This window comes from Stieleria maiorica, from assembly GCF_008035925.1.
Classification (GTDB): domain Bacteria; phylum Planctomycetota; class Planctomycetia; order Pirellulales; family Pirellulaceae; genus Stieleria; species Stieleria maiorica.
In genome coordinates this window covers 440,459-498,129 of sequence record NZ_CP036264.1, presented here as the reverse complement: position 1 = coordinate 498,129, position 57,671 = coordinate 440,459, and the positions used below count along the sequence as shown (strand labels likewise).

The following is a 57,671-nucleotide window of genomic DNA, read 5'->3' as shown; positions in this document are numbered from 1 at the left end:
CGTGATTCGTCGCCCGAGGGCTGCTGTGAGTCAACCATCCATCACGGCATGACTTCGCTTGAATTCTCAACCGCCGCGGTCAATTCTTCGATGAACCGCTCGCGGTCGACCGGGGAGACCAGGTAGAACCGCGAGGCCGTGCTGATCTTGACGCGGCGCACGGAAAGCGCGGGTCCGCTCAACCAACTGCCGCTCGGTTCGATCGCCTTGATCTGCTTCAGTGGCACGCGCATGAACAGGATGCCGCAGCGGATCGACAACGTGTCGGGCAAAATGGTGTAGCGGCAGGGGACGGTGAACATCCCGGTGACCAACAGCGTTCCTGCCCCGGCGATCAGACAATACAGGGCATCTTGCTGGCGGCCTTGTTGCAACAAAATTCCCGTCATGCCGACACAGATCACCGGTCCTAGCATCAGCAGGATCGCGATCCACCAATCGACGGCAGAAACATAGACGGTTTTGTGTGGCGGTGTGTCGGCGTGGCGTGCTGCCGCGTCGTCAGTCATCATGATGGCTCGTTCGGATCGATTTCCTCGCCGACCGAAGATTCGGCTTCTTCACCGGAGGGCTCATTCAACGCCTCCTCTTCCTTCATCAACTGGACGGCTTCGGCCATCGCCGCGGCAAACTCCACAATCTCATCCCGCTGTTGCCGCGTCACGCTCAGATGGCGAAAGATGTCGGTCTCGTTCTTTTTTAACTGCCCATCGTCCACCGTCAATGTGATGCCGATCGCGGACAAATAATCACTCTCGTCACAGGTCGGGCAATCCGCCAGCCTCAGTTCGACGTAGCTGGCATCCGAATCATGGTCGATTTGAAGTTTCTTGAGCGCATCGAAGTTACCGTTCCGGACCTGGTTCCATGCCGGATCGGTCGTCGAAACCGGCAGCACCGCCAGTTCCTCGGTCTCGTCGTTCCAGCGGTAACAGTGTTCGCAGAACGGACGGTTGCCGTAGGCGGCCATGCCGGAGACGAACGCGGTGCCGAAGATCAATCCGGCTTCCAATACCCAAACTGCCACCGCTCCCCAACCAGAAAGCGCGCCCCCGCCGCCGGCTCCCATGGCCCAGATACCATCGGTATAGATTCCCTTCATCCAACCGACAATCATCAGCGGATCAAAGCCTTGAATCATCAAGGGCACAAAGTCCTCGCCGAGTTCACCGGCACCGATCACCAGCGCCGGATGCACCGCCCAGGAACTGTAGTACCCGATCGCCGTGAACCCGATCACGGTCAAAAACGCCATCAGCCAATTGCGGTACTTCAATTTGTAGCACAAGGAACCGGCGATCACCCCGAATCCGGCACCGACAAAAAACGTGACCAGACCACGCAGCTTGATGAACGGCAAATACACGACGGCGGCCGAATAGATGGCACCAAAAATGATCCCCAGAGGAATCAACACGGCGGCGGCGACCACCAGGCTGACCGGCGAGACCTTGCCGCTGCGCCGATACAGCGTGGGGGCGGAGACGACCGTCGAACCGGTCGGGTCGGAAAACGTTTCGCTCATCAAATCCGCCTTCGAGATGATCCAATGGAAGAAGGAACAGAACAGCCGTGGGGCTACAAATCATTCAGCAGCGCAGTACCGATCGGTCGTTCCCGATCAATCTTGCCAATCCCACTTACCAGCGGCATAGTAGCAAAATGTCTCAGCCCGCGAAAACATCCTCCGTTGCGTCGGAGCACGAATGCACATCTCGGGAACGGCCGATGGATCCCGATTGTACGCCATCGCTCGCGCCACGTCCCCAATCTCGCTGGCCGGGCGCCAACCTGTTTCGCAACCCCTTCGGGGAACTGACGCGCAGCGAGCGCGCCGAACTGGCCGTCGTTTCGGTCGACGCGATCGTCGCGGCGATCGGCCATCGATCCGATGCCGACGGACAGATCACATTTCAGCCCCGGCATGCTTACCAGTTGATCGGGGACTGCGGTCGCGGCAAAACCACGCGCATGCTGGCCATCGGCAAGCGATTCCCATCGGCCAGTTACGTTTACTTGCCCGAGGACCAACCGTGCCCGTCGATTCCGACCGGCGAGCCCCTGCTGATCGATGAAGCCCAGCGGTTGCCCGGGCGGGTCCGGCGCAAAGTTCTCGCCAGCGGCGTGACGCTGGTTTTAGCGACCCACAACGATCTGTCCGGCGCACTCCACCGCGCCGGATACACGGTGACGACCGAAAAGATCGGTTTGTCGCTCTCGGTCACGCAGCTCACTGAAATCTTGAATCGACGCATCATGGCATCACGGCGCGATCCCCATCGCCCCGTCCCGCGCATCGGCGAAGACGATGTGGCGGAATTGATTCGGCGATTCGGGACCGATGTTCGGAGCATCGAAAGTTACCTTTACGACATCGTGCAAGCTCAGGTCAGTCATCATGGCGAAATGCGATTTATCGATTGAATTGGATCACCCCGATCGGGTTTATGTCGGCGAGGACAAGATCACCGGGACGCTGCACGTGCTGGCCGACGCCGACGTGAATTGCAAGGGACTGGAGATCAGTTCGGGGTGGCGAACCCACGGCCGCGGCAACGTCGCCCGGGGCACCACCGAAACCGTCACGCTGTTTGCCGGTCAATGGAGTGCCGGCCAGCGTGAATCGTATCGATTTGAATTGGAAGTCGCAGCTTGGCCGCCCAGCTATCACGGCAACTACATCAACGTCGATCACTACATCGACGCGCGGGCAAAGATCCCTTGGGCCTTCGATCCAAAAGCCTCCGCGGAATTCGTGATGCGTCCGATCGCCGGACCCGATCACTCCGACTCGCCGACGGCCACCGCGGTGGGAGGCTGCATCGGGTATGGACTGGTCATCTTGGTGCTGGGCCTGATGGCGATCGGGCTGGGTTTCCTGGTCGTCACCTTCGTCGTCAATCCGTTTGCAGGTCTGATTGCGGCGGGCATCCTGATTCCACTGGTGGGCTTGATCGCCGCCAAAAAACTGCTGCCGAAATGGTTGCTCGGCAACGTCCACGTCGAATTGATCACGCCCCAAGTCGCACCGGGCGGTCGAGTCCGGGCGCGGTTGGCGTTCCAACCCAAACGCCGTTTCACAATTAATTCGATCAGTGCCGAGCTGACCGGAACGGAAGTCTGCATCAGCGGCAGCGGCAGCAATCGCACGACACACCGCAACACGTTCTTCACCGATCGCCATGAACTCGAAGGCGCCGCGACGTTGCAAGCCGGCGACCGCAAGGAATTTCAACTTGATTTTCCGATCCCCGGCGATGTGCCCTATTCTTTCGACCTCAGCGACAACGATCTGGTTTGGACGATCGAATTACGGGTCGACATCCCGCGTTGGCCCGACTGGACCCACTCGCTGAAACTGTTGGTCGCCCCCGACGGCCGGTCGGCCGAAGCGGTCGAACCGGCGGAAAAGCACCTGGCTCTGGACGCCGCCCACGCCGTGCCCCCCGCCCCGTCGCCATCGGTCGATGACATCACGTTCGCCGAAACCGCGACCCACCTCTGGAACTCTCGCAATGATGACGCCCAACTGCATCGTTTGGTCGAAGCGGTGACCGGGATGACGTTCGAAATCGACACCCTGATCGAACGGCGGCTGCTCTACAGCGGTGAGGAGGACCCGCACGTCTACAAGGACGGCTATGCCGTTTGGGCCCGCCACACCGACCCGCCGCTGCCCCTGGTGCTGTACATCCCCCACGAATTGGCGGACGAATTCGAGCAAGCCGGGCACGACCAGTGGCGCTGTCGCGGCACCATCGTCGGCTGGGACCACCCGCACCGCCGGCTGCAAATCAAGGTGCTGGTTCGCTAGACAGCAGCGGTTGCCGCCGCTTTTCGCAAGTACGACAGCCCTTCCGGGCTGTCGCCCGTGGGGCTCTGCGCGACGACCTAGAAAGGACGTCGTACAATCCCTTTCCACGCCGCCCAGCAATGCAGTCCGCTAGGAAAGCGGGCCGGCAAGGAATAAACTCGCGGCCAGAGTTTTCAGGTGCCGGCTGCCCCCGTTCCCCGCTGCCGGCCCCGTATTTGTCCGCCCCACCCGTCTCGCAAGCTTTCGACATGTCGTCCCCCCGAGTCCTCGTGTTGCGTGCCCCCGGCACCAATTGCGACGAAGAAACCGCATACGCCTTCGAGCGCGCCGGCGCGAGCACCGAGCGGGTTCACGTCAATCGCCTGATCGAAAATGCGACGCTGAAAGATCGTTATCAAATCCTCTGCCTGCCCGGCGGATTCAGCTATGGGGATGACATCGCCGCCGGCCGGATTCTTGCGACCCGGATGAGGAACCACTTGGCCGATCTGGTCGACACATTCGTCCACGGCAAGGGCGACCGATTGGTGCTGGGGATCTGCAACGGCATGCAAGTGCTGATGCGACTGGGCGTGCTGACCGAAAACGTTGACGCCGCCGGCGAGCACGATCCGGCCACGTTGACCTGGAACAACCACGGTCGCTTCGAGGACCGCTGGGTCGATCTGGCTACCGACGGATCCAAGTGCGTCTTTCTGAGGGACATCCAGCACATGTACCTGCCGATGGCCCATGCCGAAGGCAAGTTTGTCGCCCGCGACCAAGCTGTGCTCGGCGAACTCCGCGACGCCGGTCGGCTGTGCCTGCGCTATGCCCGCGACACCAACGGCACCGTCGAAGACACCCCGCTGGATTTTCCGGCCAACCCCAACGGTGCCGATGCCAACGTCGCCGGGGTCTGCGATTCGACCGGACGCGTGTTCGGCCTGATGCCTCACCCCGAGCGACACATCGATCCGACACAGCACCCGTATTGGACGCGCCGCAAAGAACAACCCGCCGCCGGCGACGGACTGGCGATGTTCCAAAACGCCGTCAAATGGTTTGCTTAAAAACGCGGCATCGTCACTCCGGGTGCTCTCCGAGTACGATGGCCCTTCTGGGCCGTCGAGCTGAATCGCGGTACGATGGCCCTTCCGGGCCGTCGTCGTAAACGACTCTCCGCGACGACCTAGAAAGGACGTCGTACAACGAAGCCCTCAAGACGCCTTTCCCGCTATTCCCCGAAGTGCACAGCACAGGCGTCGTTCTCGCAACCCGCATCGTCGGATTTCTTGCCCGCCAATTTGTAGCGACGCTTGGCAACTTGGTTGTACGCCCAACGCCACAGGTTCGCGGTTCCCGGGAGGTGAAGGATCGGAGCGGCCGGCCATAGCAGCGGCAACCGCCGGCTGAGGTAGCGGACCGCGTCCCCGCCCCCGTGTCGGCGGCCCTGGGAATCGACGACATACATTTGTGCCATCAACTGATCGTATGTCAGGTCCGGGTAACGCTCCGCCACCCGCGGATCATGCAAGGACAGAAACGACAATCGCCCGCCGCAGCAATCTAGCCGTCGCAGGTTTTTGACCTGCCCGATGCAAAACTTGCAGTCGCCGTCATAGATCACCACATCGGCACCGGGCAGCTCTGCCGGGTCCGGCAGGCCGTTCTCGCGGGCGACGGGGAGTGATTGGGGGGCTGTTTCCGCCATGAAATTTGCGAAAAACGGGTAAGTCGGGGGGGAATCTCGCTGCCATCGGGCTGCCCCGGGTTCCTATACTTGCATTGTAGGCCGCAACACACCCAAGGCTACCGCCATGAACCGAATTGAGTCCCAAGTTCGAAACGCACGCCGTCGCCTGATTTTAGGTATTTTCGGGCGTTCGCTTTGCGTCGCCCTGTTTGCGGCGTTGATCGTCGCCACGATCGCCTGTGCCGTCCCGGGCATTCGGGCAGTCGAGGTGGACGTGCAAACCTGGAACACGGCCTGGATCGTCGGGTCGATCGTCGTCGCTGTTCTCGGCGCATTGGCCTACGCGGTGGCTACCGCCCCGAGTCGAGACCGGGTGGCGTTGGAAGTCGACAAACGCTTCGGACTCAGCGAACGACTCAGCAGCTCGCTTTCAATGTCCGCGGCCGACCGGGAATCGGAATTCGGATTGGCGGTGATCAGCGATGCCGATCGGCGGGCCGACAAAATCAAGATCGCCGAAAAGTTCGGCTTCCAACCCAGCCGGCTCGGATGGCTGCCCCTGGCGATCACTCCCATCCTGGTGCTGGTTCTGATTCTGGTCGACCCGGCCGGACCGCCGGACTCGGGCGGCGCCGATGAAATCGATCCCGCCGTGGCCGCCCAAGTCAAACGCGCGTCGCTGCAATTGAAAAAGCGAATCGAGCAACAAAAACGCAACGCCGAAGCCAAGGGACTGAAAGAAGCCCAGGACCTGTTCGAAAAACTCGAAAAGGATCTGAACAAGATCACCGAAAAGAAAAACGTCGATCGAAAGGAGGCGATGATCGCGCTGAACGATCTGAAGAAGCAGCTCGAAGAACGCCGCGATCAATTGGGATCCAACGACCAGATGCGCAAAGCAATGGCGCAAATGAATTCGCTGCAAGCCGGACCGGCCGACGAAGCGGCCAAGTCGATCGCCAAAGGCGATTTCGGTAAAGCCGAGCAGGCGATGCGCAAGCTCGCCCAAAAAATGAAAGACGGCACACTCAGCGACAAAGAAAAAGAGCAGCTGAAAAATCAGGTCCAACAGCTCAAGGACCAGCTCGAAAAAACGATCGCCGAACAAAAGCGCAAGCAGGACGAGTTGAAAGAAAAGATCGAGCAAGCCAAGCGCGAAGGCCGTTCGCAGGACGCCGCCAAGATGCAGCAACAGCTCAATGAAATGCAGCAGCGATCGAAACAACAATCACAGCAAATGCAGCAGATGGCTGACAAGCTCGGCCAGGCAGCCCAGGCGATGCAAAACGGCGACTCCAAGCAAGCCGCCGATGCACTCGATGCAATGGCCGACCAACTCGGCGATATGCAGCAAGAGATGAGTGAACTGAAGGACCTGGAAGACGCCATGAACGATCTCTCGCAATCGAAAGAACAGATGCGTTGCAGTTCCTGTGGCGGCGGCGGTTGCCAACAATGCCAGGGCATGGGGATGGGAATGGGCCAGGGTGATGGGCAAGGCGATGGACTCGGTGAAGGCTCCGGGCAAGGCGATCGACCGGAAGAAGAGGGCGACACCAACACCTACGAAACCCAAGTCCGCGGTCAGGTCAAAAAAGGCAAGGCAGTGATTTCCGGGTTCGCCGACGGGCCGAACCGCAAAGGGATCAGCCGCGAAGACGTCAAACGCGCGATCGAAAGTTCCTTCAGCGAAGAAAGTGATCCGTTGGAAAACCAACAACTGCCCCGCACCGAGCGCGAGCACGCCATGGATTACTTCAACAAACTACGCGCCGGCCAGTGATGCAACAAAGTTGGATCGGCCCCCTTACGTACGATGGCCCTTCCGGGCCGTCGCCCCTGCTAAGCCCCCCTACGTACGATGGCCCTTCCGGGCCGTCGCCCCTGCTAAGCTCGCTTTGGTACGACGCCCCTTCCGGGCCGTCGCGTCTGGATGCCCGATGGAAACCGGCTTCTTGATGAACTGGCCCCTCCCCCGCTCCGCGTACATCCATGTCCCGTTTTGCCGACACCGATGCGGTTACTGCAACTTCAGCGTCGTCGCCGATCGCGATGACTTGATGGACCGCTATCTGGCGGCAATCGATCGGGAATTGGAGCAACTCGCGAGCACCGCTAATCGCGCTCCCGTCCTGGACACCTTGTTCGTCGGCGGTGGCACACCGACGCATTTGCCGATCGAGCGACTGCAGCGGTTCCTCCAATCGCTCCGTCGTCACTTCGAGTTGGCCGAGGGGTTCGAATGGACGATGGAGGCGAACCCCGAAGACATCACGGCGGAAAAATTGGAGGTCATGTCCGGGATCGGAGTCAATCGTGTCAGCTTGGGGATCCAATCGTTTGACGACCGCAAACTGGCGGTGCTGGAACGCAGCCACAGTGGGCGATCGGCAGCGGAGGTCATCCAGCAAGTCGCCGAACAAATCCCCAACGTCTCGATCGACTTGATCTTTGCCGCACCAGGGGAAACCGTTTCCGCCTGGGCAGAAGACCTGCGGATTGCGGCATCGCTTCCGATCACGCATGTCTCGACGTATTCGTTGACGTATGAGAAAGGCACCTCGTTCTGGACCCGCCGGCACCGTGGCGATCTGTCGGAGGTGGACGAATCGACGGAGATCGCGATGTATGACTTGGGGCGCGAGGTCTTTGCTGCCGCGGGCCTGCTGCACTATGAGATTTCAAGCTTTGCGAAGTCGGGTTATCGCTGCCGACACAATCTTGCTTACTGGCAAGGCGACCCTTGGTACGCGGCCGGCCCCGGCGCCGCGGCCTTTGTTGATGGCCAGCGCGTCATGAACCACCGCAGCACGACGACCTACCTGAAACGGATCGAAAACCGCGAAAACCCGATCGCGGAATCGGAAACCATCAGTGCCGAAGAAGCGGGACGCGAGGGTGTGGCATTCGGTGTTCGCATGATCGATGGGGTCGACCTGTCACAGATCCACGCACGCACCGGTGTCGACATCGGGTCTCTGTACGCCCGACCGCTTGAGCGCCTGCAAGCACAAGGACTGATCCGCCGAACCGGCGATCACATCCAACTGACCGCACGCGGAATCCACTTCGCCGACACCGTCGCCCGCGAGTTGTTAGGCTAACAACCGCATCTCTAAGTACGACGGTCCCTTCCGGGCCGTCTTTCGCGTGACTTCACGCGACGACCTGGAAATCAGGTCGCACAGGCCGTCTACTCGTTCACGTCATCGATACTTCTGTCCCTCCAACCTGCCACCATTCGGACCATCGACCATGCAACGATGCAATTTCCTACTGGCGACCGCCATCATCTTCGCGGGCGCCGCCGCGGCAATCGCGGACGACACGTTCACCCTGCAGGATGCAGTCAACCGATTCGCCGAGGCCCGTCGTGCAATCACTTCTTACGACCTGTCGATCTCCGCAAACGTCGACGACGCCGCAGGACCCATCCGCCTGACCAACGGAGAAACTTACGTCCCGACCGAGCGGTTGGTCGCATTCACCATCGACATCGTTGCCGATATCAAACGCGGGCAAATGCTTGTCGCTCGACTGTACCGAACCGAAGAGATTGCAACGGGCAAACGCGAAAACGAACGATGGCAGGTTTGGATGACCGATGCCCGCCAATCGGACGACCAGCACTACGGCCCTGGCAGGCTGTTGTCGGGTGGGACCCGGGGTACGAAACCGGAGTTTTTCGATCCGCTGGCACTCGGCCTGGGCCTCGGGGGCGAATACGGAAGAGGCACGCCGCTGGCCGAGATTGTGAAGAACTATGCTCACTGGAACCCGTGGAAGGCCAGACAGATGGACAACGGCGCCTTGGGGTTCGGCAGTGTTGATCACCTCTACTTGGCGTTCGACCCGCAGAAGGGTTGGTCGCCCGTCGAACTGCATTCCAAACAAGGAAACTCGACGCCGTTCGAGATCAAGCTGGAACTGGCCAAGGTCAACGGCCATTGGCTACCGGCAACAGCACGCGTGATCACCGGCGATCAGCGACAGCAATTGACGTTCAATTGGAACAGCATCAATCGTGCCGTTGATCATCGTTTTTCCATCGATGACATCGCTAACCGATACCAAATCAAGGCGCCCCGGAACCGCTAAAAGTGGACGGGCTCCGGTCAAAAGAAATGCAGCAAACGCTGGTGTTCAGGCTTTAGCCGCCCACTGTCGCTGCGAAGCAGCGACGGGGAATCGCCTAAAGGCTAGACACCAACACTTATGCCCGTGCCATTCATTCCGTCCCCTTTTGGAACGTCAAGCGAGACAACACCGGGCCCACCCCGCCCGCTCTCTTCCAGACAGACGCGAACCCAACTTGCATACCGTGTGCACCTGCGATAGATTGGCGCTATTGAGTGCTGGCCGCACCGTAAACGCGGATTCCGCCCAGCCGATGCACTCCTGATCCCGTCGAACCGACCGTCACCGTCTCGCCAACCGACCGCGATGTCCTCACCCACCCAAACCGCCCGTCTTCCCGTCACCGTCCTGTCCGGGTTTCTTGGTGCCGGAAAAACCACCTTGCTCAACCACGTGCTGGCAAACCGCAAAGGTCTGCGAGTTGCCGTGATCGTTAACGACATGAGTGAAGTCAATATCGACGCGACCTTGGTTCGTGACGGAGGGGCGAATCTCTCCAGGACCGATGAGCAGTTGGTAGAAATGAGCAACGGATGCATCTGCTGTACGCTGCGTGAAGACTTGCTGATCGAGGTGTCCAAATTGGCCCGCGAGGGTCGGTTCGACTACCTGCTGATCGAATCAACCGGCATCAGCGAACCGATGCCGGTCGCGGAGACGTTCACGTTCGAAGACGAGCACGGCAGCAGCCTGTCGGATGTTGCAGATCTGGACACGATGGTGACCGTCGTCGACGCCGGCAACTTCATGAAGGACTTTGGTTCATGGGATGATCTCGCCGATCGGCGGATCGGACTGAGCGACGAAGACGAACGCAATCTCGTCGACCTGCTTGTCGATCAAGTTGAATTTGCCAACGTGATCGTCCTGAACAAAACGGATCTCGTTTCCCCCTACGATTTAGAACAGCTGGAGCAGCTGATTCGGCGGTTGAACCCCAATGCGGAGATTCTGCATGCCTGCGAGAGTCGAGTGCCGCTTGAGAGAATCATGGGCACGGGGCGTTTCCGCCTGAGCGAAGCGGCAGCTTCGCCCGGATGGTTGGCGGTGCCACGTGGCCAAGAGCAAACCGAAACCGAAGAGTATGGGATCAGTCGTTTTGTGTATCGTCGCGATCGCCCCTTCCATCCCCAGCGATTGACGCAAGTGCTGGACGATGATTTAGACGACGGCCTGTTCGCCGGCGTGCTACGCAGTAAAGGTTTGATGTGGATCGCGTCGCGAAACGATTGGGCTTACGACTGGTCGCAGGCCGGCTGCTCGATCCGCATGCATCCCGCCGGATATTGGTGGGCTGCTGCACCGCGGGAAGAGTGGCCTGAGGATGACGGAGCGATTGCCGAGATCACCGCGAAACTCAAAGGCCCCCATGGCGACCGTCACCAGGAACTGGTGTTCATCGGTCACGGAATGGACCAATCGCGTGTGACCGAAATCTTGGACCGATGCTTGCTGACGGATTTGGAATTCGTCCAGGGGCCCGAACTCTGGACGTCGTTTGAGGATCCGCTGCCGCCGATAGAGCTGGACGCTCAAGAAGACGAATCGGTGACGGGGATCGCATGACCAATCGATCACTACTGTTGCCGTGTTTGCTGATGGCCATTGTCGGTTGTGGAGGAGCCCCGGCAGACCCAACGACCACCGACGCAAACCACGCTCGGCTTCCCGTTGTCAGCGGAAGTCAACTGACGCAGTATGTCCAAGCGAGCGATTCACCAGTCCTGGTGGAATTCGGAGTCGATTTCAATTGCCCGCGGTGCGCCCAAACGAAAAGAGACGTCATGCGTCTGCGTGACACTCTGCAGGGCGACATCGATGTCATACGAGTCGACTTCAACGCCAACGCGCAAACGGTCGCCGAACTCGGCGGAACGGTTTGCCCGACCTATGTGCTTTTTGATCGAGGAAATCCGGTCCTGACACGCAGCTTTCCGGTATCGATTGAGTTGCTCGAGGGAGAGATCCTGCGTCAAACCGCCGACTCTGGAAAGTAGTGCCCGCAAGCCACCGACAATCTCGTGGGGTGATTCGCGCCCCACGCAAACACGGCCGCCTTCAACGAACGCACCGGTGATGGTTCTGCAGAAAAACGCAGCATTGACGAACCCACCCTATTTGCACACGTATTGCATCCAAGGCGTTATTTTCTCCATCACACTCCGCTTCGAGGTCTCCCATGCGATCCGTCGTCCTCCTGCCTCTATTGTCGGCGGCCATTATGGTTGCCAGTGCGTCGCACAGCGTTGCGGAAGAGAATACGCCGACGATCGTGGTGGCAATCGATCAGCCGACCGCCGACTTGTGGAGATTGCATTGCCCCGAGTCGAAGCTTGAAGTGTTGGTGCGTAGCGACGATGAGGCCTATGAAACGATCAACAGCCGAGTTCTTTCGGCACGTGACGCAACGTACGTGTTGTTCCGGCGCGATCGAAGCTCCATCGTTTCGCAATTCTTCCGCGAGCGAATCTGTAACCAAGGCGCGCAAAGCATCGATCTTGCCCAGCACTTTCGGTTTCGTGAATCCGAGCCGCGAAGAAACGTGGATTGTGACACGCTCCGTGTTGTGCTCGACCAGTACAACCGAGCCACAACGTTCGATGCCGATTGCGACAACGACGCCCAACAACCATTCGATCGTCGACATCGCAAGGTTATGGTCGTGAAAAGCGACTTCCGGTAGTAGACCCGCCAGTGCAATGTAGATCAAAAACCGGGCCAAGAACGCCAGCCCCTGACCCGCAACCAGAGACGTGGCAGGCGAATGGATGGCGGCCGAATGACAATGTTCGCCCCACCTGATCCACTATTCGTCTGCCAGATCATTCGCTTGCCACAACTCCTCGGCACCTTCCATCACAACCAATCTGCAACAGTAATATCCTGAAACCAGAGACGTGGCGCCGAATGGATGGCAGGCGAATGACAATGCTCGCCCCACCTGATCCACTATTCGTCTGCCAGATCATTCGCTTGCCACAACTCCTCGGCACCTTCCATCACAACCAATCTGCAACAGCAATATCCTGAAACCAGAGACGTGGCGCCGAATGGATGGCAGGCGAATGACAATGCTCGACCCACCTGATCCACTATTCGTCTGCCAGATCATTCGCTTGCCACAACTCCTCGGCACCTTCCATCACAACTAATCTGCAACAGCAATATCCTGAAACCAGAGACGTGGCAGGCGAATGGATGGCAGGCGAATGACAATGCTCGACCCACCTGATCCACTATTCGTCTGTCAGATCATTCGCTTGCCACAACTCCTCGGCACCTTCCATCACAACTAATCTGCAACAGCAATCTCCTGAAACCAGAGACGTGGCAGGCGAATGGATGGCAGGCGAATGACAATGCTCGACCCACCTGATCCACTATTCGTCTGCCAGATCATTCGCTTGCCACGTTTCACCCTCCTCAGTTCAGCGTGATGAATTGAAGTTCTGAACGGTTTAGGTTGATCCATTGAATCGCCTCCACGTCCGAATGCTCGATCAGTCGCTTGAGGTGCGGTTCGTATTCTGAGTGGCTGCGTGTCAAAGCGGTTACAATAAATGCACAGCGTCCGTGGTGCAGCAAAAAACGATGCGAACCAAGTTTGACATCATCGCAAACCAACGGCAATCGTCGAGCGCAAACAAAATCGCCGCCGTGGAAGTGAACCAATGCGTCACGATACAGCCGACGATCAAGAAACATGCCCAGTTCGTCCGTGATGCGACACATCAAATCATGCAGCCTTTCACACCCGGCCGAAACGGGAGCCCAGCGATCATCGTTAATCTGTATCCGGAATCGGTCGGCAGTCGGCACACGGTTGTATCGAAGTCGCCCCTGGACGCGAGGCGGACGGAAATTCAGCAGTTTGCCGTGACGCACGTTCATTATCATCGCATAAGTCAACACCTGCGCGTCATGTGCTCCCGTCCAAGCATCCACCGTTTTGAGTTCGTAAATTGCGTGGCCCGCGACCAGATCCAGTCGAAAGGTCTTTTGGTAAGTGTCCACGCTGACGTAAACCGGAACTTGCGTATAGACATCGCAGATACCTTCGCTTTTCAAACGAATGGCAAGGTCTCGTTCGTAGACGGATTCGTCGCACAGTCGACCGAGGCGATTTTGTGAGGCGTACGCGCATTGCATCACGAGCGAGTCGATTTCGTCGAACGACTCGCCTTCCAAATCGTCGATTTCCAAGTTGCAATCAATCGCCATTGCAAGTGCCCCTCGTACGCGTCACAGACCGGTTCGGAAAGATTGTATCCTAATGCTTGGTGTCACACGGGGGCTTGACGGACAGACATGAAGCAACGACTGGCAAACTATTGGGATTCGTTCTCGTTCGTCGGGCTGATCGTTGCGACGTTGTTCTTTGCTGCTTCGCTGACGCCGTCGTTGCTGCCCAGGAATTACTGGGTCCAGGGGATTTTGTCCGGGTTCTCATTGGCGATCGGCTATGGGGTCGGGATCGCAGCGTTGACGCTGTATCGGTTCTTCGAACTGCGTGAGCCGTCCGGAAAGATGCAGCAGATCGCCAAGCGATTGACGGTCGCGTCGGTCGCCGTCGTCAGTGTCGCCTTCGTGTGGCGGATGACGTTCTGGCAGAACTCGATCCGCGAACGGATGGAAATGCCGCGACTGGAAACGGCGTATCCGTATCGCGTGGCACTGATCGCGGTCGTGTTGGCCGTCATCCTGATCGCCGGCGGGCGATTGTTTGTCCGCTGTGGCCATTTCATTTCTGGCAAACTGCAGCGCGTGATGCCGCGGCGGGTGGCGCACGCGTTCGGGTTCACGACGGCCATCTTGCTGGTCCTGTTTTTGACCAACGATGTCATCGCAGTCGGGCTGCTGCGCTCGGCCGATGCGTTTTTTTTGAACCTGGATCAATTGGTCGATGACGACACCGGCAAACCGACCGACCCGATGTTGACCGGCAGCGAATCGTCGCTGGTCACATGGGAGACGATCGGTCGCCAGGGCAAAGAGTTTCTGAGCGGCGGTCCGACCAAAGCCGAGATTGCAGCCGTCACCGAAGACGAAGCGATGCGACCGATCCGCGTCTACGTCGGAATGCGATCGCGGCCGACGGCGCAGGAACGTGCCGAACTGGCACTACGCGAACTCAAACGGGTGGGCGGTTTTGAGCGTTCGGTCTTGATCGTCGCCACACCCACCGGCACCGGTTGGTTGGACCCGTCGGCGGTCGACTCGCTGGAGTATTTGCACGGCGGCGATTCGGCCATCGTCAGCACACAATACTCCTATTTGCCCAGTTGGATCACCATCCTTGTCGACCCGCGGCGTTCGATCGAATCCGCCGAAGCATTGTTCGAGGTGGTTTATTCGTATTGGAAAACGCTTCCCAAGGACACTCGTCCGAAACTGTACCTGCACGGATTGAGCCTTGGATCGTTGGGTTCGGAAGTGTCGGCGGATCTGTTCACGATTTTCGAGGATCCGATCAATGGTGCCGTCTGGAGCGGCCCACCGTTTCCGAGCCAGAACTGGAAACTGATCGTTCAGAACCGCAACGAAGGAACCCCGGCATGGCTTCCCGAGTTTCGCGACCGTCGAATCTTGCGATTCACATCGCAACGCAATGCGCTCGATACCGGCGCCCCGTGGGGACCGATGCGTTGTGTTTATGTGCAATACGCCAGCGATCCGATGGTGTGGTTTTCTCCCGACTTGGCATGGAATCGGCCCGACTGGCTGGGCGACCGTCGCGGGCCGGATGTTTCACCGCATCTACGTTGGTATCCGCTGGTCACGTTGTTGCAAGTCGCCTTTGATCTGCCGGTCGCGACCGCAGTGCCGCTGGGTTATGGACACAACTATTCCCCGTCCAGCTACATCGACGCCTGGATCGCGGTGACAGATCCGAAGGGCTGGACGGAGGATCAAACCGAAGCGTTGAAGGCGATGTTCGAATCGCGAGAGACGCCCAAGCCGTAGTGGGACTCGGCGACAGATGTTGATTCTATCGGATTGCACATTTACTTAGCCGCAACGCGGGAGCATACGGGCGGAAAGGTGAAGATGGGATCTGGGGCCCTTAGGCTCGCGCCCCATGCTACCTACTTTATGAGCCGACGGCTCAGTTTGTGATCGAAAGTAGGTGGCATTGGGCTCGCGTCATACGGCCGATCCAATCAACCGTCGCCTTCACGTCCAGCGACGACAGGCAGCGCGGAGTTCGGCGACGTCGGCAAAACGGTCGTCCGGCTTTTTCGCCAAACACTTTTCCAGCAACTGCGGCAGCGCGACATCGATCTTCGCCACTGAATTCAGATCGGGGGTGCGAAACAGATGTCCGGCGACCAGCTCGGAGACCTGGAATGCTTGAAAAGGAGGCGAACCGGTCAGACACTCCATCAACATGCATCCGATCGCATAGATGTCACTTCGCCCGTCCAGGGAATCGCCGCGGATTTGTTCGGGTGACATGTACGCGGGCGTCCCGCCGACGACAGCCGCCTTGTCGCCTTCGGTTTCCGCGCGGGTGACGACCAGCCCAAAATCGAGCAACTTGACCACGTCCGGAAAGCCGCCGATTTCGGCCAGGAAGACGTTGGCCGGTTTGATGTCGCGATGGACCAGCCCTTTGTGATGAGCCTCCTCCAAACCATCGCACAGCTGGACGACGATGTCCAATGCCGGTTTCAGATCGAGCGTGTGATGCCGATTCAAGCGTTGCTGCAACGTCACACCTTTCAGGTATTCCATCACGCAGTAAAAGTCATTCGATTCGGTGATGCCGTAATCGTAGATCTGCACCGTGTTCCAGTGCGACAGCGTGGCCGTCGCCTGGACCTCGCGTTCGAATTGGGTGATCGCATCGGGGCTGCCGGCCGCTTCGCCGCGAATCAGTTTGATCGCGGCGGGCCGCTTGAGCATCTGGTGTTTGCCCAGGTAGACAACGCCCATGCCGCCGCGGCCGATTTCTTCGATCAATTGATACTGGCCGTAGTACTTCGCCGATTCCGCTTCACGGCGGACGCGATGAACGATTCCCGAACCGACGGTCGCGGTAAACGCCATCGCCAGGATCAGCGTGGGATTCAGAAAGTTCATCCACTGGACTTCCGACGGATAGGCGTGGACGGACTGATGCACGATGGAGATGGCCGTCGGCAACAGCGCGATCAGGCCGGTCACGACCGCCGTCCGTCGCCAGTTGGACGGAATGAACATGCCGTAAACCGCGATGTAGACGGACGCGGCGGCGAACGCGATCGCACGAAACTCTTCGATCTGAATCGCCTGGCCTTGGACCAGCATTTCCGTCGATTTGAACCACTGGATCAAACCCAATTCGATCAATGGTGTGGTGATGATCACCAATTCCAGCCCGCGAAGCATCGGTCGCGAACAATCATGCCGGGTCTTGAGGAACCAGCAACAAATGCCCAGGGAAGCCAGCGTGACGGCGCGCACTCCCAGCCGCACCCAGTGCAGTTCACCGAGCACAATGGCCACGATGGTGACGAACACCAGCATGACGCTCAGCACGTAGGTTGCGGCAACCAATCGATGACGCAACAGCTGATTGGTCGACTGGGCAAACCGCTCGGACAGGGCCGCCGAAGGTTCGATATCCGCGGCTCGGATGATCGGCGGAGACTTGCGGATCGGCTCGTCGATCGGTGCGGGCCCAACCGACTCCGGTCCGCCGTTCCACTGGACGGTTTGGTCAAGATCTTGCGACGGGGCGTCCATCGAAGTAGCGGTCTCCGGGAGCAAGGTTTCGTTGCGATGGAATTTTAGCAGCGTGAGCGCCTCGTCACACACACGATCGGAGCGGCAGTGCTCTCGCACGAAGCTTTCGCGTTGATCGGCGGGTTGCTTCAGGGCTTGCAAGAAAACCTGCTGGGCGTCTTGAAACTCATCCGGGCTCATCTGTCGGCGGCCTCCGAGAGTTCACGCCGCAGCCAGGCGCGCAAGAACGTCCAATCGGATTCGACGGTTCGCTTGGAAACCCCCAGTGCCTGGGCGACCTGGGCCACGGTCAATCCGCCGAAGAACCGCAATTCCACGATTTCGGCATGTCGCGGTTGCAGCGAGGCGAGCTTCTCGATGGCGTCGTCGACCGCAATCACATCTTCTTCGTTCCGATCGGTGACACAAAGGTCATCGGTCAGCTCGATGCGTTTCCTGCCGCCGCCACGTTTCTCCCGTTTCTTGCCGCGCGCGTGATCGACCAGGATGCGTCGCATCATCCGGGCGCTGATGGCATAGAAGTGCGCCGTGCCTTTCCAGTCGACGCGGTTCTGGTCCACCATCCGCATGTAAGCCTCGTTGACCAGCGCTGTCGGCTGCAGCGTGTGTGCCGGCGCCTCATGCCGCAGCAGTTCTGTCGCCAGGGTCCGCAGTTGTTCGTAGACCCGTTGGATCAATTGATCGGCCGAGCGACGGTTGCCTGAACAGGCCTGGCTGACCAGTTCGCTGGTCGAAATCTCTTCCAAGGGGACAGCTCCAGGAACCGAAATGGAAAACTTCAGGATTTTTTTCTGCGGACGATGGGACGCGGCGCCGCGTCAGTCCCGGCAACCGAAACGCCGTGATCGCCCCCCTACGCCCTGCACGCAGTTTAATCCATGGCAACCCGAGCAACGAACTCCGATCAGCACGATCGGCCGCAGGACCACGAGCTGGTCCAGCGGATGCTGGGGGGAGAGCAGCAGGCGTTTCGCGAATTTGTCGATCGCTACCAAGACCGGCTGTTTTCAAGCATGCTGGCCCGGACCGGGTGCGGTCATGATGCCGAGGAAGTTGTTCAGGAGACGTTCATCAAAGCATTTCAGCACTTGGCGGGATTCAAGAGCCGCAGCCATCTGTACACCTGGATCTATCGAATCGCGCTCAACACCAGTGCCAACCGTTCCCGCCGCCGCTACGACGAGGTCAGCCTGGAAGCCAGCGGCGCCGACTCCGACGCCCGGGCGCCCGATTCGACGCAGCCGCACATCCCGCTGGAACGGCTCGAGCGTGTCGCGATGCTGCGTCAGGCGCTCGCGCAGATCGAACCCCGTCACCGGAAGATCTTGCTGCTGCGTGAATTCGAAGAACGTTCCTACCAGGAGATCGCGGAGATCATGCAGATCCCGTTGGGAACCGTGCGAAGCCGGCTATCCAGGGCCAGGCTGCGTCTGCGTGAAACGTTGACTCGGGTCGACACTTACTTCGCGGCGGTCGACGAAGTACCCTAGTATTCCGCCGCAGGTCGATTTTGGATTGGGCTGGACAGTCGCCGTCCTCTCCGAGGTCGGCGCGGGCAAAGCTTTGCTTTTTCGGTCCGCCGAGTTCGGAGAACACGGCGACTCTCCGAACGCAGCGGCGACCCGAAGACCCAGCTGCGGCGGAATACGAAAGGCCCTGTGGCCGACTACTTTTCTGGAGAGATTCACCATGCAACCTGTTTCTCGTCTGATCGCCATGTCCCTGCTCTGCTTCGGTGCGACCGGTGTTGCACCGGCGCGAACCTGGACCGACAAGACAGGCAAATACACGCTCGACGCAGAGTTGTTCGCCTTTAACGATGAACACGTGGTCGTCCAGCGCGAGGACGGCGAGATGGGCATGTTCCCGATCGAGGTGCTGTCGGATGCCGACAAGGATTTCTTAGAAAGCGAAGAAGCGGCAAAGCTTTCCGGAGCCAACTTGGACAAGGAACAAGCGTGGACGATGAACGACGGGACTCGGCTGGTCGGCCGGATCGTCGATTACACGAAACGAACCGTCACCGTACAGCGGCGTCGTGCAAAGTCGTGGGTCAATGATCGGCAGTACAAGTCGCTTCCTCCGGTCTATCAGGTGATCATTCGAAAGAGCCTGGAGCATCTTGAAGGGATCGAAGATGTCGACGACCGGAAATTCGAATCTTGGCTGGTCCAGCAAAAGGGACAACCTCGCGTCTTTGAGATCGAAGGCGTCGTGATCGAACTGGCCGACGGAAATGAATACACCGTGCCGTTCTTTTTATTCAGCAACGACAGCCTGAAGATCCTCAAGGCCGGCTGGGACGAATGGCTCGCCGCCCACAGCGATGACGGGCAAACCGATTACGAAACCAAAAACGACGAAGCGTTTCGTCTGCAATCGATGGCGGCGGCGATGCAACATGAACGTGCGATCCGTCGCGAGATCGCCGTCGCCAATCTATCGATGAATGCCGTCACTGCCGGGCTGACCAGTTTCTGGGAAGTCACGCTGTATCCGGGCAACGGCAACATGGCCGCGCCGATCTGGGTGGTCGTCCCGGGACGCAACAGCCAACAAGCCCGATTCAACGCGCTCCAGCAGTACCCTGGATTCACGGTCGGACCGACGCGCAAGGTCAGTCGCTAGAGAGCGTCCAGCGAATATCGAGCCGCTTGAGTGAGATGCAGTCAGTTCAGGGTGGCGATCTATTTAGGGCTCATTTGCCGATTGAGAGATCTGCAGCCCGACCAGTCGCGCGATCACGATCGCAACGTACAGTTGGCCGATCATGGCTTCCAGCGTCGCGAACATGCGTGCCGGCGAGGACAGAGGAACCACGTCGCCATAGCCGAGTGTGGTGAGCGTGACGTTACTGAAATAAATGAATTCGTTCACAAACCCCGGCCGGGTCTCCATGATCGTCGTACCGGACGCCATCTTGAACGACCCCGGCGACACCAGTTCGATCAATGCGTAAACGTACGCCCAGGCCAGACCGATCAAAAAATAGATCGAGACCGCGCCGACGATCCGATTGGCATCGACCGGTCCCTTGCCGAACACCGTCGTGGCCAGCGTGCTGATCAGCAAGACAAACACTGCGAAAATACACGCGTCGGCGCCGCCGGTCACCCATTTTGACGATTGCAGCTCATCGACCCAGGACAACGCATAGGCGGTCGCTCCCAACGCGATCGTCGCCCACATCCGGATCTTGGACCCCGACAGCGAGCGGATTGCCGAAGAGACTACGATCAGGAACATCACATTGAGCAAAATGCGTTGCAGCCGATCGTGGGGTGAAACAAAACTCTGCACGACAAACATCGCGAGCAACGCGATCAGCAGTTCCAGATGGCTCCGCCGCCAAAAATCAGGACGTCGGTTGGATTCGGTCGTGGACATCGACATTGAAGTTGGTCAGGATTGATTTTGGTCAGGCGAATCGGGTCGGTGAGCGGTTGATCACCGGCGACTTTGGAATTCAAAACCAACAGAGGTAAACCCGGTCATGGCGTCATTGGAAGTGTTGCTGACGGCCCTGGGTTGGTCCACGCTGATCAATCTGGGCATGTTAACCTTATCGGCGGCGTTGCTGGCTTTCTGGGGCGAGGCGATCGGACGGCTGCACCAGAAATGGTTTCTCTTGGAAAAACGGGAGCTTCAACAGGCCTACTTCCGCTATTTGGCGAACTACAAGCTGCTGGTGCTGGTGTTCAACCTGGTGCCCTACTTGGCGCTGCGGCTGGCGCTGCGATGACCGGGCTTGCCCCTCTCCGGGGCCGCAGGGTCCATTGAAACCGGCCGGATCACACCCGTATTTGGGTCCCCGAGTCCGATCCGGTTCGGTGGCGATCGAGAGCCCTAGGGGCTGCTGAGCTCCATTTCGACCACCCAGGGGAAGTAAACTGCAACGATAATTTCGTCTCCGCGGGGCGATGGGGGCTCTCGCAACAAAATTTCCGGTCCGGTCAAAAAACGGATTCGACCAGAATCCCGATTCCAGCTAAAATGCCGGCCGCAGGAAGCGTCCGTTCACATCCCCCCGACGATGGAACGATTCTCATCAAGGACTCGCTTCGCTCGTCAAGGAAAGCATCGTCTGTGCTACTCAATCGCTCCTCTCATTCAAAATCAACGACCACCGCTGGGATCGACCCTGCAGGGATAGTTGAGATGGGTAAGGGGGATCAAACCGTTCTGTTTTTGCACGGTTTGTTTGGAACCCCCGAGCATTGGCGTCAGGTGATGGAGCGTTTGTCGGATCGCTACCGCGTGATCGCCCCTCAATTGCCCGTCGATCCCCAGCCGGGGCGTCGTCAACACGGCATCAACGCGATCGCCGACCTGAGTGATCAAGTCGCCGAGCTGATCGAATCGCGTCAAATTGATCCCTTCGTGATCTGTGGCAATTCGCTCGGTGGTCTGGTCGCGATCGACCTGTGTGCCCGTCGCCAGGATTTTGCCAAAGGTCTGGTGCTCGCCGGCAGTGCCGGACTGTTTGAAAAGAATCCGATCGGCGGGATGCGTCCCAAACCGTCACGCGAGTTCGTCAAGAAAACGGTCTGCGGCATCGTTCACAAACAGGAACTGGTAACCAATGAACTGGTCGACGATTGGCATTCGTCGATCCAAGATCGCGATTATGTTCGCTTCGTCTTGCGTGTCTCCCGCGCCACCCGGGACCGATCCGTCGAAAAAGAGCTGACGAAATTGGATCTGCCGACGATGATCATCTGGGGGCAAGAAGACACGATCACGCCGCCGGAGACCGGTCGCGAGTTTCAGCGACGGATCAAGGGATCGAAGCTGCAATTCATCGAGGACTGTGGGCACGCGCCCAATTGGGAACAACCCGAAGCGTTTGCCGAAGTCCTGGATCGATTTCTCCCGACCTGCTTTACTGACTGAGATGACGCGACCTCGCTACGGTGTGTCGTGCCGAGCGGTCATCGACGTGCTGACGATCGACCCAAGTGGCAGGTGCCGCTGCAGCGACCGACCGGTGGTGACATGAACGGTTCGTCGTCCGAGTCTTTCCGCCCGCTGCTCCAACGTCCCACGCGTTACGCCGTCGCAATCGTCTTGTTGGCCGTGCTGGCAACACCGGTGATCGGCTTCGGTGCGCTCCGGGCGCTCAAAAGCACCTCGAACGATCCCAGACAGTGGTTGCCGAAATCGTTCGCCGAAACGGACACCTATGATTGGTTCCAAAGCCATTTCGGGACGGACGAATTCGCCGTGGTCAGCTGGCCCGGTTGCGACCTGGACGATCCCCGCGTCGGCCAACTCGCAGGCGTGCTCGTGCAGACGCCGTTCTTTGACCGTGTGCGGACCGGCCAGAACGCCATTGCAGAATTGACGTCGCCCCCGCAGAACTTTTCTCGCAGCGCCGCGATCAGCCGGTTGCGACGAATTCTGATCGGGGCCGAGGACGGGACGACGTGCTTGGTGTTGACCACTTCGGCAACCGGCCAAGCCGATCGCAGCGCGGCGGTGCGCGAGATCGAAGACCAGGCATGGCAGGTTTGTCAGCTGCAGCAATCGGAACTGAAACTGGCCGGCCCGACGGTCGATGCCGCGATGATCGATGCCGAGAGCCGGAAATTGTTGTTCGGCCTGGCAGGGCTTTCCGGGTTGGTTTCGTTTCTGGTCGCCTCGCTCCGAATGCGGAGTATTCGGTTGGCGGTCTCGGTACTGACGGTGGCGGTCTACAGCACCGCGATGTCGCTGGCGATCATGCACTTCAGCGGCGGCAAGATGAATCTGCTGATGACCATGTTGCCACCGTTGATCTATGTCTTGACGATCTCGTCGGCCGTGCACCTGGCCAATTATTATCGCGACGCATCCCGTGATGAAGCGTCAACGGTTCCCGCCGCCATCCGGGCGATTTATCAGGGCTGGCTGCCGTGCTCGTTGGCCGCCGTCACCACCGGGATCGGCCTGGTCTCGCTGGTGCTCAGCAAGATCGAGCCGATCCAGAGTTTCGGTTTGTACTCCGCCCTGGGCGTCGTCGTCAGCGTCGTGGTTCTGTTCCTGTTGCTCCCCTCGGCGTTGTTCCTGTTCCCTCCCAAACCGGACGCGGACACCGATCGCCCCGCCGAGGACGATCCGCCGAAAAAGACGGGAGTGTTTGTCGACACCATTCTCAATCATCACGTCTTTTTCGCGCTGATCTGCGTGTTGTTGATGCTGTTGTGCGGCATTCGGATCCCGTCGATCGAATCAACGGTCAAACTTCAAGACCGATTCTTGCCCAGCAGCGATGCGATCGCCGATTACCGCTGGTTGGAAGAACGCGTCGGTCCGATGGTGCCCTTGGAAGTGGTGGTTCATTTTGACCAAGACGACCCGCGCGACCGCGTCGATCGCATCAAGCTGGTTGCGATGATCCAAAGCAAGATCCAATCGCTCGACGAACCCGTCGCGACCCTTTCGGCATTTAATCTCTGCCCGCGGCTTCCCGCCGGGCACCGTGTCCGTGATATCGTCCAGCGCAAGGTGATCAACGGTCAGCAGACGAAACAACAATTGATCGATGCGCGGTACCTGAGCGAAACCGAGGACCAGGAGCTTTGGCGGATTTCGGTGCGTGCTCGTGCCATCGGCGATTTAGACTACGGCATCTTTGTCGAACAGATCCGTGCCACCGTTTCCCCGCTGTTGGACCAAGAGCAGGTCGGCGGGACGTTTACCGGCGTGATCCCGCTGATCTATAAAGCGCAGCGACAACTGTTGTTGGACCTGTTTCGCAGCTTTTTGGTCGCGTTCGCCGTCATCGCCGGTGTGTTGCTGGTCGTGCTGCGAAGTTTCTGGGCAACCTGTCTGGCGATGTTTCCAAACATCTTCCCCGCGGTCATCGTCTTCGGCGGCATCGAGTGGGTGGACATCCCGGTTCAGATCGGTTCGGTGATGACGGCCAGTGCGGCGCTGGGGATTGCGGTCGATGACACCGTGCACCTGTTGACCTGGTTCCGACGCGGTCTGGCCAAAGGGCTGTCGCGCCGACAAGCGATCGAAGGCGCCTTTGCCCGCTGTTCGGGCGCGATGGTTCACACCACGCTGATTTGTTCATGTGGGTTGATCGTGTTCGCACTCAGCACCTTCGTGCCGATTCTGCACTTCGCTTGGCTGATGGTCTTCCTGCTCGCTTCGGCGCTGCTGGGCGACCTGGTGCTGTTGCCGGCGATCCTGGTCGGACCGCTGGGACGCTGTTTCGAGAAAAAGGCGTAGCGGGTGTCGTCAACGGCTTGTTGATTTAATCAGCCGTTTGGCGCGAGCCTACGGGCGCCAGTGCGTTTTCCTGTTATTGGAGGCCCGTACGCTCGCGCGAAACGGCTGATCCCACGTGTGATCGGAATCAAGCAACAAGCCGTCAAGGCTTTCCGAGCGTCGCCATGTTCTCCGAACTCGGCGAGCCCACAAAGTCGCCATGTTCTCCGAACTCGGCGAGCCCGCAAAGTCGCCATGTTCTCCGAACTCGGCGAGCCCACAAAGTCGCCGTGTTCTCCGAACTCGGCGAGCCCACAAAGTCGCCGTGTTCTCCGAACTCGGCGAGCGCAAAAAAGCAAAGCTTTGCCCCGCGCCGACCTCGGAGAGGACGGCGACTGTCCCGCTCAATCGAAAACCAAGCTGCGGCGCCCCACTAGGCCGCCCGGGTGCCCGATTCCACCGGATGTTGCTCGATCGACCCGATGCATTGATAAACCGCTTGGCGGACGGAACGTTCCCGTGGATCGTCGAAGATCCGGAAACTCATCGTGTTGGTCAAATAGGCAAACGACAACTGTTCGGCCGGATCGGCCATCCCGAACGACCCGCCGGCACCGGGGCAACCAAAGGCCTGGTCGTCGGCGCCGAAGCAAAACCCGCTACTGGGACGCGAGAAACCAAAGCTGTAATTCGTATCGATCTTTAACACGGCATCGCGCAAGCCGCGCGCCGGTTGCAGCGGCGGGGCGACCAATTCGCGCATCGTCGCCGGAGTGATTCCTAATCGCTGTCCGCCGCGTGCCAAGACGTCATAGACCTTGGCCACTGCCCGCGCCTGGCCGAAACCGTTCGCCGAGGGGATTTCGACGTTTCGATATTCAGGCGTGCCGAGCGATGCGGGGTTATCGAATTTCAAGCATTTGATGGACTTGGACACGACCGATCCCGGCCAGGCCCCCGCCAGGACCATCTTCCACGGCAATTGGTTCAGATTGGCCAACAGGGCCAGTTTTCGAAACCCTTGGGTGCTGCTGATGTGTTCCGAATCGACCCAGTCGGGCAGCCCGATGTAGAACTCGATGCCCAACGGGGTGGCGATCTCGTCGTGAAAAAACTCGCCCAGGGTTCGCCCGGCGGGATCGACCCGACGGATCAATTCGTTCTGGTACCACCCCAACGTCAGTGTGTGGTAGCCGTGCTTCATTCCGGGCTGCCACAGCGGTTTTTGACTCGCCGTGATCGCAGCCATCTGGTCGTGGTCGGCCAGGATTTGAGGGTTCAGCTTGCGGTCGATGGCAACCAAGCCGGCCTGATGGGCGAGCAACTGACGCACGGTGATGTTGTGCTTTTGCCCGACGGCAAACTCGGGCCAATAATCGGCGACGGCCGCATCGAGATCGAACAACCCCCGGCTATGGGCGACGGCCATCACGGCCGCGGCCATCCCTTTGGTCACCGAAAACGCGAGCGAAAGGGTCTGTTCGGTCCACCGGGCACCGGAGTGGTGGCAACGACGGCCGCCCCACAGGTCGACGACCTTTTGTCCCCGATGGAACACCGTGCATGCGGCCCCACGTTCACCGCGTCGCAGAAAATTGTCCTCGAATTCCGTCCGGACCTGCTCGAACCCCGGTGCCACCGATCCGAGGATCGTCGGACGATTGTCGCTCTGCGTTAACATCCTGGTTTCCTCTGAAGCGAACCGATAGACCAAGTCAAATTTGATCGGCGCCCGATGACACTCCGCCCACCTCAATCTCACTTGGGCGAGCGGCATTCAATTGCGCTCGTTCCATCCTAGGCAACCGTCTAGCGGGTGACAATCTCAACATCTAACCAAAATATCACTAGCCATCGGCACGGCAATCTTTGTACACACCAGCGGTCGCCGCACGACCGGGGCTTTTGGGCGGCGATCTCTTCTCTCTCAATCTGGAACGAACGGATGCACCAATTCCTACGACTGCCACGACTGCGGCTGATCATCATTTCATTGCTCGCCACCGCGCCGTTGCTATCAAATGCGCAAGACGCCGAGCAGGTGGCGCGGCTGAGCCTGCCGACGGTCGACCCGATGGCCGAGCGTCATCATCCGATCGATCCGGCGCTCGAAATCGCCCGGGAAAGCCTGCGACACGTCCGCGATCACGTCGACGACTACACCGCGATGTTCATCAAACGCTGCCGCGTCGGTGGCGTCATGCCGCCGCTGCAATACGCCAGTTTAAAGATTCGCAATCGCAAGTTTGATGGCGAAAACTTGAGCGTTCCGTTAAGTGTTTATCTGGATTTCTTGAAGCCCAGTTCGGTCAAAGGACGCGAGGTGATCTGGGTCGAGAACGCGAACGACGGCAACTTGATCGTTCATCAAGGCGGGTTCGCCAGTTTCTTGACGACCCAGCTGGATCCCGAAGGGATGCTGGCGATGCGTGGACAACGCTATTCGATCAAGGAGATCGGGATCGAAAACCTGTTGGAAAAGTTCGTCGCCACCGCGCTCAAAGACCGCCAACACGGCGAATGCGACGTGCAAATCGAGGCCGATCATCTGTTCGGCCAGACCAGTTGTACACTGGTGGAGGTCGTGCATCCGATCCGCCGCGATCATTTCCGCTTCTATCGGGCTCGCGTGTACTTTGACAACGTGACCAAGCTGCCGATTCGGTACCAAGCTTGGCTGTGGCCCGAATCGACCGGTGGTCCGCCCGTGCTGGACGAAGAATACAACTACTTCAATTTGAAGGTGAACGTCGGTTTGTCGGCCATCGATTTCGACACCGATAACCCCGACTACCGATTCCGGTAACCGGCCAGGCGGGACGTCGTGGCCGAGTAGAGAGGTAGGAAAATTCATGGGGTAGGAAAATGACCTGAGCCGACGGCGCTAGCCGCGGGCCTTGGATTGCCCTTCGAGACTTGTAGGGCCCGAGGCTAGCGCCTACTTGTAAGGCCCGAGGCTAGCGCCTACTTGTAAGGCCCGAGGCTAGCGCCTACGGCTCAGTTTGTGATCGAAAGATCTCCATCGCGAGCACACCGCCACACGGCAGTGCTCTCCTGCCGAAAAGAGGGGGCTCGGAACGGCGTCCTCCGACCCCAGTGCCCCTTCCTCGGGGCCGCTGAATTTATCGGGGACATTTTCGCGGGGGATTTATTACACTGGGGCCTTCTGTCGTCTCCTCGCCATGGTGTTCCAAGGACCCACAACATGTTCCGTTTTGCACTCCTCTTGATGATGTTTTCGGCCAGCGTTCCGGCGGTGGTCGCCCAGTCGGCTTTTTCGGGAATGCGGTACCGGGTCCCGACCGATGCCAACATGCTGGTGATGATCAACGCCGAAAAGCTGTTCGGTTCTTCGGTGGCCGACCGTGAACGCTGGAACGAGCGTCGCCAGGCCGCCTATGACGCCGGACTGACGGCGCTGCCGCCGGATGCGAAGGAAGTACTGCTTGCCGGTCGCAACGACCACGAATTCGGCGAATCGATCTGGGAAATGGCACTCGTTCGACTCGAAGGCGAACGAAATGTGTCGACGGTGGCACAGCGATACGGCGGTACGATGGACAACCTGGAGGGCCGCACCGCTGTCAAATTGCCGAATGACCGCTACGTTGTCCAGCTGTCCAAAGACTTGCTGGGGACTTACACACCGGCCAACCGCCAGGACGTCAGTCGTTGGCTGCGGAAGACAGACACGGTGAGCGCCGATGCGGAGTATTCGCCGTACTTGGTCCAAGCATTCAAGTACGCCACCGAAGTCGGCACACCGATCATCATGGCGATGGATGTCAAAGACACCTTGTCGCCGGCTGAGATTCGAAACCGGCTTTCGAATTATGCGGAGCTGCTCGGAGCGGACGCGAAACTCGACGAGCTGACGGAATTGCTGAGCGGCGTCCAGGGGATCACGCTGGGAGTCACCGTGGCTGGCCAATCCGTCGGAGCGATTCGGGTCGACTTTGAAGGGGACGCAGGTTTGGTTTCTGAAATCGGCAAACCGCTGTTGATCGCGATCCTGCAAAAACAGGGGGCGATGATCGACGACATCCACGATTGGAAACCTGCGGTCAAAGGCAGCACGTTCCTGCTGCAAGGAAACCTATCCACCGACGGGGCACGGCGTGTGATGAGTGTCTTGGAACTGCCGCGTGAGCTTTCCGAAGCGATGCATTTGGCATCGTCGCCGGGATCGGACCCGGAGGGATCGGCCAAACAAATCGCCGCCCAACAGTATTACAATTCTGTCACGACGCTGATCGAAGACCTGCGTGAAAAACCGAAACGCGATCACGTCAAAACGTTCGGCCAGGCCGCGATGTGGTACGACCGCTACGCCCGAAAGATCGACAATCTGCCCATCCTGAATGTTGACGAAGACCTGCTGAATTACGGTGCAAACATCGCCGATCTGTTTCGCAGCGCCGAGATGGCGATGAAGGGCGTCGGAATGCGGGCTTCCAATCGACGGGCCAGCAACAACGCGGGATCCGGTGGGTACTACTACAGCAGTGGCGGCTACCGCGTCGGCTATGGTTACAACTCAGGCGGCTATGGCCCCCAAGGCTACACGGCCAGCGTCGGAGCCGGTCAAGCCTCGTTGCGTGAAAAAGGTCGCACCGACGCGATCATCACCAAGCAGGAGCGCACCGCCGGCGCCGCCACGGTCCAACAGATCTGGCAGACGATCGACCAGGAAACCGCCGGCGTCCGCCGGGCGATGACCGAGAAGTACGACGCCGAGTTTTAGGCCTGCGTCGCTGATGCAAGGCCAAACCAATACGGTTGATAGCCTGCGGCGGGTCTTCCATGAAGGATTCGTCGCACAGGATCTCGCCGAGCCGTTGGCGTCCTTCGACGCGACGGCCGAGATCGACACCGTGCGGACATTCATGCTCGATCGTCCGTTGTCGGTGGTCGGAATCCGTCGCGACGGTCTGGTCATCGGATGTATCGAGCAAGCCTGTTTCGACGATCGCCCCTTGGCCGATCAAACCATCCCGCTGGCCGAAACCCGGATCGTCCCCGCGACGACGCCGCTGCACACGGTGGTCAGCGAACTCTGCCAGCGCGACTACTTGCTGGTGTCCACCCTGGCCCAACCGGTCGGCGTGATCGTCCGCGATGACTTCGAAAAGCCGCCGATGCGGATGTGGCTGTTCGGCATGGTCACACTGTTCGAAATCAGCCTGACTCGCATCGTCGCCAATCATTATCCGGGTGATTCGTGGCAGGAATTCGTCTCCGCCGCTCGGATCGAAAAAGCGGTCTCGCTGCAAAACGAACGACAACGACGCAATCAATCGGTTCGGCTGGTCGACTGCCTGCAACTCGGTGACAAAGGCCAACTGCTCTCGCGATCCGAGGAGCTGCGGAAGACGTATTGGGATCGGTCGAGGACGCAAATCAAAACCACCCTGGGCCAAGTCGAAGGGTTGCGCAATAATCTGGCCCATTCGCAACCACTGGTTCGCGAGAACTGGGACACCATCGTGCGGATTTCCTCGACCTTGGATCGGTTCCTGGAAATCCCCGCCGAAGTGATTTCGCCGAGCAGTTTGTCCCCCTATCCCCCTATCCCCCGCAGCTCTAACCGTAAGAATTCCTGATGTCAGAATCCGACGAGCCGGGCAAACGGATCAGCGACCAGCAGATCCAGACCGTCTGTTTGATGGTCTTGGCGGGGGTCGCCGGAATCTACCTCGTCTACTGGCTCCGACCGGTGCTGGTCCCGTTCGTCGTCGCTTGTTTCATTGTCAGCGGCGTCGGGCCGATCTTGACTTACCTGGAAAACCGCTTCAGCGTTTCGAGGGTGGTTGCCGCTGGTATGGCGTTCTTGTTGGGCGTCGGCCTGATGGGTGTGTTCGGATTGACGATCTCTTTTTCGATCATCGATCTGGCAAAGAACAAAGACGACTACCGGATTCGCGTGCGGCAACTGGTGGACAAGCTTGACGACACGCTCTCATTTGATTCCCTGTCGCTGAAACGATTCACCGGAGACCGATTTTCCGCCGAAGATGACGCCGACACGCCGACCGGTGAAGACCAAACGCTCTCCTCCGGCACCGATCCTATCGCATCGCCAACGGAGCTTGCCGAACAATCGGCTGCGATCGAACCCGAGCCGCCCGTTCCGCCGGCGGCCTCCGTCCAGCCGCCCCCATCGGACGGAGCGATCCCAGCGGTTGAACCGAGCCAGGACGCTGCCGACGGAGAGCCACCAGCCGACGACAACGCTGATCCGTCGTCAACCGATGCCGCGACCGCGATGAATACCGATGAAGCCATCGTCGACGACGAGGCCGCCGAAGGGTCGCCCGAGCTCGCAGACGAGCTATCACCGCCACTGGCCGAATCGCCGACCCTGCAAATCCACTCCCGCAGTGCGCCGGTGGAATCGGCGCGGATGAAAGAGGCGACTGAATTGGTCGACGCCTTCGTCCGCGACGGCATTTCGGTCGTGTTGCAGGCGTTCTTGAGTCTGGTGTCGACCAGCATCGTCGTGCTGATCTATGTCTTCTTTCTGTTGTTGGGAAAATCATCTTACGCCCAAACGGCGACGTTGCGCGAAATCGACACCCAGATTCGCGGCTACCTGTCACTCAAAACCGTGATCTCCATCGGCACCGGCGCCGTCTTTGGCCTCACGTTGCGGATGTTCGGTGTCCCGATGGCACTGTCATTCGGAGTGCTCGCGTTTCTGTTGAACTTCATCCCCAACATCGGTCCGATCGTGGCCAGTTTGCTGCCGATCCCGCTGATCTTGTTGGATCCCTCCGGAAACATCACATGGATGGTTTCGGTGATCGTGGCGACCTCGGCCATCCAGATCCTGAGCGGAAACGTGGTGGAGCCGAAGTTGATGGGCAATTCATCGGACCTGCACCCGGTCACGATCCTGCTGGGGTTGATGTTTTGGGGAATGATGTGGGGCATCATCGGCATGTTCCTGGCGACGCCGATCACCGCGGCCATGAAGATCGTGCTGGAGCGATTCGAACCGACCCGTCAAATCGCCAACATCATGGCCGGTCGGTTGGAGAGCTCTGCTGCCGCGGCATAAAGCTCTCCCCGCCTCTCGACCCGGCTACGGTGTCCTGTCACGTCGGTGGGAGTCGGGGGAGGAATGGCAGAATGATACGGGGCAGAATGATGAGTTGCGCGAAGGCTGCCGCCAGACGGGCTCCAGATCCGCTTCGCGGCTCCAACGCGTCGCCGCGAAGATTTGACGCGGGAGTTTGGAAAGCTGACACTATCGGCCGCGGCACCGTGTGGTTTTGCCGACCGCCGCCAACGTTTTGGTGCGAAGTGAGCAGCCAAGTATGATGGCACGCGAGATCGATCCAAGCGACCAAAGATCAGCCTTCCAGGGCCTGAAAATCAACATGATTCAATTCACTGCGTCAACGCACTCCGTTTTCCGCCGCCCCCATTGCCACCGCTTGCCACACCGAATTGCGCGTTTCGGAGTACTGGTGGCAGCAGCCCTGATTGCACTATCACTTTGCGCCCCGTCGCTTCAAGCCGAGTCATCAACAAGCCCGAACGTCATCATCATCTACACCGATGACCAAGGGTTTGGTGACGCCAGTTGCTTGAACCCGGATGCCAAGTTCAAAACGCCGAACCTGGATCGAATCGCCGCCGAAGGCATCACGTTTACCAACGGACACTCCTCCGATTCGGTCTGCACCCCGTCACGCTATGGATTGCTGACCGGTCGTTATTGCTGGCGGACGACGTTGAAAACCGGCGTGATGGGGGCCGAGGGGAAATGTCTGATCAAGGACAACCGAACCACGATCGCGTCGCTGCTGCGAGACAACGGGTACGCGACGGCGATGGTCGGCAAATGGCATTTGGGGATGGATTTCCCGGGAAAGGATCATCAAACTCGGGATTGGTCTCAGCCGGTCCAAGACATGCCGTTGGACAAGGGCTTTGACTACTTCTTCGGCGTCCCCGCGTCGCTCAACTACGGCGTGCTGGCCTGGTTCGAAGGCCGCTATGCCAAAGTTCCGCCAACGGTCTTCACCGCCAAGAAACCGAACAAGCGGCACGTGGACTATCGGATCAAGCCGCCGTATCAGCCGACTCCCCAAGCTACGCAACAAGCACTCGGCAAACGGGGCATGGAGGTCGCACCGGATTTCATCGACAACCAATGTCTGACCCGTTTCACTGACATGGCGATCGAGTGGATGAAGGGTCACACCGGGGGAGCGAATTCTGAAAAGCCGTTCTTTCTGTATCTGCCGCTGACATCACCACACTATCCCGTATGCCCGTTGCCCGAGTTCCACGGCCAGGGCGATTGTGGCGGCTACGGCGAATTCATGATCGAAACCGATCACCACGTCGGCCGCATCTTGAAGTACTTGGACGATGCCGACTTGGCCGAAAACACCATGATCGTATTTACCAGTGATAACGGTCCGGAGAAATCCTGGAAGGAACGCGTCGGCGAATTCGGCCACCGCAGTAATCTGCACTATCGCGAAGGCAAACGATCGATCTACGAAGGCGGTCATCGCGTTCCGTTCTTTGTCCGCTGGCCGGCGGGGATCTTGTCACCGGGACGCAGCTGGGATCGGCCGGTCGGACAGATCGACCTGTTGGCAACGATCGCCGACCTGCTGGACATTGACCTCCAAGCAGACGAAGGCGTCGACAGTCACAGCTTTGCATCGGTGCTGGTTAATCCCGTCAGCAACCGCCAGCGGTTGCCGTTGATCAATCACTCGATCAACGGACGCTTTGCGATCACCGAAGGCAACTGGAAATTGGTCCTGCCCCACGGTCAACTCGGCGCCGAACTCTACAATCTGGACGATAACCCGGGTGAAACGACCGACGTCATCGCAGAAAACAAGCCCATCGCCTGGGACCTGCAAGCCAAAGCCACCCAGATCATCCTCCGCGGCCGAACGACCGACGGCCCCGTCCAACCCAACGACACTGGGTACTGGGACGATCTGAAATGGATCCCGGCCGAACAATACGAACAGGCCGCTGCCAAGAGCGGTCAGTCCCGATGATCGTCCAGCACTGATCCGCCGGCGGGCGCAATCCTACCGTCCCATCTCTCTTATCGAGCGTGGTCCCTGCGTGGGCCGCTCGCTAACCGGCCTGTCGATTTAATCAGCCGTTTGGCGCGAGCCTACGGGCGCCAGAGCGTTTTCTTGGTACAGGAAGCCCGTACGCTCGCGCGAAACGGCTGATCCCACGTGTGATCGAACTAAATCAACAGGCCGTAACGCTTCCCGCTAGCGTTTCCATCGTTTTGCCCCCATTATTCTGCCCCGAATCATTCTGCCATCCCTCCCCAGATTGCGATGGTTCTGGCAGACCCTTACTTCGCCGGAACCACGGAGATCGAATCGATTTCCACGACCGATCCGGGCGGACCGTCGAATCGCAATCCGATTCGGTCGACGGTGTCTTTCCAATCGAGCGGAAAGCGAATCGTTTCGGTTGCATCTCGGGTCACGGCCGTTGACGCGTCATCCCCGGCCGTGAACATAACCTTGGTGCCCGGTGAGCAGCGAAGCTCGATGGCCAGATCTCCTTGATTCTTTTCCGGATCCAGCTTCAGCCCCGTCCGGCCGATCGACGCCGTTCCATCTGGGAGCAGAAAGTCCAGAAACCCTAAGCGACCCGCGATATTGCCCACGGCACTGTCGTCGGCGGTCCAGCCTTCGGTTTGCCATCCGCCACAATCAAACGTGAACCGCAACCGACCGTCGGCGGGATCACGCCCGTTGATGCGTTCCCAGTCGTCGGACAGTCCGTCACCATCGCCGTCCGAGCGGACGACCTCGTATTCCGGGTTCACCCCCTCGCCCCACTTGTGCCCATTGGCTTGGTACGCCAGTTCCTCCAGCGACTCTTCGCCGATGCCTTCGTCACCGGCCGCGATCCACTCGTCAAGCAATTTGCGGTGGCGTTGGATCTCGTCACGATAACGGGGATCACCGATCAAGTTGTTGACTTGGCTGGGATCGGCTTGGACATCGTAAAACTCTTCAGCCGGCCGCTCGCCGAAATAGATTTCCGTCAACTTCGGCGACAGTTCCCCGGACTGATAAAGCTGGTGCAGGTTTTGCAGAAACGGTCGTTTGTCGCGGTACTGGGGCTGTAAAAAAATGCGGTCAGTTTTGAAGTTCCGCGTGTAACGAAACCGATCGGTGCGAATCGTGCGAACTCGGTCGATCGTGTGATCCAGCCGGTCTTTGGCCGCGGCGACATAGCTGCGCGGCACGACGACTTCGGCAAACAGATCCTGACCTTCATACCAATCCGGTTTGTCGACTCCGGCCCAGGCGAGCGTGGTTGCCGAGAGGTCCAGCAGATCCACCAGATCATCGCGAACCGAGGGCGAGGGAACATAAGGCGAAGGCCCGGCGATGATAAACGGAACGTGCAACCCGCCCTCGGTCGGCATCTGTTTGTGTCGCACCAAGTTGTTGGCGCCATGATCGCCGAAGTAAACCACGATGGTCTTGTCGGCCAACCCCGCTGCTTCCAGTCCCTCCAACACGGTGCCGATGAAGTCGTCGTCTTTTCGGATCGCATCGTAATGCTGTGCGACGGTTTCGCGGTAAAGTTGGTTTTGTGGATAGTCCGGCGGAACAGTCACCGATTGCGGATCTGTCTTGCGATCGGCTGGAAACTTCGTCGTGTTGTTCTTTCCCCCGGCCGTTTGAATCTGGCCAAAGAACGGCTGGTTGTCCTTCAATTCCTGCCAATCAATTGCATCGCGACGCTTCTTTTGCAACGAATAAGTCGCCGCTTGATCCCAAACAAAGTTGTAGTCGTCTTTGCCAAGGTTGAACGTGAAGTAGCCGCTCTCTTTGACCAGTTGGGGCAACAGCTTCATGTTCTCGGGAAGATGGATTTTGGCCGGACCGCGGCTGGAGCGATGTTCATGGGCGCCGAATCGGATTTGATTCATCCCACCCATGATGGCCGATCGACACGCCGAACAAACGGGCGCCGGGACGTAGGCTCGGGAAAACCGCACACCACGCTCGGCCAGCGAATCGATGTTCGGCGTCCGGCCCTGGTTGACCGGATCGCCGTAGCACCCCATCCACGGCGACGTGTCTTCGGCAAATAGCCACAAGATATTGGGACGGTCTTTCGCGACGGCAATCGTTGCGAAAGATGCCGCGATGACCAGGATCGTTAATCGGACTGCATTCATGATTGTGCCGAGTACAAGTGTCGGTGACTCAAGTGGACGTTGCGGTGGGAATCGCAAGACAGTGCATCCTATTCCACTTCGGATTGCCGTGCAAAGCAGCCTCATCGTGTCCGCCTCGACGAAGGCGTCGCGCCCGTCGCCTTGAAAGAGGCTTTGCGGTTTTCCATCTCGTTTAGACCCCGTGGAGATCAGCCGTTTGGCGCTAGCCTACGGGCCTCCACGAACGCTGGGGCCCGAACGCTTCCGCGAATCGGCTGATGTCACTCGTGTTTCGCCGCCCGATGGCTGCCGTGAGTCGACCATCCGTCGCGGAATGGTGTTGCTGGAATTCTGAACCACCGCAGAATCCAGAGCTTGCACATCCAAGGCTCCGCCGCACGTGTGTAGGAGCGTGTGGCTGGAGCCACACCTGCAGCGCGTTCCAAGGCGGAACCTCGGAACGAGGGTGCGAGGCGATGCCACAGCGTCACCTTTTCGGCCGCTCGCACCAATTCTGACAGTCTTGCCGCCTCTGTCTTGCATCGAATCGGACAATTCCGACACCTGGCTGAATCGCCCCCGTCTGTGCTGCCGATGCTCGACTTGGGCGATTGTGCGCGTCCGAGTGTGACTTTCGATTCCTTTCCGACCCCGTTGGGTGCCAGAGGCGACTCTGTTCACCAAGGCGGCGGACCATGTGTGCCTATCCTTTTCATCAAATGGAAGAACAACGACGAAAGGGCCCGTTCTTTTTACTGGTCGTGACGCTGATCTTGTTGGGGATCGGGTTCTACGTCGCCCAGCATTTTGAGATCGCGGGGCTGGACCAGGTGACGATCACGCCAAAGTCAGAGCGCCCGGCCGACGAGGTGGATCCGATCGATGACCTGATGTTTGTCTCGGCCAACCAAGCCGGCGGACGTTCTGCCGGCGGCTACGCGGCGCCGGCGGCCTACGCCGCACGGCCGAGCGATCCGGAGCAAAAGGTTCGCAACCTGCGGATCGGGTCGTGGGCGCTCAGCGGATTCGGACCGAGCAAATTGGCCAGCGAAGAATGTCGGCTGAACTTGACTCGGGTGATTCGCAAGTTCGACGTCATCGCACTTCAACAAATCACCGCGGTCGAACGTGACTTGGTGCCGCGATTGGTCGACCAAATCAACGAGGGCGGACGAAACTTTGATTTCGTGCTCGGACAACCCTCCGGACCGAGCGATCGGCCGGAACAGTTGGCAATCCTGTTCAATGTCAATCGCGTCCAGATCGATCGCTCGCAAACCTACACCGTCGCCGATCCACAAGACCAAATGACCTATGCCCCGATGGTGGCCTGGTTTCGCGCGGCCGAGCCGTCGGTCCAGTCCGCCTGGACGTTTTCGGTCGTCAACGTGCGTGTTAATCTGGCGCGAGCGCCGGTCGAGGTCGCCTTGCTGCCGGGGATCTTTGCATCGGTGCGATCGGACGGGCGAGGCGAAGACGATGTGGTGATGGCGGGGCTGTTTCAAGCCGACGATTCCTATCTGATTCCTCGAGTGATGGGCACCGACGTCGTCGCAGCGGTCGACAGCACCACGACCGATATCTTTAGCCGACACCAAACCTGCAACATCCTGGTCGATCGCAACCGCACCAACGAATTCGTCGGCCGCGGTGGCCCCGTCGACTTCCTGCGCTTGTTCAACCTGAACCTCAGCCAGGCCGAAGCGGTCAGCAGCCACTTGCCGGTTTTCGGCGAGTTCACTGCAACCGAAGGCGGCGGAGGGTGAGGTTTGAGGTTTGAGGGTGGTGGCTTTCACGCATTTTCTTGCCTTGCAAATCTTCTTCCCCCTCATCCGATCGCGCTGGCATGCGGCCACCCATCGGTGGTGTGTTTTCATCCGTGGGTACGCCTTGCCATCCATGGGTTTTCTCAGTTGCAACAGCCTCGTCCCGCCCTCTTGAGATCTGTGGTGATGCCAACGGGCATTGGTCGGATTCGGGCTGCCCGGTATGTAGCCGATCTGGTGGCTGATTGAACAATCGGTTCGTTTCGTTGATCAAATTCGGCCCAAAACCGCCCGTCTTTACCGGTCGTCTCGCGGTGTTTCACGCTTTGGCATCGTCTTTGCGACCCTCTGTTTCGCAGTTCACTTGCATGGTGCGGGTGACATTTCCACAACTGCATCCAGGAGAACATCCATGACGACTCAAAAGAAACGACTACTGTTAGCCGCCGCACTGGGCGCCGCCGTCGCAATGCCGGTGACCGCGTTGCGAGCCGATAGCCCATTGGGCACGGACAGCGAATTCGGTGACTACACGTCCTACTACGAAGACGACGCTTGGTACGACGTCAGCGAGTGGTTCGACGGTAATGATTACAACCCGACCGACGAAGCGATCGGACGCTGGGACGACGAAAAATTCGACTTCGCCGACAACGCCACCAGCACAGATCAAGACAACGACTGGAACCAGTACTCTAATTACGGATACCGCGAGGGAAATGATTCGGACTGGTTCTATGATTATTACGATGACGGATACGGGACCTGGGACCAACACTCCTACAGCATCTACGACGATGTAGATGACGACGGCCTGTATGACTCCGTTGCGACCTATCGCGACACCGACGGCGATGGGATGTACGAGGATTACGACTACTTCGCCTTTGACGCCGCGTCAGATGAGAAAGCCGGCGGCAAGAACGCCGATAAAGCACACGCCCAGGCGAAAGAACAAGGCCGTAATCAACAGAAGCAAATGGTCTCAACTCCGACGACCGCTCGCGGAACGGTGGAAAAGACCAAGACCGTGACCGTTCGCGACCGAACCCATTTGGTGGCGAAGGTCAATCAACCGGGCAAGGGCTCGATCATGGTCGATCTGGGACCCAAACAGGATCAGCTTCAGCTGTCGTCCGGCGACAAGCTTTACGTTTCCGGTCATGGAACCAATGTCGGTGAGACCCCGATTTTGATCGCCACCGACGCGACCACCGACAATGGCTCCATCACGATCGACCGCAACGGCAAAAAGTACCACGGGAAGATCGAGAAGACCAAGACGGTGAAGTTCCGCGGTTCAGATCACCAGCTTGCCAAAATCAACACCGAGGACGACAAGACGCTGATGGTCGATCTTGGGCCGAAAGACAAACTGGATGCCAAAGTCACCGATGGCGCATCGATCACGGTGCAAGGCGTCCCGGTGAAGGTCAAGGATCGAGTCGTGCTGATGGCTCGACAGATCACCCACGACGGTGAAAAGACTTCGATCGCTCGATAGGGTCGAAACTGAGAAGCTTTGTAACGCGTAACCTGCGGCCGGTAATTATCTGCGGCGCCGGAAGGCATCGAAGGCGTCGCGAATTGCCGGCGGGGCTTTGCGGCGGTTCCCCGAATCCCGCAGGTTTCGTAGCGAGTCGGCCGATTCACGCGCCGATTGACTCGGCCCCTGTCGTTGCTGCAATCCGAGACTGCGGAGGGCATCTTGAAGCTCGTCGGTCGACTCACCTTGCTGTGTCGGTTGTTCTAACTGACGCACCTTTTCCCATCGCTCGCGAAATCGCTGCAGGTCCTGCTCGGTCCAGTCGAGTTCTTTGAGCAAGTCTTCGTCCACTTGGTCGCGTGTTTCATCCAGGTAGTCCAACACCATGTCGGTCGCCTTCTTCGCGTACTCCAAATCGGGTTCGGGCGGTGTTTCGGCTCCAGAATCTGCGGCGTCGTCGGATGCTCCGGTTCCCGTGCCTTGACTGCCCGAGGACTCGCTGGGCGATTCCGACGGCCCCGTCGGCGAATTGGTCGATTGAGATGAATTCGATTCGCCGGTCGCATCCGAACGTTGGTCCGAACTGCGATCGCCACCGGACGGCTGGCCCTCCTGGTCACCGGGCTGTCGTGGTGAATCCCCCGGTCGAGATTCGCTCTCCGGACCGTCTCCCGCTTTCTGCTCTCCCGCTATCTGCTCTCCCGATCCCTGCTCTCCCGATTCCTGCTCGTTGGATCCCGGTTGGCCACCTTCCGAGTCCGACTGCGTGGCGTCACCGCTTTCACCACCTTCTTGGCCGTCGGATGATTCACCTTGTGGCGACTTTGAGTCCCCCGAGCCTTGTTCCGTCTTTTGACCGTCCGCCGAGTCGCGAGCGTCCGATCCCGGGTCGGACGACTTCGATGTTTGGCTGTTTTCGCTTGCGTCGGCTTGCTCGGTCTGCGAGGGACGGTCTCCGGCGTCGCCGGTTTCAGAGTCAGCGTTTTCAGCGTCACCGGTCTGTGAGTCGCCCGATTGAGAATCGCCGCCATCCTGCTTCGAGGGATCGGACTTGCCCGCTGCCGAATCCTCTTGGGATCGGTTTTGATTCTGCTTCTGTTTTTCGATGAAGTCTTTGATCCGTTCAAAGGCTTGCCCGTCGTGTTCGGGCGGTGCACTGGACGGCTCGCTGCCCGGTTCAGGCGCATCGGATCCAGACTGCCCGCCCTGACCGTCGGGTTTTCCGGTGCGGCCGGCCCCATCGCTTTCGCCACGCGGCGCATCGGCGCCGCCGTCGCTTTGGCGTTCGGAGCCGTCAGTTTTTGGTGTGCCGCTACCTTGATCACCGCTCGGGGACTGCCCGCTCGGATCACCGCTCGCCCCATCGGCAGCGTTTTGATCCCCTTGGCCCTGTGGCGATCTCTGTGCGTCGGTTTGGGTCGCGTCAGAAGGATCGGAGCCGGTTTCGTTGTTGCCGGTTTCGTTGTTGCCAGTGTCGTTGGGCTCCGATTGCTGCTCGCCTGATGGATCACCACCTTGGTCGCCGGACGCCGGTTGGTCGCTGGATTGGCCTTGGGCGTCTTTCCCCATGTTTTCGCCGCTGGCATTTTCGCCGCCGGATGATTGTGGGGAGCTGCCACCCTGATCGCCTTGATCGGGTTCTTGTTGTTCTCCCGACGGCTCACCGGCCGCCCCCTCGCCACCGCCGTTTTGTTGGCTTTGATCACCCTGACCAGTCTCACCCTGGCCGGTGGAACCTTGACCCTGGCCACCTTCGCCGGAGTTTTGCTGACCGTCTCCCTGCTGCGACTTCTCGACATCACTGGCCGGGCGGTCATCGGGGCGTGACAGACCGTCGTTTCCCGTTGGGTCTTCGGGCAAGGGTTCGGCGTCGTCAACGATGCGAATTTCGATCGGATCGGTCGTGGTCTGATTCGGTTGGACGCTCTGATCGCCGGGGATCATGCGATTGTCGATCGCGGTCGCCGAGATTCGGACGACATCACCGGCTCGTAAGAGATGTTCCAGCGGGCGGAACCGATACTCCATGACTTGGTTGCCCTTGCCGCTGCCGTCTTCGGGCTTCACCCAAATGACCGGGTCTTCCAAGGTGTCGATCCCGCGCTCGATCCGCAGCGTCACGCGTTCCAGTTCAAAGTCGGCGTCCATCGCATGGACTTCGATGATCTGTTGAGCACCGACGGGGATTTCGATCGGCGACTTTTTGGGAACGACGATCGCGACTTCGGGTGGCAGATCCGCGATGACCTTGATCGGATAGACGATCGGATCGGGGTTGGATTGGTCGTTCGAGTCCCAAACACGAATCCGGTAACTTTCCAATTCGACGCTCGCCGTTTTCCCGCGGGCGCAGCGCAGCGTCACGTCGGCGGTTAACGTCACCCCATCGTCTCCGATCGCAATCGGCATGCGACCGGCGGTTGCGCGGACGGTGTCCCCGAGTGGTTTCGGATTGAATTGCAGCTCGGCACGGGCGATCGGACGATTCGTTTTCGCCGTGATCCGGATCTTGGTCCCATCGATCGCGGTGATCGCCGGGCTGGACGTGGTGCGCGGCTTTCGCCGCGTGTACTCGGGCGGCTGATAGCGAACACTTTCCACGGCAACAACCGGAACGTTTTCGACCGACAATTCGAACGGCCCGGCGACCGCATCACCGGCGGCGACGGTGTAGCGAACGATCCCCGAGGCGGCATGATCCAGCCGCAGCGTTCCGGTAAAACGATTGGAGCTGGGGTCAAGCACCAACTCCGACTCTTGCGTCGTCCCGCTTCCCGACCAGCGACACATCACCGCCTCGCCGTTGCGGAGCCCATCGACGGCGGCCGAGACTTCGAGCTCGCGACCGGCAAGTGCTTCGGCGTCGCCGGGACGGACGTCATCAATTTTGACCCGCCGCGCCGGATCGATCGACGCCAGCGGAGCCGCCAATCGTTTGGCCGATGCGAGTGAGCTTTTGGGCGAAGCGACACAGTAGGCGGCCAACAGTGCAAACACCGCCGCCGCGGTGATCCACCACTTGAACGTACCGGTCGCTTCGCGCGGCAACATGTCATGCGACTTCAGCAACGAAGCCGCTCGTGTGCCGATCACCTTGACGACGCGGGCGCGAATGCCGCGTCGCGCTTGGTCATCCCGAAGCGTGACATAACTGGTCAATTGCTGGCGATAGTCGGGGTGATCCTGTTCCAACGCCCAGGCCGCATATTCGCGGGTGACGCGCGAGGTCATCACGGGCCAGGCGCGGCGGATCAGAAACCAACACGCGACGGCGACCAGGGACACAAAGCTGATCGAACGGACCAGCCTGCCTGGGGAATAGAACCAGTGGTCCATCACCAGCCACACCAACAGGGCCAGCATGGAACCGATCACGACCATCAGACACGTGCGTGTCAATTCGCTCCACCACAGCGCGCGACGCGCCTCTTCGATCCGCTGCTCGATCAACTGCTCGGCGGCCGAGCGTCGCGCTGGTTCACCTGTATGCTGCGACGGCGAGACGGGTGGTGCGACGGTGGACATGGTGCCTTGTGGATGGAGAAGTGGAGTGGCGTAGCTACCTTCGCCAGAAGGTGGTCTCTCCGCGATTTCCACGCTCTGGCGAGCGTAGCTACGTCAAACGGCGCTGTCTGGCGAAACACCAACGGGCCTGCCCGCGTCATTTGTTCCCAGACGCTTTATTGTAACTCGCCCGCAAGGATTCGATTCAGAGAGTCCGTCAGTTCACCGGGCGCGTCGTGAGAATAGGTGATCTCGGCCGATTCCTTCGTTGCCAGCGTTTTGACTTGCACGGTCCCCGCCCCCCATTCGCTGCCCCCGGCGATCAGAGCGACCCGGAAACCATGGGAATCGGCGTATTTCAGTTGGACACCCAGTTTTTTGGCGTCGGGGTACAACTCGTTGGCGATCCCGGCATCACGCAATCGCGCCGACAGTTTCAAGTAATCATCTCGGTGATCGGCGTCGAAGTACGTGATCAAAACGGGGGCCGTCGTTGCGGAGTCGGATAGCAACCCGAGCGATTCCATCGCCGCAAGGAGCCGATCCAGCCCCAACGAGGCGCCGATCCCGGGCAGTTCCTGTTTGGTGTACAGCCCGGCCAGGTTGTCGTAGCGACCGCCGCTGCACACGCTGCCGATCGAGGGCAGATCGTCGAGCGTGGTTTCGAAGATCACGCCGGTGTAGTAATCCAAGCCGCGGGCGATCGAGACGTCGATCTTGATCCGTCGGCGAGGCACGCCGGCGGCGAGCGCCCCGGTGAACACGTCTTTCAAACGTTCGATCGCCGCCAACGCTTGTTCGCTGCCGCCGGTGATCGCGGGCAGTGCGTCGAAGATCGATTCGGGTTCGCCGTCCAGTTCGGCCAGTTGCAACACCTTGTCGGCTTGTGCGGCCGAGACGTCTGCGACCTCACACATCTCCTGGGCCACTTTTTCGCGTCCGATCTTCCCCAGCTTGTCCAGGCAACGAAGCACGGCGACGGACTGAGCGGCCAGATCCAAATGACGCAACAACTCTGTCAAAACGGCGCGGTTGTTGACGCTGATCGTAAAGGCGTCGAAGCCGATCGAGCTGAGCAGGCGGTTGATCACCGCGACGGTCTCGATATCGGCCATCACGTTTTTCGTCCCGATCGTATCGAAGTCGCATTGCACGAATTCGCGGTAACGTCCGGCCTGGGGTCGCTCGCCGCGCCACACCGGAGCGATGTGATAACGCTTGAACGGTGTACCGAGCTGGCTGATGTGCTGTGCCGCAAATCGAGCCAAGGGAACGGTCAGGTCGAAACGCATGCCGACGGCGCGGCCGCCGTTGTCTTCAAAGCGATAGATCTGGCGGTCGGTTTCGTCGCTGCCCTTGCCGGTCAGAATCTCCAAGTACTCCAGCGTCGGTGTGTCGATCGGTGCGAAACCGTAGGAGCGAAAGACGCCCCGGGCGGTCTCCATCAATCGTTCTCGCGGGATCATCACCGCAGGCAGGTAATCGCGAAATCCGTTCAGCGTTCGTGGCTTAATCAATGACATCTGGTTGGGGGTTGTTGTTGGACAGCGAGTGGTCCGTCTGGGTTGACGGACCACTAGTTCACCACCGGCAAACCGCTCGGCCGCCGGCTGCGCAGAGAATCTTTCGGGTCCAGGTCGGGTGTTGGGAATTGAGGCCCGTACAGCGCGTCGGCATATTCGTCGATCTGCTCGGGGGTTTCAAAGTACTGTTCGTAGCACCAGTCGTCGTCGAACTCGCAATCGTCGGTCGTGTAGTCGCGACAAATCTGGGGCCGGGTTTCGTAAATGCCACAGCGGTGATCATCGCGGAGATGCTTGCAAGTGGTGTGCACCAACAGATACCAGCTGTGGTCTTCCACGAAGACGGTCGCCCGCTCATGCAGCAAATACCAGCGGATATAGTCAAAATCCTTGCGATTCGCCGGTTCATCGATCGGCAAGGCAAAGTAGTGACAGCACTTGGCGGTGCAATGGTCGCACAAATTGTCGCCTTGGGGCACCTGATCGCGTTTCAGGCGAATCGGATTGGCAGCGGCATCAATGGGGGGGAGTGCGTTCACGGCGTCCGGCCTGGCGGGGAGCGAAACTGGGGATGGAACAAAAGTCGAATTCGAGCGACAATCTGGATATCAGAGGAAACAGTTTAATGGAAGTCGTCATCACTGCACTCGGGCCTGACAATGTCGGTCTGGCCGATCCGATCATTCACTACGTCACCGGTCAGGGGGCACGGATCACCGAAATCCAAATGTATGACCACGACGAAGAACAGTTGTTCGCGATGTTGTGCCGGATTTCGATCGATCAGGACCATTTCCAGACGCTCCAGTCGGCCATGGTGCAAATCGGCGACCACACCGGATTGGCCATCCGGGTTTGGAGCCCCGACCGCCGGAAAACACCACGGTTGGCGATCTGCTGCACCTACGTCGACCACACTCCACGGGCCATTTTAGATTCGATCCGTGACGGGCGGATCGCCGCCGAAGCCTCCGTCATCTTGTCCAACCGCAAGAAACTGGCCTCGCTGGCCGAGGAATTCGATGTCCCCTACCACCGCATCGGTGACGATTCGGGCAAGGCCGATGACGCCGAGATGGTTCGCCTGTTGGACCGATACGACGTCGACTATGTGATCCTGGCCCGCTACATGCGCGTGCTGCCCCCGAGCACCTGCTGGCAATTCGCCGGCGGTCGGATCATCAACCTGCATCACGGATTGCTGCCGGGCTTTCCCGGGTTTCGCCCATACCACGATGCCTTTGGCGCCCGCATGTTGACCTACGGCGCGACCTGCCACTTCATCATTCCCGAACTCGATGCGGGAAACCAGACGATCAACCAACGCACCTTCAGCGTCGATCCCGGCACCGATCTGGAAACGATCATCGCCCGCGGCGAAAGGGAAAACGAACCGGCGTGCCTGGCCGAAGGGGTCCGACGGGTCGTCGATCGCGAAGTCGAATTGCATTTCCATCGGGTCATCGCCCGAAAGCGGGCGTAGCTGGACAGCGGCTCTTACGTAGCTACGCTCGCCAGAGCGAGGGGTGCAGGGGAATCCACCTTCTGGCGAAGGTAGCTACGGTTAAGACTGCGGATGCCGCTTCCGCTACCGTCCCACGTTCAATCGACGCAACCAACCCAACACCATCTTGCTGGTCGACGTCAACCGCGTTCGGTTGTATTGATCCCCCAGCTTGCGGATCGCTTCGGCTTGGGTCGGGTAGGGATGAATCGTGCTGGCGATCTTGCCCAGCCCCACACCGTGGACCATCGCCAGGGTGATTTCCGAAATCATGTCGCCGGCGTTCCCGGCCACAATCGTTGCTCCGACGATTCGGTCGGTCCCTTTCTTGGTGTGGACCTTCACAAACCCCTCTTGGTCACCTTCCAAAATCGCGCGATCAACTTCGCGGAAGGGTTGAACGTAGGTATCGATCTCTATCCCCGCTTGTGCGGCGGCGTGCTCGTGCACCCCGACGTGGGCGACTTCGGGCGTGGTGTAGGTCGCCCAGGGGATTATCAGGTCGCTGACCTTCTTTCTGCCCAACGGGCCGATGGCGAACAGTGCGTTTTGGATCACGATCCGAGCCATGAAGTCGGCCGCGTGCGTGAATTGGTACTTCGAACAAACGTCCCCTGCGGCAAAGACCCGCGAGTTGGTGGTTTGCAAGTAGTCGTTCACACGAACGCCCTTGTTGTCGAAATCGACGCCGACCGCTTCCAGATTCAAATCTTCGACGTTCGGCGCACGGCCGACCGCGACCAACAATTGATCGATCGGCTCGTCGTAGTGATTGTCGTGCGACTGGACCGTCAGCCGGATCGGATCATCCCGTCGAACTTGGAGATCTCGACCACAGCACAACAGCCGAACGCCGTCACGAAGAATCGCCCGTTGTACGACGTCCGCGGCGTCACGATCCTCTTTGGTCAGGATTCCGTGTTCCGATTCGACCAGCAACACCTCCGAACCTAACTGGGCGAACGACTGCGCCAGCTCGCATCCGATCGGCCCGGCGCCGATGATTCCCAACCGCCGTGGAAGCTCCGTTAACGAAAAAACCGTCTCGTTGGTCAGATAGTCGACTCCGTCCAGCCCGCTGATCGGCGGCGCCGCGGCTCGTGCCCCGGTCGCGATCACCGCCCGTTTGTACTTCAGTTTCGTCCCGGCAACGTCGATGGTTTCTGAGTCGACGAAGCTGGCCTGGCCGAAATACACGTCGACGCCAAGCTCACGAAAGCGGTCTGCCGAATCATTGTGGCTGATCCCGGCCCGCAAAAAGCGCATCCGCCGCATCACGCCCGCAAAATCAACCTCGACACCCTCGGGAACGTTGACGCAGTGCTCTGCCGCCTGCTTGACAGTTGCTGCGATCCGCGCCGAACTGATCACGCCTTTGGAAGGCACACAGCCGACGTTCAAGCAGTCGCCGCCCATCAATTCTCGCTCGATCAACGCCACGCGAGCGCCCAGCCCGGCCGCGCCGGCGGCCGTGACCAGACCGGCCGTTCCCGCGCCGATCACGACCAAATGGTATGGCGACCCGGGCGTCGGATTGTCCCACGTCGGCGGATGAACGTTCGCTTCGAGCTGCTGGTTGTGCTCGTCGCGCGGCTGAAGTGCTTTCATGCGGTCGCTGCTCCCGGTGCTCGTGGCGGGGGGGAGAGGCAGGAAGATTTAAAATTTGTCATTCATCCTTGTTCCCAGGCTCTGCCTGGGAACACACTGTCGCGGAGGCTCCGCCTCGCGCGACTGGGAGGCGGAGCCTCCGGACCACCCCGTTTCCAGGCGGAGCCTGGGAACGAGTCGCTTGCGGATTGCCGACCGCTGACGGAACCTGCGATCACGCGGAAATCAACCGCCCCGACTCCTCCGTCAATTCTCTCAACCGTTGCGCGGCAGAAGCGGACAGCATCTCCGACGTCGTCCTCCAACACCAATTGCCCTCGGGCGTCCCCGGCACGTTCATGCGGGCGTCTTCCCCCAAGCCCAGCAGGTCCTGCAGCGGCGCCATCGCCAGCGCAGCCGAAGACGACCAGACCTGTCGCAGCATCTCCCCGGCGACCGAAACGCCATCGCCCTCAGGAATCGACAAAGCAACACGGACGCTTTCTTGTTCCGCTTCGCCCAGCGAGTCGAACCAACCCCGCGTCGTGTTGTTGTCATGCGTCCCGGTGAAAGCGACCGTGTTGTGCACGTAGTTTTCCGGCAGGTAGGGATTGTCTTCCATGCCGTCAAACGCAAACTGCAACACACGTGTGCCGGGGATGTCAAACGCGTCGCGCAACTCGATCACGTCCGGTGTGATCAATCCCAAGTCTTCGGCGATCACCGGCAGCGACCCCAAATCGGATTGCAGGGCGTGAAAGAATTCGGCTCCCGGGCCGGTCACCCATTGGCCGTTGAGTGCCGTCGGCGCTCCCGCCGGGACATGCCAAGCGGCCGCGAATCCACGGAAATGATCCAAGCGGATCAAGTCGGCTTGGTCCAGCAGGGCACGGAGGCGATCGATGTACCATCGGTACCCGGTCCCCCGTAGCGCCGACCAGTCATAAACCGGGTTGCCCCACAGTTGCCCGTCGGCACTGAAATAATCCGGCGGAACCCCCGCAACAAAACTCGGTCGACGCTGTTGGTCCAACAAGAACAATTCCGGATTGGCCCACACGTCACTCGAATCGGCACAAACGAAATAGGGCAAATCCCCGATCAGCCGCACGCCCTTGCCATGGGCATAGGCCTTCAACCGGTCTGTCTGGCGGAACACCAGAAACTGCGCCAAACGAACCTGATCAATCTCCTTTGCCAGCTCCTGTGCGACCTGTGCCAACGCATGACGGTCGCGATGGACCAGCTCACTGGGCCACTTCAGGTAATGTTCACCGTGCCGGTCACGCAACACGCTGAACATCGCAAAGTCGTCCAACCAGTGCGACGAATCGTGACAGAACTGTTCGTACGCCGAAGTCAGTTCTCCACCGCCGGCCCCGGATTGCACGTTCGCCCAGACCTTCGCCAGCAGTTCATTTTTGTAGGCGATCACGGCTTCGAAATCGACGGCGTGCTCCGGGAACGATCGCGGCGTCACCTCACCGGCCTGCAGCAAACCGTCGTGAACCAGATCATCCGGGCTGATCAACAGCCAGTTGCCGGCGAACGAGGAGAGCGAAGAATACGGCGAGTGGCCGCGTCCGATCGGCCCCAGCGGCAGGACCTGCCACCAAGACTGGCCGGCGTCGTGCAGCCAGTCGATCCAGGTCCGCGCCTGGGGACCGAAGTCACCGATGCCGAAGCGTGACGGCAGTGACGTGACGTGCAACAACACGCCGGCGGCGCGGTAGTCGGCTGGAAACAGACTCTTGGGCAGGCTGCTTGGCTGGGGCGGGGCGGTCATGCGATACCTTTTGATGGGCGATCATGCTGCGTGCCGACGAGCCCACCAAGGTGAACCTGCTGTTACGGCGTCACTCTCGTCGCACAGACAACCTGAAACAGATCGACTGGCAACAACTCCGTCAAGCGGGCGCCCCGGTTATCGCGTTTGAAGACACCTTGCTCTGCCCTAGCGCCGCTTTCTCCGTGCAAACGTAGCACTAAGCACGAATCGCATCGACGGGATTGGACTCGCGTTTTTCGGGCCCCATTCGCTGATTGCATCCCATCGCGGTCAGCATCGTGTTGTACACGTCGACCCCTTCGGCACCGACGTCGACGATTTGTCCCGTTTTGAATCGTCCGCCGCCACCGCTGATGGCATGAAACACCCCCGAAAGCTCGCGTTTGACGTCGTTGTGTCGGCCGTCGCCGGACTCGGTGGAGATCGTGATCAGCGAGTTCTCCAAGATAGTTTTTCCGTTGGCATCCCTCGATTCCTCGGTGTCCAGTCGACTGAGGAAGTAGGCGACCTCGCGCATCTTCAGGTGCGCGTGGGCACGAAGCGCTTCGTTCGCCTTTTTCTCGTTGAACTGATGCCACCACTCGTGACTACAACCCGCCGAGCCTGATTTCTTGTGTTGTCCCTCGTCGTCGAACTGAAAGACCTTTCGGCCGTCGTAGTGGTAATCTCCGGTCAACCGGATCCGCTCTCCCGCGGCCAAGAACGTCAGCGCGCCGAATCGAGTTCGATCGGTTTGGATGGCCAAGGCATACAGGTCGGCCATCAACCGCCATTCCGACGAGAGTTCGTCGAGCGTGATGTCGATCCCTTCGCCACCGGGATCGGCCGAACCGCCGTGCAACAACGTCGACCGTTCGGGCAGAGCTGGCGCCCCCTCGATCTTGCCTTTCATCGCATATGCACGCTGCTCGAATTCACGAATGCGGTCCAGGTGCTCGGCGACGCGCGCTTTGGACGTTTTACCCAGTGGTGAATTCGCACCCGTGTAGAACTTGTACTGATCGACGACGGTATCGAGAACACTGCGCCGCAGACGCGCGCGGCGTTGATCAGGATCGTCGCCGAATGCTTCGACGGTTCCGAACACTCGCTCGAACAGGTCCCGCGGCTTTTCCTGCATCGTCGCGGCAACGGTCCCGTCGGCGTTGAAGCTGTGGACATAACGGCCGATCCGGCTGCGGCGAAAAAATGTGCCGGCGACCAGCGTCGGCACCATACCTGCCGGCATGCCGTCGGGATAATGGTCGCGGCGAATCACTTGATCGATCGACGCCCCGCCCGCCTTGGCTTCCCCGTCGGGCGGCTGGGCGGTGAAGGCCGCGGTGGCCCCGTCGTAGTGCGCGTTGATGCCTTTTTCGTCGGCCCGCAACTGATCGACCCCACGCATGATCAGCAGCTTGTCACGCAGCGGCTTGAGCGGCTCCAGCACTCCGTCGTAGCCTTCCTGTTGCAGCGGTGCGGGGATCCCCAGCCCGAAGAAGACGTTGAACGCGCGGACCGGAACTTCCGCCTGCTCGGCAGCGGATGCCGTCGCCAACGTCATCTCCTCAAGCAGCGGCAATCCGATCGTCACCGCTCCGGCGGTCTTGATTCCCGTGCTCTTGAGCATCGTGCGGCGGCTGATTCGTGGTCGATTCATCAATCTTTTCCCCTCAGTTTATGTGCCCGTCGTTTCATAGTGCTCTCGCCCGCCTTGACTCTCGTTCCAAGGCTCCGCCTTGGAACGAGCTGTGTTCTGTTTAACTGGCCCCTTAGGGCGCCGCTTCGGTTCTGGCCCGCCGCACCAGATCGCTCATCACGATCTCGGTGATCAAACTGGTATAGGTTCCACCGTGTTTCTGGGCCTGTTGGTGGATCCGGTCGACCACGGGCGCATCGGCAGCAACCAACGGTCGCCCCAAGGCGAACTGCGTCAGTTTCCACGTCAGGCTTTGCTGCACGCGTTCACTGCCGGCCAACAGATCCATCAGTTCTGCCGACGTCCGATAGGCGACCGGCTCGGCCGTGCCCGGAAACAGCACCTCGCCGTCGTCGCGAAGCTTGTTCCCATGCTCGTCCTGTTCGTGATAGGCACCGATGCCGTCGAACTTCTCCAACCCGAACGCCAACGGTTCGAATCGGCTGTGGCAAACGCCGCACTTTTGGTCCGCGATTCGAGACTCCGCGATGCCTCGCTGTGTCAATCCGGTCTTGGTCGGGGGCGGAACGGTGTTGACACAAGGTGGAGGCGCATTGATCGTACCGCGCAAAAGGTCGCTGAGTACAAACAGGCCGCGAGAGACCATCGACGCTTCATCCCCGCCGATCGTCAGCACGCTGGCTTGAGTCAAGATACCGCCGCGGCTGGGAACTTCGGCCAGGTCATAGCGTGCGATCCGCTTGTCGATCGGTTTCAATCCATAGTGCTTTGCGAGCTCCGGCGTGGCAAACGTGACCTGTGCGTTCAACAGATCCGACAGCGGGCGATTCTGGGCCCAGACGACTTCTTTGAAATAAGCGAGTGTCTCCTGTTGCATGTCCGCCGCCAACTGGGCGTTCCAATCTGGGAATCGTTTTGCGTTGGGGCGCAAGTTGGACAGCCGACCCAGATTCAGCCACTGCCAAACAAACTCCTGCGACCGGGAAATCGTCCGCGGATCGTGCAGCATCCGCTTGATCTGGGCTCGGGCCGCATCGCCGTCGCCCAACTCGCCCTCGTCCGCCGCTTTCAACAGTGCTTCGTCCGGCGGCGCTCCCCAGAGGATGTAGCTCATCCGCGATGCCAGTTCGTAATCATCGACCGGTCGCGAATCCCCATCGCCGTGTTGGTATTCGATCCGATAGATAAACCGCGGCGACTGCAACATCGCTTGGAGGATGTAGCGGATCGCTTCGCCGAAATCACCGCCGGCGCTGGCGACCGTCGTCGCGATCCCGCTGTACTTGTCGATCTCCCGGGAATCCAACGGACCGCGGAACAGCCATTTCCCCATCGCGGCGACGTGATCGCGCATCGTGTCGTCGGTCGACAACTTTTGACTCTTTGAAAACCGACCGGCGAATTTCAGGATATCCATCCGATCGACGATGATCTCGGCCAACCGGTTGTACGCCTCGACGTGTTTCAGATCGATGTTCAGGTTGTAGGCCGTGTTGTTGAATCCGTCGGCGCGCAAGTCGGGCGGCAGGATGCGACGCGCTTCGTCACCGATCTCGACACCCACCGCACTGCGCACCGTCTCGATGTACTCATTGACCGTCAGCCGCTGCAGCCAGACTTCACCCGCGTGTCCGCCGTTCAGGTAGACCGCCGGATCGATCGCATCGACCGACCACGCCGCGCCCGCGTCGATCCACTTTCGCAGTGCGGCTTTCTCCTCGGTCGACAACGGCGGGCGGTCTTTGGGCATGTCATCCGACGCCACCAATTCCCACAGCAAGCTTTCCGCCGCGTTGCCGGGTACGATCGCATTCCCGCTCTCCCCGCCCGCCAACGCAGCCGCCTTGTGCGATAGATCCAATTCGCCCTGTTTGATCGCCGCGTCGTGGCATTCCAAACAATGGGTGGCAAGCAGCGGGGCGACATGCCGGTCGAACATCCGTCGATTGGTTCTCGCGATTTGCTCCTTCTGGCTAATCGGCTCGGCAGCCCGGACTTGACTTCCCGCCGCGAAATTTTGCCGGATCTCCTGCTGTGAGAGTGCGCGGCCGTAGATTGCGACCAAATGCAATTCGCCCAACCACGGCCTGTCGCCGGTCGCTTCGTTGCCCAACACCAGTCGATACCGATCGTTCCAGTTCCGCAGTTTTCCTTTAACCGTTTTCTGGGCTACCGGTTTGCCGTCGACAGACAGCGTCGCCTTACCATTGGCATCGCGGGTGAACACGACGTGGGTCAGCTTGGTTCGCGCCGTCCGCTTCGGACTGGCCGTCGACGGCAGGCCATTGTTGTCGCTTCCGGTCGCCCGCAACCGGACATCGTAGGCGTCTTTGTCTTGTCCCAGCGTAAGGTTGCGGTTGCTGGTGTTTGCAGAGATCGACACGATCCGAGCCGGCCCGGATTGCGGCGTGTCGGACGGCCGCAACCAGGCTTCGACGCTGATTGCATTGGATCGCTTCACCGCATCGATGATCTTGGTGGCCGGCTGCGAAGACGCGATCATGGAGGACGATTCGATCACGAGTCCCCCGCCCGAACGCCGCACACGGCTGGACCGATCGATATCCAGATCCAACGGCTTGCCGACGCCGCTGCGATCTTCGATCGTCTGCCCGTCTCCGTCTCCCATGTCATATCGGACCAGCAATCCACGCTCGACCCGGTCGGCGGCAGGGAGAATCGGGGCGGCAAGTGCCAGCAATGCCAGCGTCAACAGATTCCGCAGATGCACGAGAGGCCTCATCTTCAAACGTCGATACGTTCAGACGCATCGGAAAGATCGAAACCTCGCCATTGTAGCGACAGCAAGAGCCCCGCGTGACAAATTCGACGCAACGATGTCCGCCTGGCAAAGTCGTCTGGGATCAGACAGCCAAGCGAAAAGGGTTCAGACATTAACGTTGGTGTTTAGCCTTCAGGCGATTTCCGGTCGCTGCTCCGCAGCGACACCGGGCGGCTAAAGCCCAAGACCGCTAAGTTAAGGCCCGGACGCTGGCGCGAACCGGCTGATGTCAAACGATGATCAGCCGTCTGGCGCGAGCCTACGGGCCCTCCCCAGAAGAAACGACGCTTCACTTAGCGGTACTAAGCCGCTTGAGACGCCCGGACCTTCGCAAATTTGCGACGGATTCGGTGGAGCGGCGAGTGCAGTTTGCGGCGCAGATAACTGCCCAGCACCGTAAAGTCCGGCTGGCTGGAGTAGGCCGGCATCAACTTCTTTGCGTTCCCTTGGAAGTGAATCGCGTGCATGCCGACCAAGTCTCCGGTCGCGGCATCCGTGGCGTATGGCACGCCGTCACGCCATCGAATTCGCTTGCGATCGGCGACCTCGTATCCCTGGGACAGGCAGATGTTGTCGTCGAAAAATCGACCGTCGGTCGGATAGGAGAGATTCCCGATCGGCAACGGCGACTCTTCGCGAAACCAAACCAGTGCGGTCATGTCCGATACACCCTGGCCGTCCAACTCCAGTTGCGACTTGGCGTAGTCAACCAACCGTTGCTGTTTCTCGGCTGCGGGTTCGTACATCGACTCACAAAAGCGACAAAACGCATGCAAACCGGAACGCTTTGCGACCAGCATCGCGTGTCCGCTGCAGCTGCAGTAGGCCAGGGCGTCGTCGGCGAAGTGGCCGGCCACATCGTCCAGATCGCTGTAGACCAACACGTCGGAATCAAAGATCCAGGCGGACTGGCACCCCTGTTTGTCCATCCACTCGTTCAGAATGAACCAACGCTCGAAACAGAACCGTTCCCAATCGACTCGGTTCCGGCTGTGGTGCGCGTAACGCTCGGCGAATCGAGCCGCGGCGTCGAAATAGTCGCTGGTGCAGTAATGTTGATCGACGAATCGCAGCGATCGATTGGAGTCATCACCCAGCAGTACGATTGGTGAATCCGGGTTGTGCAGTTTGGCTTGACGGGTCGCCAAATGGAGATGCTCGCCGCGGCCACAATGCACAAACACAATGGGACGTTTCATGGTGAATTAGCAAAAGTCCAACGAAATCCGGAACCCAACTCCGCCACGCACGACGCAGCCGCGGCTGCCGTGCCGCGTGCGGCGATCGTAGAGACTTCGCCCACCCCCCGACAAGAGCGATCCCAGCACCCTGTGTGCGAGAAAAGGCTCCCGCCCCGGAATGACGCGAGCATGAGTGTTGGTGTCTAGCCTTCAGGCGATTCCCGGTCGCTGCTCCGCAGCGACAGTGGGCGGCTAAAGCCCAAGACCGCTAAGTTAAGGCCGCTCGCGCTGGCGCGAACCGGCGGATGTCAATCGATGATCAGCCGTCTGGCGCGAGCCTACGGGCCCCTGCCGAAAGAGAACGACTAGGTCCGTAGCGGAAACCGCCAAGGCTTTCGTCTCGCAGCAACTCATACAGGAAAAGCCGAAATTCTTGGCGAATTCCGCTACCACATACAACCCTTGCCGGGTTGAGGGACAAAGCCTAACGCATGCCCCAGCTTGTTACTCCAAACTTGCTCGGACCCGTTTTCGGCGTCGCGCCAGGCCACCGGCTGCCATGACAATCCAGACCGCAAGACTTGCCGGTTCGGGGATCGGCGTGTTGGATGACACGACCGAAAAATTGTCGATTGCGGCAACCGTTTCGAATGCGGGTCCGCTATCAAAAAGCCGAAATGTGATTGTTGCCGACTCAGCGAGCACTTCACTGGGCAGCAACAGCGAGATTCGCCCGGAAAAGTCTGTTCCACCCGGCTTGCTTGGGAAACCAGCGATGGAGATCGAGGGATCAAAATCGACATCGATCGGAACCACGTTCGGGAAAAGGCCCTCCATGCCGTCCAATGGATCCTTCGTCACGCCCGAGACATCGACGAAAAAAAGATCCAAGACATCCGCGTCGGGTGACGTCGTCAGTTCCGCCGCAAAGGTGTCGCCAAATATTGACCCGATCGGCGTCGTCGTTGAAAAGGCGAAATCAAACGAGAGCGACGAACCTCCGCCAGGAATCGTGAACGTCTGCGTCAGCACGCCGACATCATCGAACTGGGCGAAATCCCCCGGAGACGGCTGGGTGACCGAACCACCGGACGAATACCCCTGCAAAGCGACGGGGCTGGAGAAATCGCCGTTGACGATCACCCCCGCAGTCGCCTCCACGCCGGCGAAGGCAAGCACGATGCACAGACAGGTTGGGATCTTTAACACGGGTGATACCTCACGATGAAACGCGGCGCAAGAGCCGGTCTGACATTGTAGTTGGGTTCTTCGGATTGGCGACGGTGCGGCATCCTTAGGCTCATGAATTGGGGGGCAAAGTTCGCAGCAATCGGCGACCGAACTGGGCGTAATCCTGCCCGTCGACATCCCCATCGCCGTCGAAGTCGAATCGGCCGTCGTAGCGTTCATCGCCTTGCCGGCTGAACAGCGACAGACCGAAACGGCCGTAGTCCTGGCCGTCGACGTCGCGGTCGCCATCGGAATCGCCGAAGAACCGGAAGAACTCGTCGACGACCACACGCTCCGGTTCCGCGTCCCGCCTGCCGCTCAAGAGGTTGCCGGCAAGGTCGGCAATCTCCGATTGCAAGGCGGTCAGCACGTAAGCTCCATCGATCAACGACCCCGATTCGTCGACCAGATCACCGGAAAAGCTCAACGACACGATCGTTTTTCCGTCCACGATTCGCAGGGTCTGGCTGATCATAACCTCGCGCCCCGCGCCGTCGTGCAATCGGAACGCCGTTTCGCCGATGGCGACTTCGGAGTCGAAGACCAGGTCCAAGGAGCGGACCACGCTGTGCTGGCCGTCGTCCAGATTCACGCCGTCCACGCTCGGTGCGATGTTGTCGACTTGGAAGAACTGGCCGACCATCGTCAGACCGCCGTCGACGCGGAACGATGCGACAGGTGGCGGGGCCGGCGACTGCAGCGTTAACCCGACCACCCCGTTAAACGACGCCAGGTCTCCGCCCGCGACGGTCACTTGATACAACGCCTCCCCGGTGCCCTGAACCGGTTCGATCGCGAACACCTCCGCCGTGGTTCCGCCCACCACATCAAACTCAAGCGTGGACAGGTTCATCACGTGCTGATCAAGCAGCACACGGAAAACCAACTCATCCGAGTTCGTCACGGCGTCCAGCGGTTCGTAACGAGAAACATCCAACAGCACCGGTTGACGCGAGTCTGCGACGACAAAGGTCGGACTGGTCTGTGCCACGCCAGCGGCGGTCAACAACCGGAACTCGTAGCTGCCTTCTGCATCGGGGACGTCAAAGGTCAACATCGCCTCGGTCAGTGCATCGGCCGGCTCAGTTGGCGTGCCATCCAGGTACAGTGACTCCATCGGAGCGTCATCGGCGGCCCCCACGGCAAACAATCCGATCCGATCGGAGGCGTTTCCGGGACCACCGACCAGCGTCACGTCGATCGACTGATCCGGACGAAGCAACGAGGCCGACAGCGTCAGTCCGGCAGACGGTGGTGCGGCGACCGACGCGGTGACGATGGGATCAAAGTGGAATGGTACCGGCGTCATTCGCAATTGCAGCGGAATCGTAGCGGTCATTTCACCCGGCAGGAGTGCTGCGTCGCCGGTGTAGTCGGTGATGTCGATGAAGTAAACACCCTCATCATCGACGGACGCCCCGACGGGAACCGCATCGGCCGGCGTCAGGTTTTGAAAGTACATTCGCAGCGGACCTGCCAGCGGCTCGGCGGATCGGTTTTCGACCGTTCCGAAGAACAGATAGGACCCGAACGCACCGATGTAGCGAATCCCGGTGAACTGCACGTTCACTTTGTCGGTGACATCGACCGAGTCCGAATCATTGGACTGGACCGTAAAGCCCCAACTGGCGGTCGCGTTGGAATTCCCGGCCAGATCGTGGGCGATGTTCTCACGGACGACGACTTCGATCCTGCCACCGGGCAGTGTCTCGCCGTCTTGGTTGTACCAGTACCGCGTCACTCCATCGGCGAGCGTCTCGATCGCATCGACGGAGACCCCCGTGATCCTCAAGTCATCCGTCCCCAGGGTTGCTTCATCGATCCCGGCCGGCCCGATGTCGGACCAAGCCAAATCGATGTAACCGGGGTCAGCGCTGATGGTCGAATCCGCCGCGGGAGAAACCAGATGGGCCACGGGCCCAGACGCATCGAAGGAGAACGACTCGA

Annotated in this window: 42 protein-coding genes (1 of these 42 cut by a window edge); 23 read left to right on the top strand and 19 right to left on the bottom strand. The window is 59.6% G+C overall.

Translation table 11 applies throughout. The annotated features are described in order from the left end of the window. Nucleotides 1–41: 41 nt before the first annotated feature. The gene (locus Mal15_RS01530) at nucleotides 42–512 is read right to left on the bottom strand and encodes a PH domain-containing protein (RefSeq protein WP_147866130.1); all 471 of its coding nucleotides are present in this window, start codon (nucleotides 510–512) and stop codon (nucleotides 42–44) included. Then, entirely contained in the window at nucleotides 509–1,525 is a 1,017-nt protein-coding gene (locus tag Mal15_RS01525) for a hypothetical protein (protein ID WP_147866129.1), read from the bottom strand. The genes Mal15_RS01530 and Mal15_RS01525 overlap by 4 nt, the downstream gene beginning before the upstream one ends. Nucleotides 1,526–1,728: 203 nt before the next feature. Between Mal15_RS01525 and Mal15_RS01520 the strand changes: the two genes are divergently transcribed. The 3 genes from Mal15_RS01520 (at nucleotide 1,729) to Mal15_RS01510 (ending at nucleotide 4,866) form a co-directional block, all read left to right on the top strand. Beyond that, a complete protein-coding gene (locus Mal15_RS01520) occupies nucleotides 1,729–2,424 on the top strand; it encodes a hypothetical protein (protein ID WP_147866128.1) in 696 nt (231 codons plus the stop codon). Further along, nucleotides 2,399–3,814 (top strand): sporulation protein, encoded by a 1,416-nt coding sequence (locus Mal15_RS01515; protein WP_167546573.1) that lies wholly within the window; start codon nucleotides 2,399–2,401, stop codon nucleotides 3,812–3,814. The genes Mal15_RS01520 and Mal15_RS01515 overlap by 26 nt, the downstream gene beginning before the upstream one ends. Nucleotides 3,815–4,062: 248 nt before the next feature. Then, nucleotides 4,063–4,866: a phosphoribosylformylglycinamidine synthase subunit PurQ gene (locus Mal15_RS01510; protein WP_147866126.1), complete on the top strand. Its 804-nt coding sequence runs from the start codon at nucleotides 4,063–4,065 to the stop codon at nucleotides 4,864–4,866. A 164-nt stretch (nucleotides 4,867–5,030) separates the two neighbouring features. Here Mal15_RS01510 and Mal15_RS01505 read toward each other — a convergent pair whose 3' ends face one another. After that, on the bottom strand, nucleotides 5,031–5,507 hold the full coding sequence (locus Mal15_RS01505; protein WP_147866125.1) for a thiol-disulfide oxidoreductase DCC family protein: 477 nt from the start codon (nucleotides 5,505–5,507) through the stop codon (nucleotides 5,031–5,033). 106 nt (nucleotides 5,508–5,613) lie between these two features. Between Mal15_RS01505 and Mal15_RS01500 the strand changes: the two genes are divergently transcribed. The 6 genes from Mal15_RS01500 to Mal15_RS01475 all read left to right on the top strand — a co-directional run bounded on the left by Mal15_RS01500 (nucleotide 5,614) and on the right by Mal15_RS01475 (nucleotide 12,309). Beyond that, the gene (locus Mal15_RS01500) at nucleotides 5,614–7,272 is read left to right on the top strand and encodes a hypothetical protein (RefSeq protein WP_147866124.1); all 1,659 of its coding nucleotides are present in this window, start codon (nucleotides 5,614–5,616) and stop codon (nucleotides 7,270–7,272) included. A 175-nt stretch (nucleotides 7,273–7,447) separates the two neighbouring features. After that, a complete protein-coding gene (gene hemW, locus Mal15_RS01495) occupies nucleotides 7,448–8,593 on the top strand; it encodes a radical SAM family heme chaperone HemW (RefSeq protein ID WP_233903225.1) in 1,146 nt (381 codons plus the stop codon). Between the two features lie 151 nt (nucleotides 8,594–8,744). Next, nucleotides 8,745–9,587, top strand: coding sequence for a hypothetical protein (locus Mal15_RS01490; RefSeq protein ID WP_147866122.1), 843 nt, complete (start codon nucleotides 8,745–8,747; stop codon nucleotides 9,585–9,587). A 345-nt stretch (nucleotides 9,588–9,932) separates the two neighbouring features. After that, nucleotides 9,933–11,192, top strand: a complete 1,260-nt coding sequence (gene zigA / locus Mal15_RS01485) for a zinc metallochaperone GTPase ZigA (protein WP_147866121.1) — start codon at nucleotides 9,933–9,935, stop codon at nucleotides 11,190–11,192. Beyond that, a complete protein-coding gene (locus Mal15_RS01480) occupies nucleotides 11,189–11,623 on the top strand; it encodes a thioredoxin family protein (protein ID WP_147866120.1) in 435 nt (144 codons plus the stop codon). Before zigA ends, Mal15_RS01480 begins: the two co-directional genes overlap by 4 nt. A 182-nt stretch (nucleotides 11,624–11,805) precedes the next feature. Continuing rightward, a complete protein-coding gene (locus Mal15_RS01475; RefSeq protein ID WP_147866119.1) occupies nucleotides 11,806–12,309 on the top strand; it encodes a hypothetical protein in 504 nt (167 codons plus the stop codon). A 740-nt stretch (nucleotides 12,310–13,049) separates the two neighbouring features. Here the strand turns inward: Mal15_RS01475 and Mal15_RS01470 are convergent. After that, complete coding sequence (locus tag Mal15_RS01470; RefSeq protein ID WP_147866118.1) at nucleotides 13,050–13,847, bottom strand: GxxExxY protein; 798 nt, start codon at nucleotides 13,845–13,847, stop codon at nucleotides 13,050–13,052. An 87-nt stretch (nucleotides 13,848–13,934) separates the two neighbouring features. On the opposite strand from Mal15_RS01470, the gene Mal15_RS01465 reads away from it, so the two are divergent. Beyond that, nucleotides 13,935–15,590, top strand: a complete 1,656-nt coding sequence (locus tag Mal15_RS01465) for an alpha/beta hydrolase (RefSeq protein WP_147866117.1) — start codon at nucleotides 13,935–13,937, stop codon at nucleotides 15,588–15,590. A gap of 210 nt (nucleotides 15,591–15,800) precedes the next feature. On the opposite strand, the gene Mal15_RS01460 is transcribed toward Mal15_RS01465, so the two are convergent. Further along, a complete protein-coding gene (locus Mal15_RS01460) occupies nucleotides 15,801–17,534 on the bottom strand; it encodes a serine/threonine-protein kinase (protein WP_147866116.1) in 1,734 nt (577 codons plus the stop codon). After that, complete coding sequence (locus Mal15_RS01455; protein WP_233903224.1) at nucleotides 17,531–18,100, bottom strand: sigma-70 family RNA polymerase sigma factor; 570 nt, start codon at nucleotides 18,098–18,100, stop codon at nucleotides 17,531–17,533. Before Mal15_RS01455 ends, Mal15_RS01460 begins: the two co-directional genes overlap by 4 nt. 132 nt (nucleotides 18,101–18,232) lie before the next feature. Between Mal15_RS01455 and Mal15_RS01450 the strand changes: the two genes are divergently transcribed. Continuing rightward, nucleotides 18,233–18,844: an RNA polymerase sigma factor gene (locus tag Mal15_RS01450; protein ID WP_147866115.1), complete on the top strand. Its 612-nt coding sequence runs from the start codon at nucleotides 18,233–18,235 to the stop codon at nucleotides 18,842–18,844. A 199-nt stretch (nucleotides 18,845–19,043) separates the two neighbouring features. After that, complete coding sequence (locus tag Mal15_RS01445; protein ID WP_147866114.1) at nucleotides 19,044–19,982, top strand: SHD1 domain-containing protein; 939 nt, start codon at nucleotides 19,044–19,046, stop codon at nucleotides 19,980–19,982. Between the two features lie 63 nt (nucleotides 19,983–20,045). On the opposite strand, the gene Mal15_RS01440 is transcribed toward Mal15_RS01445, so the two are convergent. Next, nucleotides 20,046–20,747, bottom strand: a complete 702-nt coding sequence (locus Mal15_RS01440; RefSeq protein WP_233903223.1) for a potassium channel family protein — start codon at nucleotides 20,745–20,747, stop codon at nucleotides 20,046–20,048. A gap of 100 nt (nucleotides 20,748–20,847) precedes the next feature. Between Mal15_RS01440 and Mal15_RS01435 the strand changes: the two genes are divergently transcribed. The 3 genes from Mal15_RS01435 (at nucleotide 20,848) to Mal15_RS01425 (ending at nucleotide 24,572) form a co-directional block, all read left to right on the top strand. Continuing rightward, entirely contained in the window at nucleotides 20,848–21,096 is a 249-nt protein-coding gene (locus tag Mal15_RS01435) for a DUF6868 family protein (RefSeq protein WP_147866113.1), read from the top strand. Nucleotides 21,097–21,512: 416 nt separating this feature from the next. Continuing rightward, the gene (locus tag Mal15_RS01430) at nucleotides 21,513–22,247 is read left to right on the top strand and encodes an alpha/beta fold hydrolase (protein ID WP_167546572.1); all 735 of its coding nucleotides are present in this window, start codon (nucleotides 21,513–21,515) and stop codon (nucleotides 22,245–22,247) included. Between the two features lie 102 nt (nucleotides 22,248–22,349). After that, the gene (locus tag Mal15_RS01425; RefSeq protein WP_147866111.1) at nucleotides 22,350–24,572 is read left to right on the top strand and encodes an efflux RND transporter permease subunit; all 2,223 of its coding nucleotides are present in this window, start codon (nucleotides 22,350–22,352) and stop codon (nucleotides 24,570–24,572) included. A 412-nt stretch (nucleotides 24,573–24,984) separates the two neighbouring features. Here Mal15_RS01425 and Mal15_RS01420 read toward each other — a convergent pair whose 3' ends face one another. Beyond that, entirely contained in the window at nucleotides 24,985–26,232 is a 1,248-nt protein-coding gene (locus Mal15_RS01420) for a serine hydrolase domain-containing protein (protein ID WP_167546571.1), read from the bottom strand. Between the two features lie 264 nt (nucleotides 26,233–26,496). Here Mal15_RS01420 and Mal15_RS01415 point away from each other — a divergent pair, with 264 nt between their 5' ends. The 5 genes from Mal15_RS01415 (at nucleotide 26,497) to Mal15_RS01395 (ending at nucleotide 33,586) form a co-directional block, all read left to right on the top strand. After that, nucleotides 26,497–27,357, top strand: coding sequence for a DUF1571 domain-containing protein (locus Mal15_RS01415; RefSeq protein ID WP_147866109.1), 861 nt, complete (start codon nucleotides 26,497–26,499; stop codon nucleotides 27,355–27,357). Between the two features lie 399 nt (nucleotides 27,358–27,756). After that, nucleotides 27,757–29,295 carry a hypothetical protein gene (locus Mal15_RS01410; protein ID WP_147866108.1) on the top strand — a complete coding sequence of 513 codons (1,539 nt, stop codon included), beginning with the start codon at nucleotides 27,757–27,759 and terminating at the stop codon, nucleotides 29,293–29,295. A 13-nt stretch (nucleotides 29,296–29,308) separates the two neighbouring features. Next, nucleotides 29,309–30,154: a hypothetical protein gene (locus tag Mal15_RS01405; protein WP_147866107.1), complete on the top strand. Its 846-nt coding sequence runs from the start codon at nucleotides 29,309–29,311 to the stop codon at nucleotides 30,152–30,154. Continuing rightward, nucleotides 30,154–31,611 (top strand): AI-2E family transporter, encoded by a 1,458-nt coding sequence (locus Mal15_RS01400; protein WP_147866106.1) that lies wholly within the window; start codon nucleotides 30,154–30,156, stop codon nucleotides 31,609–31,611. Before Mal15_RS01405 ends, Mal15_RS01400 begins: the two co-directional genes overlap by 1 nt. A gap of 412 nt (nucleotides 31,612–32,023) precedes the next feature. Further along, nucleotides 32,024–33,586: a sulfatase family protein gene (locus tag Mal15_RS01395; protein ID WP_390623458.1), complete on the top strand. Its 1,563-nt coding sequence runs from the start codon at nucleotides 32,024–32,026 to the stop codon at nucleotides 33,584–33,586. A 314-nt stretch (nucleotides 33,587–33,900) separates the two neighbouring features. On the opposite strand, the gene Mal15_RS01390 is transcribed toward Mal15_RS01395, so the two are convergent. Beyond that, nucleotides 33,901–35,754 (bottom strand): sulfatase family protein, encoded by a 1,854-nt coding sequence (locus tag Mal15_RS01390; protein WP_167546570.1) that lies wholly within the window; start codon nucleotides 35,752–35,754, stop codon nucleotides 33,901–33,903. A 698-nt stretch (nucleotides 35,755–36,452) separates the two neighbouring features. Between Mal15_RS01390 and Mal15_RS01385 the strand changes: the two genes are divergently transcribed. Both Mal15_RS01385 and Mal15_RS01380 read left to right on the top strand, forming a co-directional pair. Further along, the gene (locus Mal15_RS01385; protein WP_147866103.1) at nucleotides 36,453–37,499 is read left to right on the top strand and encodes an exonuclease/endonuclease/phosphatase family protein; all 1,047 of its coding nucleotides are present in this window, start codon (nucleotides 36,453–36,455) and stop codon (nucleotides 37,497–37,499) included. 412 nt (nucleotides 37,500–37,911) lie between these two features. Then, on the top strand, nucleotides 37,912–39,003 hold the full coding sequence (locus Mal15_RS01380) for a hypothetical protein (protein WP_147866102.1): 1,092 nt from the start codon (nucleotides 37,912–37,914) through the stop codon (nucleotides 39,001–39,003). A 45-nt stretch (nucleotides 39,004–39,048) separates the two neighbouring features. Here Mal15_RS01380 and Mal15_RS01375 read toward each other — a convergent pair whose 3' ends face one another. The 3 genes from Mal15_RS01375 to Mal15_RS01365 all read right to left on the bottom strand — a co-directional run bounded on the left by Mal15_RS01375 (nucleotide 39,049) and on the right by Mal15_RS01365 (nucleotide 44,533). Further along, complete coding sequence (locus Mal15_RS01375; RefSeq protein ID WP_147866101.1) at nucleotides 39,049–42,510, bottom strand: hypothetical protein; 3,462 nt, start codon at nucleotides 42,508–42,510, stop codon at nucleotides 39,049–39,051. A gap of 155 nt (nucleotides 42,511–42,665) precedes the next feature. Further along, nucleotides 42,666–44,006 (bottom strand): histidine--tRNA ligase, encoded by a 1,341-nt coding sequence (gene hisS / locus Mal15_RS01370; RefSeq protein WP_147871796.1) that lies wholly within the window; start codon nucleotides 44,004–44,006, stop codon nucleotides 42,666–42,668. Between the two features lie 59 nt (nucleotides 44,007–44,065). Continuing rightward, entirely contained in the window at nucleotides 44,066–44,533 is a 468-nt protein-coding gene (locus tag Mal15_RS01365; RefSeq protein ID WP_390623523.1) for a YkgJ family cysteine cluster protein, read from the bottom strand. Between the two features lie 104 nt (nucleotides 44,534–44,637). Here Mal15_RS01365 and Mal15_RS01360 point away from each other — a divergent pair, with 104 nt between their 5' ends. Next, nucleotides 44,638–45,495 (top strand): formyltetrahydrofolate deformylase, encoded by an 858-nt coding sequence (locus Mal15_RS01360; RefSeq protein WP_147866099.1) that lies wholly within the window; start codon nucleotides 44,638–44,640, stop codon nucleotides 45,493–45,495. Between the two features lie 105 nt (nucleotides 45,496–45,600). On the opposite strand, the gene Mal15_RS01355 is transcribed toward Mal15_RS01360, so the two are convergent. From Mal15_RS01355 to Mal15_RS01325, 7 genes are all read right to left on the bottom strand, one after another. Continuing rightward, a complete protein-coding gene (locus tag Mal15_RS01355) occupies nucleotides 45,601–47,124 on the bottom strand; it encodes a mercuric reductase (RefSeq protein ID WP_147866098.1) in 1,524 nt (507 codons plus the stop codon). Between the two features lie 214 nt (nucleotides 47,125–47,338). Continuing rightward, nucleotides 47,339–48,889 carry a 4-alpha-glucanotransferase gene (malQ, locus tag Mal15_RS01350; protein WP_147866097.1) on the bottom strand — a complete coding sequence of 517 codons (1,551 nt, stop codon included), beginning with the start codon at nucleotides 48,887–48,889 and terminating at the stop codon, nucleotides 47,339–47,341. Nucleotides 48,890–49,088: 199 nt separating this feature from the next. Further along, nucleotides 49,089–50,531 (bottom strand): DUF1552 domain-containing protein, encoded by a 1,443-nt coding sequence (locus tag Mal15_RS01345; protein WP_147866096.1) that lies wholly within the window; start codon nucleotides 50,529–50,531, stop codon nucleotides 49,089–49,091. 112 nt (nucleotides 50,532–50,643) lie between these two features. After that, the gene (locus Mal15_RS01340; protein ID WP_199773795.1) at nucleotides 50,644–53,274 is read right to left on the bottom strand and encodes a DUF1592 domain-containing protein; all 2,631 of its coding nucleotides are present in this window, start codon (nucleotides 53,272–53,274) and stop codon (nucleotides 50,644–50,646) included. Nucleotides 53,275–53,615: 341 nt separating this feature from the next. Further along, the gene (locus Mal15_RS01335) at nucleotides 53,616–54,512 is read right to left on the bottom strand and encodes a hypothetical protein (RefSeq protein ID WP_147866095.1); all 897 of its coding nucleotides are present in this window, start codon (nucleotides 54,510–54,512) and stop codon (nucleotides 53,616–53,618) included. Nucleotides 54,513–54,998: 486 nt separating this feature from the next. Then, nucleotides 54,999–55,703 (bottom strand): hypothetical protein, encoded by a 705-nt coding sequence (locus Mal15_RS01330; protein WP_147866094.1) that lies wholly within the window; start codon nucleotides 55,701–55,703, stop codon nucleotides 54,999–55,001. A 91-nt stretch (nucleotides 55,704–55,794) separates the two neighbouring features. Continuing rightward, nucleotides 55,795–57,671, bottom strand: partial view of a YncE family protein gene (locus Mal15_RS01325; RefSeq protein ID WP_147866093.1) — the 3' end only. Its footprint extends 3,895 nt past the window's final position; the window shows 1,877 of its 5,772 coding nt (coding positions 3,896–5,772); its start codon lies beyond the right edge, outside the window; the stop codon is at nucleotides 55,795–55,797.

Bases quoted from the DNA above. Each gene is read 5' to 3' on its own strand.
- Mal15_RS01430 (WP_167546572.1), top strand. From the start codon at position 21,513: ATGGGTAAGGGGGATCAAACCGTTCTGTTTTTGCACGGTTTGTTTGGA.
- Mal15_RS01510 (WP_147866126.1), top strand. From the start codon at position 4,063: ATGTCGTCCCCCCGAGTCCTCGTGTTGCGTGCCCCCGGCACCAATTGC.
- Mal15_RS01440 (WP_233903223.1), bottom strand. From the start codon at position 20,747: ATGTCGATGTCCACGACCGAATCCAACCGACGTCCTGATTTTTGGCGG.
- Mal15_RS01375 (WP_147866101.1), bottom strand. From the start codon at position 42,510: ATGTCCACCGTCGCACCACCCGTCTCGCCGTCGCAGCATACAGGTGAA.
- Mal15_RS01505 (WP_147866125.1), bottom strand. From the start codon at position 5,507: ATGGCGGAAACAGCCCCCCAATCACTCCCCGTCGCCCGCGAGAACGGC.
- zigA (WP_147866121.1), top strand. From the start codon at position 9,933: ATGTCCTCACCCACCCAAACCGCCCGTCTTCCCGTCACCGTCCTGTCC.
- Mal15_RS01420 (WP_167546571.1), bottom strand. From the start codon at position 26,232: ATGTTAACGCAGAGCGACAATCGTCCGACGATCCTCGGATCGGTGGCA.
- Mal15_RS01345 (WP_147866096.1), bottom strand. From the start codon at position 50,531: ATGAATCGACCACGAATCAGCCGCCGCACGATGCTCAAGAGCACGGGA.
- Mal15_RS01530 (WP_147866130.1), bottom strand. From the start codon at position 512: ATGATGACTGACGACGCGGCAGCACGCCACGCCGACACACCGCCACAC.
- Mal15_RS01385 (WP_147866103.1), top strand. From the start codon at position 36,453: ATGGAAGAACAACGACGAAAGGGCCCGTTCTTTTTACTGGTCGTGACG.
- malQ (WP_147866097.1), bottom strand. From the start codon at position 48,889: ATGACCGCCCCGCCCCAGCCAAGCAGCCTGCCCAAGAGTCTGTTTCCA.
- Mal15_RS01465 (WP_147866117.1), top strand. From the start codon at position 13,935: ATGAAGCAACGACTGGCAAACTATTGGGATTCGTTCTCGTTCGTCGGG.
- Mal15_RS01390 (WP_167546570.1), bottom strand. From the start codon at position 35,754: ATGAATGCAGTCCGATTAACGATCCTGGTCATCGCGGCATCTTTCGCA.
- Mal15_RS01450 (WP_147866115.1), top strand. From the start codon at position 18,233: ATGGCAACCCGAGCAACGAACTCCGATCAGCACGATCGGCCGCAGGAC.
- Mal15_RS01460 (WP_147866116.1), bottom strand. From the start codon at position 17,534: ATGAGCCCGGATGAGTTTCAAGACGCCCAGCAGGTTTTCTTGCAAGCC.
- hemW (WP_233903225.1), top strand. From the start codon at position 7,448: ATGAACTGGCCCCTCCCCCGCTCCGCGTACATCCATGTCCCGTTTTGC.
- Mal15_RS01335 (WP_147866095.1), bottom strand. From the start codon at position 54,512: ATGAAACGTCCCATTGTGTTTGTGCATTGTGGCCGCGGCGAGCATCTC.
- Mal15_RS01470 (WP_147866118.1), bottom strand. From the start codon at position 13,847: ATGGCGATTGATTGCAACTTGGAAATCGACGATTTGGAAGGCGAGTCG.
- Mal15_RS01500 (WP_147866124.1), top strand. From the start codon at position 5,614: ATGAACCGAATTGAGTCCCAAGTTCGAAACGCACGCCGTCGCCTGATT.
- Mal15_RS01340 (WP_199773795.1), bottom strand. From the start codon at position 53,274: ATGAGGCCTCTCGTGCATCTGCGGAATCTGTTGACGCTGGCATTGCTG.
- Mal15_RS01415 (WP_147866109.1), top strand. From the start codon at position 26,497: ATGCACCAATTCCTACGACTGCCACGACTGCGGCTGATCATCATTTCA.
- Mal15_RS01480 (WP_147866120.1), top strand. From the start codon at position 11,189: ATGACCAATCGATCACTACTGTTGCCGTGTTTGCTGATGGCCATTGTC.
- Mal15_RS01355 (WP_147866098.1), bottom strand. From the start codon at position 47,124: ATGAAAGCACTTCAGCCGCGCGACGAGCACAACCAGCAGCTCGAAGCG.
- Mal15_RS01380 (WP_147866102.1), top strand. From the start codon at position 37,912: ATGACGACTCAAAAGAAACGACTACTGTTAGCCGCCGCACTGGGCGCC.
- Mal15_RS01435 (WP_147866113.1), top strand. From the start codon at position 20,848: ATGGCGTCATTGGAAGTGTTGCTGACGGCCCTGGGTTGGTCCACGCTG.
- Mal15_RS01525 (WP_147866129.1), bottom strand. From the start codon at position 1,525: ATGAGCGAAACGTTTTCCGACCCGACCGGTTCGACGGTCGTCTCCGCC.
- Mal15_RS01515 (WP_167546573.1), top strand. From the start codon at position 2,399: ATGGCGAAATGCGATTTATCGATTGAATTGGATCACCCCGATCGGGTT.
- Mal15_RS01410 (WP_147866108.1), top strand. From the start codon at position 27,757: ATGTTCCGTTTTGCACTCCTCTTGATGATGTTTTCGGCCAGCGTTCCG.
- Mal15_RS01405 (WP_147866107.1), top strand. From the start codon at position 29,309: ATGCAAGGCCAAACCAATACGGTTGATAGCCTGCGGCGGGTCTTCCAT.
- Mal15_RS01520 (WP_147866128.1), top strand. From the start codon at position 1,729: ATGGATCCCGATTGTACGCCATCGCTCGCGCCACGTCCCCAATCTCGC.
- Mal15_RS01490 (WP_147866122.1), top strand. From the start codon at position 8,745: ATGCAACGATGCAATTTCCTACTGGCGACCGCCATCATCTTCGCGGGC.
- Mal15_RS01425 (WP_147866111.1), top strand. From the start codon at position 22,350: ATGAACGGTTCGTCGTCCGAGTCTTTCCGCCCGCTGCTCCAACGTCCC.
- Mal15_RS01360 (WP_147866099.1), top strand. From the start codon at position 44,638: ATGGAAGTCGTCATCACTGCACTCGGGCCTGACAATGTCGGTCTGGCC.
- Mal15_RS01475 (WP_147866119.1), top strand. From the start codon at position 11,806: ATGCGATCCGTCGTCCTCCTGCCTCTATTGTCGGCGGCCATTATGGTT.
- Mal15_RS01445 (WP_147866114.1), top strand. From the start codon at position 19,044: ATGCAACCTGTTTCTCGTCTGATCGCCATGTCCCTGCTCTGCTTCGGT.
- Mal15_RS01400 (WP_147866106.1), top strand. From the start codon at position 30,154: ATGTCAGAATCCGACGAGCCGGGCAAACGGATCAGCGACCAGCAGATC.